Below are 43347 nucleotides of genomic sequence, written 5' to 3' on the forward strand. Positions count from 1 at the left end.
GGCTGCGGCAACTGCTGCAGGTTCGATGGCTGGGGCAATGATAAATAAAGACTTGATTTGGGAGGATTTTTAGCCTGCCCAATGCTTAAAAAACTATTGCACCAATGATTATTACAGCAAACATAACGGCCATCACAATTCTATCCGCATTAATCCATTGTGCTCTTGTTAAAGGAGTTGCAATTTTTTCGGCTCTTTCTTCTTTTGGTCTTACTAACCTTAAAGCAGATGTGTCTAATTTAATAATCATAGGAAATGTTTTTATAGGTTATTAATTTAGAGGCAAATCCTAAGCCAAAAAAAGTCATTGATGTTAAATTGTGGATAACTTGTGCTTTTTTGTTTATTAAATGAAATTAGATGTATTTTTGTGTTATCTCTTTGAAAATAAGGTTGTACTAAAAGTTAAACAAATGGTTTTAGTTGGTAATAGTACTCTCATTTTCTATTTCTTCCATTGAAGATATTTTGCTATTCTTTTTTCCGTACCAGAAATAGATGGCTAAACCAATTATTAACCATACGGCAAGCCTCAACCAGGTTTCCCATGGCAAGAAAACCATCATTGCGATGCAAGTTAAAATACCCAATATTGGAATTAATGGAACCAACGGAACTCTGAAAGGACGTTTGGCATCTGGGTCGGTTTTACGCAGGATTAAAATACCAACGCAAACCATTAAAAAGGCTAACAAGGTACCAATGCTTGTCATTTCACCTACAACATTAATAGGTACAAATGCAGCAAATAAACCGATGAAAGCACAAAGCATCATGTTCGATTTCCATGGCGTTTTGAATTTTGGATGAACTTCAGAGAAAATCTTGGGTAATAAGCCGTCTTTGCTAATCGAATAAAACATTCGAGATTGTGCCATTAAGTCAATCAAAATAACGGAAGTGTAACCGATTAAAATAGCTAAAATTATCGCCTGACTTAACCAGCCATATGGCGTTTTTTCAATGGCGATGGCAACTGGTGCACCGCTGTTTGCAAAATCCTTGTAATTGGCCAAGCCTGTCATCACATGGCCGAACAATCCGAATAAAACGGTGCAAACCAATAAGGAACCAATAATACCGATTGGTAAATCTCTTGCAGGGTTTTTAGTTTCCTGTGCTGATGCTGCAACGGCATCGAAACCAATGAATACAAAAAATACCAAGCCTGCACCACGTAAAACACCACTCCAACCAAACTGACCAAAAGTGCCGGTATTTTCAGGGATATAAGGATGATAATTTGCCGGGTCGATGTATTGCCAACCAAGTGCTATAAAAACCAAAACCACACCAACTTTTAAAAACACGATGATACCATTTACAATTGCCGACCCTTTTGTGCCCCTAATTAATATTGCTGTCATTAACACGACAACTAGTGCCGCAGGAATATTTACAATACCATTAACCGTAGTTCCATCGGCAAGTTTTGCAGTTTCAAAAGGTGATAAGGTTAGTTGTGGTGGTAGATAAATACCTAAACTACCTAAAAATCTGGTTAAATATTGCGACCAGCTAATAGCAACGGTTGCGCAGCCAACTGAATACTCCAACACTAAATCCCATCCAATTATCCAGGCGAAAAGCTCGCCCATAGTTGCGTATGAATAAGTATAAGCGCTACCCGCAACTGGAATCATCGATGCAAATTCTGCATAACATAACGCTGCAAAACCACAACCTAAAGCTGCTATAACAAAAGAAAGCGTTACCGCCGGACCAGAATGATTTGCTGCCGCCAAACCTGTAATGCTAAATAAGCCAGCACCTAATGTTAAACCAACGCCTATTAAAATTAAATTTATTGGCCCTAAAGTTCTTTTTAATGAACCTTCGCCTTGTTGGTTTGCTTCAGCAACTATGCTGGCAATAGATTTTTTCATGAAAACAAGTTATCGAACTGCAAAATTACCAAAATATATTAAATCTATCGTATTTGTAGCTGTTTTGGTTAAATGTTTTCCGTTTTTTTTTCTTGAGTTTCTGAAACTTTGTTAGGCCAATTTAAGTTGAACAAATATTTTGTGGTGAGGACCTGTTGGTTGGAAAGTTAAGCGCTAAACTAACCGCCCCGTCATTTCGAGCGCAGCCAAGAAATCTTTTAAATATGCTAACATTTAGCAATGATTTTAATATTTGTCCAAGCCGGAAGAGCTTTTTTCTTTTGACAACAAAAGACTAGCTTGAGCACAATGGAAAAACATAATCTAATGAAAATACATAATTGCCGGCTGAAAGTGTATTAAAGTTAGTGGTTAGGCTTTTACAGTACATACCCAATCCCGTACGTACGGGATGTTAGGCCGATTTAAGTCGAACGAAGATTTTGTGATGGGGACTTGCTAGTTGGAAAACTAAAATGCCTAAAAACCAAGCGCTCTAGTTTAAACGCCTAACTAACCACCTCGTCATTCTCGCGTATGCGGGAATCTTAATGCTTTAATTAGAGTTAATGCTTTAGGATTCCCTACCAAGTAGGGAATGACGATAAGCCTAACCTAAAAAGCGTTTCAATTTTGTATGCCAAACCAGCCGCTTTATTATCCTGGCGTGTGTACTCTAAATTCCTTGCAAAGACCCGGGTTACCTAAACCCGATTAAGCCAAATAGCTCCCGATTTTTCATCGGGACTATAGGCGAAAGCGGGGCTAAATCATCCGAAGAACTACTGAATTTGCTTTCCAAAAAAATAAAAAAACTTGAAATCTATAAAAATAAAAAATCATAAATAAAAATTATATAACTGATTATCAGTATTATACTGATAAAATGTAATTTATTTTAGTACTATGTATTGCATAGTACAATTTAAAACATATATCTTTGTATTATGATAGCAGAAAATACGCAAACACAAATGCGGAAGGGAATTCTGGAATACTGTGTTTTATCAATCATCGCAAGAGGAGAAATATATGCCTCGGATATTATTGCTGAACTAAGGTCGGCAAAGCTTTTGGTGGTTGAGGGCACTTTATATCCATTATTAACCAGGCTTAAAAACAACGGTTTATTAAGCTACAACTGGGTAGAATCTACCTCAGGGCCTCCACGCAAATATTATACATTAACTGACGATGGTAGAGGAATTTTATCTCAACTCGACCAAACCTGGCAAGAACTGGCTTACGCTGTTGGCGTTTCGCAACAAGGCGCCAAATCGTAAAAATTTAAAACCGCAAAGAAATGGAAAAGACCATCATCATAAATATAGGCAACACCATCATACACATTGAAGAAAGTGCCTACGAGCTTTTAAAAGCTTATTTAAACGAAGTAAAGCAACATTTTTCTAATCATGCTGATGATTTGGAAATTGTAACCGATATAGAAAACCGCATTGCTGAATTGCTAACCGAGCAAATGGAAGAGCAAAAAAAGCAAGTTGTTGATGCTTCAAATGTAAACTTCGTAATTGGCCAAATGGGTAGGGTACAGGATTTTGACGCTGTTGAAGAAGGCAATGAAGAACCCGTAATTAATACCAGCTTTCAGCAACAAGCTACAGATAAAAAATTGTACCGCGACATGGATAGCCGTGTGATTGCAGGCGTTTGCGCAGGTATAGCACACTATTTAAACTTTGATGTAAAATGGATTAGAATAGCCATGTTCTTAATTGCCTTTTTAGGTGGTTCGGGTATTTTGGTTTACGTTATTTTATGGATAATTATGCCGAAAGCGCAATCTCGAATTGAGAAAATGGAGATGAAAGGCGAACCTGCAAATTTACAGGGTTTTCAAAGAAACCTTGATGAAGAATTACAATCTGTTAAGGAGCGTTTAGCGGAAGCTAATAAACATGCACAACCTTTAATTTCAAGATTTGGAATGGTTATCGGCGAATTTTTTGATTGGTTAGGAAGTTTTATCTCAGGTACTGGAAAGGTAATTTTTAAAGTTATAGCAGGCTTTATTATCGTTTTCGGTGCCGGAATGATGTTGGCGCTAATTGTTTCAACAGCAGCGTTTATGGGCTTTTTAGATTCAAGTGTTTACGATTTATTCCCCTTTTCAATTGTTAGCGAGAGCTACAGAGGTGTAATCCTTTTCTGGGCATTTATTACACTTTTTATTCCTTTACTCGCCTTGGTGCTGTTTTCGATTAGGGTGGCTTTTAACAAACAAGCTATAAATAAAACATTATCTTTTGCATTGCTGATTATTTGGCTTGCTGGTGTTGCTGGTACAGGTTATTACGTTGCAAAAATTTCATCAGAGTTTAAAGAACATGCTGAACTTACGCAATCAACCGAGTTGAAAAGCTTTGCAACTTATACCATTGATATTGATAAAAGTAAGTTTTTTAGTAAGGAGGATAGTATTGCTTATCACATCGAAGGCAATTATAAAAACCAAATTGTAGTGGATGATTTTGAAGACCATCCTTTCAGAATGCCAAACTTCGTAAGAATATCAATAGAAAAAACTGAAGGGAAGGCAACGTTAACCCAAACTTACGAATCGCAGGGTAAAACCTTTCAGTTGGCATTGCAAAATGCACAAAGCATTAATTACAGTTTTTCGCAAAGCGATGATAAACTAATTTTCAATCCAAGATTCCAGTTAAATAAAGGTACAACCTGGAGAAATCAAGAAGTTTGGTTAAAGCTGAAAATTCCGGTAGGCACCAAAATCATTTTGATGCATGATGCAAACCGCTACATAAACACCTATGGTGCATGGGATTGTGAGGAAAAGGAAAATGATAACAACGATTACAGCACTTGGATAATGACTGAAGATGGTTTAAGGTGCTTGGCTCAATTAAAAGAAGAGATTCTACAGAAGCAAAAATTAAATGATGAGTTGCTCGACTTGAAGTCGTTGCAAAAAAATAAAACGACAGATACTGTTTATCAAGACTCTATTTCAAATAGAATTAAAGCAGTCAAAGAAGAGTTAGGCATAAATACCGAAGAAAATTTGGGTAATTAATCGAAAACACATTTAGAGATTTACGAAGTTACAGGCAAAAACTTCAACGCTTCGTAAATCTCCACAAAGCTTCAAAAACCATGAAAATATTTTTTACGCTAATTGCATGCTTTTTAGCATGTGGGGTTTCCTTTGCCCAAAAAATTAATAAGCTTTCTGGGAAAGTTATTGATGAAAAAGGTCAGGCTTTACCTTTTGCCGCCGTAAGAGTTTTAAATTCTCCTGATACAGTGATAGTTAAGAGCGGTTCTACCAATGTTGATGGAGAATTTTTATTAGATGGATTAAAATCTGGCAATTATCTATTATCTGTTTCGATGGTTGGTTACAAGACCACGAAAACAGCAAGTTTTGCCTTGCTTAACGATTTGAGGTTGCATACCATAACAGTTGAAAGCAATGTTAAACAGTTAAAAGAGGTTAGCATTACCGCAAAAAAGCCTTTTGTTGAGCATCAAATTGATAAAACAGTTTTAAACGTTGAAAGTAGCATTGTATCATCAGGAAGTACCGCTTTAGATGTTTTAGAAAAGGCACCAGGCGTGCAGGTTGATAGACAAAACGAGCAGATAAAATTGAACAATAAAACCGGTGTTACCATTATGGTTGATGGAAAAACCAATTTTTTATCGGGAGCTGATATCACAACATTGTTGAGTAATATGAGCAGCGACCAAATCGCAACCATCGAACTGATAACCAATCCATCATCAAAGTATGATGCGTCTGGAAATGCCGGAATTATCAATATCAAACTAAAAAGAAATAAGGCTTACGGTACTAACGGAACGGTTTCCATTAATGGCGGACAAGGAATCATGCCCGATTCTCCAACAGATTTAGTTCGTGCAGGCGTTAACTTGAACTTAAATCACCGTGAGGGAAAATGGAACATTTTTGGAAATGGTGCTGTTGCTAGAAAATCGAATTACAACAATACTGTTGTTGATAGAACAACTTTTGCTAATGGTTTGTCGAGTGCTTTTAATCAGGATTTTGAAAGGAAAAATAAAGGTGTAGGTTTTCAGGGTAAACTCGGTGCAGATTATTACGCATCAGAAAAAACTGTTTTTGGCGTAATGGTTGATGCAAATACCGTGAATACCAAACTGGATAATTTTAGCAATACTTTCATTAGAGAGGTACAATCTAACATTGCAAGTTCAAATTCTGTGTTGCAAAATGCCTACTCGAAATCTCCGGCAAATAATTTTACAGCCAATTTTAATATTAAACATGATTTTAATAAAACAGGTAAAAACATCACTTTCGATGCCGATTATTCAAATTTCAATAATAAGAGAGATGAGCAATTTGATGCTCGCTATTTAAACCAGGCCGGACAACAAACAAACGCCACCTTGTTACGAAATAATACGGATGCGAATATTGATATTTTTGCCGCAAAAACGGATTTAACCCTTCCAATTAATAAAACCACGAAGGTTGAAACTGGTTTAAAAAGCAGTTACGTAGTAACCGATAATGATTTTTTATCAGAACAATTTTTATCGGGCAACTGGCAAAATGATTTGGGTAAATCAAATAATTTTATTTACAAGGAGAACATCAATGCGGCTTATGTAAATTTTGCTAAAGAATGGAAAGTATGGCAAATTCAACTTGGTTTAAGAGCAGAACATACCCATTCTAACGGAAATTCTGTAACCAGCAATAAAGAGGTTGATAGAAATTATTTATCGTTGTTTCCAACAGTTTTCTTAAACCAGAAAATTAACGAAAACAATAATATCCGCTACTCATATAGCCGCCGTGTTGATAGACCAAATTATCAGCAGCTTAATCCATTTGCATTTTACATGGACCCATACGCGATAGACCAGGGAAATCCATACCTGAAACCACAATTTACCGATAATTTTGAAGTTTCTTATGGTTATAAACAGTTATCGTTTTCTTTAAATTATTCTGATACCAGGGATATGATAACGCAGATTAGTCAGCAGGATGAAGTAACCAGAATTGTAAATGTTATCCGCCAGAATTTAGGGCGAGCTCAAAACTATTCTGCGGGCGTGTACTTTCCCATAAAAGTTGTTAAATGGTGGAATATGCAAAACAACGCAAGTGTTTATTACAATAAATTCCAAGATGGGAACTTAGAAGGTGCGCCTTTCCTTTCATCTAAAGTTGCGTACAACTTTAACTCTACACAGCAATTTACACTGGCCAAAAACTTTAACGCCGAGATTAGTTTTTGGTACAATTCGCCAAGAGTTTCTGGAGTTGAGCAAACCACAATTTCTCAATATGCTGTAAATGCCGGTATTCAAAAAAGTATGCTAAATAAGAAGCTGAAATTAAGGTTAAATATGGATGATATTTTCCTAACCAACCGTTGGGAAGGTAAGTTAGAATATCAAAATGTTAACCTTCGGGTTTCGAACAGATACACGAGTAGAAGGGCAAACTTTAGCATCAGTTACAACTTTGGAAACCAGAATGTAAAATCGGCAAGAACAAGAAATACCGCTACCGATGACATGAAAGGCAGAGCAGGCGGTAATTAAACCCTAGAAATTTAAATTAATAGATATGAAAACTTTAACCTATTGCCTGAGTTGCCTTTTAGTGGTTTTAACTTTTGGTTGCAGAAATAATAATTCGAACTTGAGTTTAAAAACAAGTGATACCAAAACAACTTTTGCCTTTGAGGCAACTTACCCAGTAAGTAAAACCGACAAACTCGAAACATTTTTTCAGAAGGAAATTAATAATGAATTGCCTTTGGATCAATTTGTAGATGCAACTGTAAGCTTAACTTCAGGAGAAAAATTTCACATAAAAGCAACTGAGGGAAACCTAAAACTGGAATTTGATAAAGTACATAATTCTTTAGAAAGCTATAAAAAAGTTAAGAATTTAACCGAGGACATAAGCAAAGTTTTGAGGAATTAACAATTACTCTTAACGTCGTTGCGAGGCACGAAGCAATCTTTATGCGCATAGATTGCTTCGTGCCTCGAAATGATGAATAAAATTAGAATTTTTAGCAACGCTTAAATTACAACGCAAAACTTGTTAAATACAAATGGATTTTCAAACTTGCAAGTTCAAATTAAAATCCGCTAGCATGAAAAAATACATCATCCTCATATTCTTCGCTCAATTAATCGTTCTAAATTCTTTTGCGCAAAATAAGCCACCTTTTTGGGATGATGTACAAACCATAAAAAAATACGACCAAATGTTTAAACCACCAGTAAATCCTGTGTTGTTTATTGGTAGTTCTTCGATAAGAAAATGGGATGATTTAACACAGGTTTTTGCAAAATACAATGCGCTGAACAGAGGTATTGGTGGCGCAGTGGTTAACGATATTACACGATATTTAAACGATATCGTTTTTCCATATAACCCTCGTCAGATTATTATTTACGTTGGCGAAAACGATATTGTTAACGATAACGTTAATGCCGATACGGTTTTAAACAGAACCATAAATTTGTATAAATCTATCAGAGCTAAATTACCAAACGTGCCAATTGCCTACATTTCTATAAAACCTAGTCCAAGTAGAGATAAATTTCGCGATAAAGCAATCGGTGCAAATGCCTTGATTAAAAAATTTTTATCAGGAGAAAAAAATACAGCTTATATTGATATCTTTCCTTCGATGCTGAAAGATGGAAAAGGCAGAACAGAACTTTACGTTGGTGATATGCTTCACATGAATCCGGATGGCTATGCCATTTGGAAAAAAGCTGTGAAACCATATCTGATAAAATAGTCAGCATGTAGAAATCAAGGTTAGCGAAATAAATTTTATATATTTAATATTGTATAAGATCCTTCCTAACTAACCATGAAGAAATTTTTACTTCTCGTAATCCCTTTTTTTTTAATTTTTAAAGTCGTATGCGCACAAGATTTACTCGGCATTCCGCAGGTTGTAAATTATAATAACGAACAGTATAATGGTGGCGTTCAAAATTGGGACGTTCAGCAAGATAAAAATGGCATTTTATATTTCGGTAATAATGAGGGTTTATTAACTTTTAATGGGCGTTACTGGAATATCTATCGTTTACCAAATTTTACATCTGTTCGCTCTTTAGGCATCGATTCGAAGAACAGAATATATGTTGGTGCACAAGATGAGATTGGCTACTTTTTTCCTGATGGGCAGGGGATTTTAAAATACACATCGTTAGTACATCTTGTACCCGAGAACCTTCGGAAGATTGCAGATATATGGGATATTTCAATAATTAATGATGAGGTTTTCTTTCGTTCAGTTAACATCGTTTTACATTATAAAGATGATGTAATTAAAGCCTATAAACCAAACGAATCCTGGTCTTTTCTGGGAAAAGCCAATAATAAAATCTTTGCTCAATCGAGGTACGAAGGTTTACTGGTATATGATAAAGAAATATGGAAGCCTTTCTGTACCGACGATGTATTAAAGCAAACTTCAATCAGTTCGATTTCTTCATATAATGGCGATACTTTAATCGTTTCTACACTTAAAAAAGGTTTCTTCCTGATTTATAACAACCAGCTTATCCCAATGAAAACCAAGTTGGATAATGTATTTTTTAATGATAGGATTTTCTTCGCGTCTCAAATAAATAAAAATTTATACGCCGTTGGTACCACATCGGGCGGTGTTTATTTGATGAATAAAAATGGTGAAGCACTACAGAAATACAATTATAAAGAGGGCTTGCAAAACAATAACGTAAGAGGAATACTGCTCGATAGAGATAAAAATATGTGGTTGGCCTTAGATGACGGTATAGCTTACGTTGCCATTAACAGTGCCGTAAAAAGTATCTCTCCGGATAGAAACAAGCAGGTTACCAGTTATGCCTTCAGAAAAATTAATCAGAATATTTACATAGGCACATCAAATGGCCTTTACACTTCTAAAATTAACCAAAATGCTCAAGATTTGAGTTTATCTGCAGCCAATTTTGAAGAGGTAAAAAATACAAAAGGGCAAGTTTGGGGTTTAAATGAAATTAATAACCAGCTACTGATGGCGCATGAGGATGGCGTTTCTATTATTAATGGAAACTCAGCAGCACAGGTTTATGCATTGCCCGGAACATGGATGTTCCAGTCTTTAGAAAGTGTTTTCCCTGCAAAAGATGTTTTAGCCGGAACTTATTTAGGCTTGCAGAAAATTAATTTCGCTAACGGAAGTTTTACTAATGGCGGTAAAATAGATGGCATTTCTGAAACCCTGAGGTTTATTGTAGTTGATAATGAGGATAACATCTGGGCCTCGCATCCATACCATGGCGTATATAAATTCGAATTATCTCCTGATAAGAAAAAGGTAATAAAAAATACACTCTTTGGTCAAAATAGTGGCTTACCCTTTAAGTTATACAACTACGTTTACCGTATAAAAAACAGAGTTGTTATTGCCACTATTGATGGTATTTACGAATACGATCAGAAAAGAAAGCACTTTATAAAATTTAAAATGTTTGGCACTGCCTTAAATGGAGTTCCAATTCAATATTTAAAAGAGGACAATGAAGGCAATATATGGTTTGTAAGCAATAAAAAAGTTGGTATAGTAGATTTTCACAAGCCATCGGGAGCAAATGCTTTCAGTATTTATTATTTGCCTGAGCTTGATGGAAAAGTTGTTGGTGGCTTTGAATCTATTTATCCATTGGATACTGAAAATGTTTTTATCGGTGCAAATAAAGGTGCTTACCATGTTAATTATGAAAAATACGTAGAAAATATTACCAAGCCCTCAGTTGTAATTGGTTTGGCTAAATTACTTGGTAAAAAAGATAGTTTGGTTTTTGGTGGATATTTTGTGAAAAATGGCTCGTTGATTTCTAAACAGGATGTTTCAAAACTTCCTGAGTATAATAATGAGTTAAATTCTATTCATTTTGAATTTTCATCTACCTTATTTGAGCACGAAAAAAATACCAAATTTAGCTATCAATTAGTTGGTTTTGATGGTGAGTGGTCTACCTGGAATGTTAAAAGTGAAAAAGATTATACCAATCTTCCGGCAGGTAAATATACTTTTAATGTTAAAGCCAGAACAGATGCTGGTAACCAATCTGATGTTGTAAGCTATAGTTTTATTGTATTGCCCGCTTGGTATAGTACCATTTGGATGAAAATTACTTACTTGATAATTTTTGCATTGTTGCTAAGGTTATTAATTAGATGGCAAAAGAAAAAACACAACAAGGAGCAGGAACGCATGAGTTATATGCACCAGCTTGAATTAGATAGAACGGAGAAGGAAATTGTACGCCTTCAAAACGAAAAACTTGAAGCTGATGTAACCTATAAAAATAAGGAATTATCTACAATGACTATGCATTTGGTGCAAAGGGGGAAGGTTCTGGCTAAAATTAAAGAAGTCATTTCAAGCGTAATCAAAAATCAGGATGATGCTATAACTGAAAATTCACCAAGTTTCAGGCACTTGGTTAGATTGATTAAGGAAGTTGAAAAGAAAGATCAAGAACTCGACCATTTAAGTATTCACTTTAATAATGTTAATTCGGAGTTTTTTAATAAGCTGAAGGATCAATACCCTGATCTAAGCCAGAATGATTTAAAATTTTGTGCTTACCTCTGCATGAATTTATCATCGAAAGAAATGGCTCAACTCATGAACGTTACCATAAAAGCAGTTGAAGTTGGCCGCTATCGATTAAGAAAAAAGCTAAAATTAAAACCTGATATTAATCTTTATGAGTTCCTTATCGAGATTTCAAGGTCTAAAAATGCGGTAAATTAACCTTAATTAATCTTTTTTTTATATTGATGTACGTAATTTTTAAACGTCTAATAATCAATATATTGTGCTTGTGTAGTAGTGCTTATGTAGTGCCTAAAGTAGTGCTTTGTCTGTTTAAATCAAGCTTTGTAGGGTTTGTGTAGCACAAAAAAATTACACAATTGCCAAACTCGTGTATAGATTTGATTTATAAATACGGCGCCAAACCGTATTAAACTAACCAAATATTAACTTAAAATTTATTTCTATGAGAGGAAGATTTACATTCGTATTCTTCATTTACTGTATCATGGCAATTCCCCTGGCATTATTTGCTCAAGACATTGCCGTTACAGGAAAGGTAACAGACCAGAAAGATGGAACACCCATCGCAGGTGTTACAGTTAGAGTTGTAGGCACATCCCGAGCTGCATCAACAGATCCATCAGGTGTATTTTCAATTCAGGCTCCGGTTGGGGCAAAGTTAACAGTAAGTTTATTAGGAATGGTTACACAAACTGTAACTGTACCAACAGGAGGTAGAATTAACGTTGAATTAGCAACAGATAGTAAAGACTTGACTGATGTTGTAGTTGTTGGTTATGGTACGCAAAAGAAAAGTGTTGTAACAGGTGCAATTTCAAGTGTTAGAGCATCCGATTTAGAAAATCAACCAACTACGACACGTTTAGAACAAGCTTTACAAGGAAGAACTTCGGGGCTAACTATTGCAGCTCAATCTGGTCAGCCAGGCTCAGCATCAACGGTAAGGTTAAGGGGATTTACATCTTTCGGTGGAAAAAATGACCCACTATGGGTTATTGACGGTGTAGTTGTTGATAATGGAGGTATTGGATACCTTAATCAATCAGATATCGAATCTATTGAAGTTTTGAAGGACGGTGCATCTGCTGCTATTTATGGTACGCGTGCTGCATCTGGTGTAATCTTGGTAACCACTAAAAAGGGAAAAGTCGGTAATTTAAATTTATCTTACAATGGATATTATGGTGAGGCTCGTGCGGCGAGAAAGCTGGATCTTTTAAATGCAACCCAGTATGCTACACTTAGAAATGAATCTTATTTAAATGATTATACTGGCACAACTCCTGTTTTGCCTTATCCAAATGCAGCATCGTTGGGTGAAGGAACAGATTGGCAATCCCTAATTTTTAATAATAATGCAGCACGCCAAAACCATGAATTGAGTTTAAGCGGCGGTAATGAGAAATCAACCTTTTTCTTATCCTTTGGGTATTTTAAAATCGACGGTATCGTATCTACGGATGTTTCTAAATATAACAGAGCAAATATTCGGATAAATAGTACACATAAATTATATAAGTGGTTAACTATTGGACAAAATTTAGGGTATAGTCATTCAATTACAAATGGAATAGGTAACACAAATAGTGAGTTTGGCGGGCCATTGAGTTCTGCAATTAACCTAGATCCACTTACGCCAGCTGTTGTAACTGATCCTGCTGTATATAATTTACCTCCATATAGCAACCAGCCGGTTTTCAGAGATGAAAACGGCTTCCCTTATGGTATTTCAACAAGAGTAGCTCAAGAAATAAGTAATCCTCTAGCAAGTATTAAGAGGCAAATTGGCAACTATAGTTGGGATCATAACATTGTTGGTAACGCGTTTTTAGAAGCTGAACCAATTAAAGGATTAAAATTCCGATCTAGCTTAGGTTCAAAATTGGCATTTTATGGAAGTGATGGTTTTAATCCAATTTATTATTTAAACTCTTCAACATCAAATACCAGAACTCAGTTTTCAAGAAATATCAATTATGTTATCACTTACAATTTAGAGAATACATTGTCTTACTCTAAATCACTAGGAAATCATAATATCACTTTATTGGCTGGACAAGGTTCTTACAGCGATGGTTTTAGCCGAAGCGTTAGTACAACATTTTTTGATGTACCTGCAACGGATTTTTATTCGGCATCTATGAGGTTTAAACCAGTAGCAGCTAACAGAACATCAGATGGTAGTGAAGGAACTGACCATAAAATTTTCTCCTTATTCTCCAGATTAACATATGATTACAAAGAGAAATATCTGTTTTCTGCTTTAATCAGACGTGATGGTTCATCCAGATTCGGAGCCAATAACAAATATGGATACTTCCCCTCAGCTCAAATTGGTTGGGTACCAACAAAAGAAGATTTTTTCCCTCAAAATGATGTTGTTAATTTCTTAAAAATTCGCGGAAGTTACGGTGTTACTGGTAATGATGGTATCGGTGATTTTGCCTATGTACCAACAGTTGGTAGCGGAAGAAATTACACTTTTGGCAATGCTAATGTGGTTAACATTGGTTATAGCCCAAATGCATCTGCAAATCCAGATTTAAAATGGGAAGAAACAAGATCGAGCAATATCGGTTTAGAAGCGACAATTTTTAGAAACATCAGCATTACAGCCGATATTTACAAAAAGAAGACAGTTGGTATATTACAAAACCCACCTGTTCCTGGCTACATTGGCAGTGGAAGCCCTGCCGCAAATATTGCGGATATGTCTAATAAGGGGCTAGAGTTTGAACTATCATACCGTAAACAATTCGGGCAATTTGGTTTAAACGTTAGTGGTAATGGTTCATTCATCAAAAATACTATCGATAAGCTTAGTCCTGGCGTTAATTTTATTGATGATAGCCAAGCCAGCTTTCAAACTTTGGGTACAATCACCCGAACACAAATTGGGCATTCTTATAATGAGTTTTTTGGCTATGTAAATCAGGGAATTTTTCAATCCCAAGCTGAAATTAATGCTTATGTAGGTCCAAATGGCTTACCCCTGCAACCATTAGCGAAACCTGGCGATATTAAATTTGCAAATCTAAACGGCGATAATAATATTGATGCAAATGACAGGGATTTTATTGGAAACGGTTTACCTAACTTCACTTACGGTTTAACAATTGGCTTAACTTATAAAAGCTGGGATTTAACCGCCTTTGGAAGTGGTGTTGCCGGTAACATGATTTTCCAAGGATTAAGGAGATTGGATATCCCTAACGCAAATTATCAAACAACAAGATTAGATCGTTGGACACCTTCAAACCCATCAACTACTCAACCAAGGTTAACTGATGCCGATCCAAATAAGAACTTAACAAAATTTTCTTCTCTGTACCTGGAAAAGGGAGATTATTTCAGATTAAGGACTTTCCAAATTGGTTATACGATACCTAAATCAATAACAAGCAAAATCGGTCTTCAAAAATTCAGAGTGTATGCACTCTCTGAAAATTTATTTACCATAACCGGATATAGTGGTTATGATCCGGAGTTAGGCTCAAATAATAGCGGTAACGTATTTGGTGTAGACCGAGGTGTATATCCACAAGCTCGCTCATTCGTGTTTGGTATAAATGCTAATTTTTAATAAAACTACTATGAAAAGGAAAATATTTTATTTAGTTGTAATCCTAACTGGGATGCAAATATTAAGTGGTTGTAAAAAGTATCTGGAAATAAATCCTCAGGAGCGGGTACTTTTAGATAATTACTATAGAACTCAGGCTGATGCGTATGCCGCATTAGTATCAATTTACGATAGATTTGGTTTTCAGTCTGGAGGTCTTTATGATAAAGTTGCCATTATGTGCGCAGCTTCTGATGACCAGGTAGCAGGTGGCGGAGGTCCGTCTGATATCAATGACTTACAGGTGGTTAATACTTTTACATTAAATTCTCAAACTGGTCCGCAAGGTTATCTATGGAATAAAGGATATGCAGGTATTTTTAGGGCTAATGTTTTTTTGTCTAAAATAGGTGGCATTAATATGGATGCTACTTTGAAGGCAAGGTATGTTGGAGAAGCCAAGGCTTTACGTGCTATATTCTACTTTGATTTAGTTCGTTTTTTCAAAAATATACCTTTGTTAACATCAGAAGTAGACCCAAAACAAATTTATGATGTTTTACAAGTAGCACCGGCGGAAGTGTATGTTCAAATTGAAAAAGATTTAACCGAGGCTATTCCTTCATTGCCCAATACAGTTCCTGCTGCTTCAGAAGGTGGTCGTTTAACTAAAGGTGCAGCTCAAGCTATGCTTGGTAAAGTGTATCTACAGCAAAATAAGTATACACAAGCTGCAGAACAATTTGCTTTGGTAAATGGTTCAACGCCTGGACAGGCTAATGCTACTTATGGTTACAAATTACTTGCAAATTTTGGAGATTTATTCAAGGTTAGTAATAAGTTCAATACAGAATCTATATTAGAAATTGTTCATGCAAATTCTTCAAACGGTGGATGGGGCGATGCTGGTGCTTCTGAAGGTAATTTATTAAATATTATCGTTGGTCCACGTGGGTATAAGCCAGTTTTAGCAAGTGCCCCAGATTACTATTCTGGTTATAGCTTCTTGGTTTTCACAAAAGAGTTCTTTGACTTTATTCATTATGATCCGCGTAATAAAGCAACAGTTGCCAATTTAGATAGCCTTGAAAAAAATGGAATTGCTACTTACGAAAAAGGCTATCAAAATAGTGGCTATTTCCTTGAGAAAACAATTGGTCGAGTGGCAGATAAAGCGCCTACCGGACAAACAGAACTAAACTTTCCACAGGATTCTTACGAAATCAGACTTGCAGATACTTATATGTTGGAAGCTGAAGCCATTTTGCAAAGTGGTGGTGCAGTAGGTGCCGGAAGTCGTGCTTACCAATTGTTAAATGCGGTTAGAGCACGCGTCGGGCTAAACCCTGTTCCTGTAACAATGGACAATATTATGAAGGAAAGAAGGCTGGAACTCGCGGGTGAAGGACATCGTTTTCTGGATTTAGTTCGTTGGGGCAGGGCAGCAAGCGTTTTAGCGTATAAAGGTTTTACTGCAAATAAAAATGAAATTTTTCCTATTCCCCAGGCAGAATTAAACAATACTAAAATTCAGCAAAATAAAGAATACGGCGGCACTAAATAACCAGACTTAAGGGGTGGATTTTCATCCGCCCCTTTTTATTACAAAATAATCCTAATTCTTCTACTGTATAAATCTCTTGCCAATATGAAATTAAAGGCGATAAGCTATTGCTTTGCGTTAATTTTAGGTACTACTACCTTGAATGCAACGGCGCAAAATAATGTAACAACTTGGCTTACAAAAGCTGATCGTTCTGTATTATTTACAAAGCAAAACCAAGCATTAAAGTTTTCAGCTACCCAAAATAATAACCCAACAATCATTGTAAACGAAAAACAAACCTACCAACCGATTGATGGATTTGGATATTCGCTTACAGGCGGCAGTGCTCAGCATATTATAAAAATGTCTGCTCCTGCAAGGGCTGCTTTGTTAAAAGAATTATTCGCTACTGATGGAAATAACATTGGAGTAAGCTACATCCGTTTAAGCATTGGCGCATCTGATTTGAACGAAAAGGTTTTTTCATATAATGATTTACCCGAAGGTGAAACCGATTTGAAACAGGAAAAATTTGATTTAGCATTGGATAAGGCGGATGTAATTCCGGTAATGAAGGAAATCCTGACAATCAACCCAAAAATTAAAATTTTAGGCTCACCTTGGTCACCTCCACTGTGGATGAAGACAACATATGATGCAAGAGGCGGAATGCTTAAACCCGAGTTTTATGATGCTTATGCAAAATACTTGGTTAAGTATGTTCAGGAAATGAAAAAACAAGGAATTGATATTGATGCAATTACTGTTCAAAATGAGCCACTGCATCCCGGTAACAACCCGAGTTTGTTAATGGTTGCGCCAGACCAGGCCATTTTCGTAAAGCAAAATTTAGGACCTGCACTTAAGAAAGCGGGCTTAAATACAAAAATTATTATTTATGATCATAACGCCGACCGACCTGATTACCCAATCACAATTCTTGACGATAAGGAAGCAAGAAAATACATTGATGGCTCTGCTTTTCACCTGTACGGCGGTAATATTGAAGCATTAACAGATGTTCATAATGCACATCCTGACAAAAACATCTATTTCACTGAGCAGATGGTAACCGAAAAGCCTGGTTCATCAACCATAAACATTATAAACCCTGTTAGTCGGTTAATTATTGGCGCAACACGCAATTGGGCTAGAAATGTTTTAGAATGGAATTTAGCTGCCGATTCGGAAAATAAACCTTTTACCGATAGAGGTGGTTGCCCAACTTGTCAGGGAGCGGTTACTATTGATAAAGATGTTGTAAGTAGAAATATCGCTTATTATTCTGTTGCCCATGCATCCAAATTTGTTCGTCCGGGTTCTGTTCGGATTGCATCAAACGAAACCGCAAATTTACCGAATGTAGCATTTAAAACACCTAATGGCCTAAAAGTTTTAATTGTTGCAAACACCGCTAAGGAAGCACAAAATTTTAATATAAGTTTTAATGGGAAACTAGTTTCTGCAACGCTGGGCAGAGGTGATGTTGCAACTTATACCTGGTAGTACCCTACATCTGAATAAAATCTTAAACTGAAAAACGAATAATATGTCTAAAATATTTAACAAGCATCTAAACATTAAAATTTCTAGCGCTCATAAATATATTGTTTTGCCTTTCTTTTTTATCCTGCTAACATTTAACTGCTTTTCTCAAGGTTTTTTAAAGGCTGATGGAAAGCGTATCATTAACGGAAAGGGAGAAAACGTGCTGCTTCGAGGCTTTGGTTTAGGAGGATGGATGTTGCAGGAGGGTTATATGCTAAAAATTAACAAAGATGGGCAGCAATATAAAATTCGTGAGCGATTAACAGATTTAATGGGAGAGAAGCAAACCGAAGAGTTTTACACTGCTTGGTTAAATAACCACACTCGTAAAATTGATATTGACTCTTTAAAAGCCTGGGGTTTTAACTCCGTTCGTTTGCCCATGCATTATAACTTATATACACTTCCGATAGAAAGGGAGCCTGTTAAAGGCAAAAATACCTGGCTCGAGAAAGGTTTTGCACTAACCGATAGCTTGTTGACATGGTGCAAGGCAAATAATATGTATTTGATTTTAGATTTACATGCAGCGCCAGGCGGGCAAGGAAATGATGCGAATATTTCTGATCGTGATGCTTCGAAACCAATGCTTTGGGAAAGCGAAGCCAATCAGCAAAAAACAGTTGCTTTATGGGCTAAGCTAGCAGAGCGTTATAAAAACGAAGAATGGATTGGTGCTTATGATATTATCAACGAGCCAAATTATGGTTTTTCTAATCCGGAAAAAGATAAAAACGGAACACAGGAAAAGTTAAATGCACCATTAAAAAAATTAATGGTTGATATTACAAAAGCCATTCGTGAGGTTGACCAAAAACACCTCATCATTATTGAAGGAAATGGCTGGGGAAATAATTACAATGGTGTTTTTCCGCTGTGGGATAAAAATATGGCAATAAGTTTCCATAAATATTGGAACTATAATGATCAAGCTTCAATTGCACACATGATTAAAGCTCGTGATGAGCAAGATGCTCCAATTTGGTTGGGAGAAACTGGCGAGAATTCAAATACCTGGTTTACCGATGCCATTAGTCTGTTAGAAAAAAATAACATTGGCTGGGCATGGTGGCCACTTAAAAAAATCGGTTTTAATAATCCAATGGAGATAAAATCTAATCCTAATTATAATAGTGTGGTTAGTTATATGAATAACGGAGGCAATAAACCAAAAGAAAGTAATGTTTATAGTGGCCTTATGGAATTGGCCATTCATACCAAATTAGAAAATACGATTATCCACAGAGATGTAATAGATGCCATGATTCGTCAACCGCACTCCAAAGAAACTATACCTTTCAAACAAAATTTGGTTAAAAGTGGAAGTATAATTAATGCCGTTGATTATGATTTAGGCAGAAATGGTTATGCCTATTTTGATTTGGATACCGCAGATTACCATACAGTAACCAATAAGAGAACCGCAGGTAACAGAGGACGGATTTACAGAAACGACGGCGTTGATATTTCTAAAGATTCTACTCAATACGAAAAGTATTATGTTTCCAGTATTGAACAAGGTGAATGGTTGCAATACACCATTCAGGTTGCGCAAAAAGGAATTTACACCTTGAAATTTAATACAGCTGCAGATAAAGATGGAAAAAGTTTAAGCATCCTTATAAATGGAAAAACAATAAGCAGTAATGTAAATATCCCAAATACAGGAAATTTGAAAAAATTCTCGATTGTTGAAGAAAAAAATGTAAGCCTTAGTGCTGGGAAACAGATTATAAGAATATTATCGAATACAGGTGGATATAATTTTAGCTATATTCAATTTGTAAAATAAACTAAAAAACCCTTTTGTGTTAAAGCGCTATAAACGCATTTTATTTATTCTCATCTTTTTGGTTACAGTAGTTGTAGTCCTATCAAGATGTATGAATGCTGCGGATAAAATTCCTGATGATGTTAGGGGCGAATATTATGCGGGTGCTAAAACCTGTGTAAAGTGCCACGCGGATATTACGAAGTCTTTTGTGCATAATGCACATGGGAATAGCTCTTCATTGGTATCAAAAGACAATTTAGGTAAATTTTTAAATATCGATTCAAACACTTTCGCATTTAATGATGACATGAAAGTTGTGGTAGAGCAACGTGATAGTGGAATTTACCAGGTGGGTTATTTTAAAGGAAAGGAAGTTAGAATTCAGAGGTTTGATATGGCTTTTGGTTCTGGCGAAAAGGCTTTTACATACGCTTATTGGAAGAATGAAAAACTCTTTCAATTGCCATTATCTCATTTTTCAGCAATTAAAACCTGGGCGAATAGTCCGGGTTTTCCTACAAATACCATGTATTTTGATAGAGCAATAACCAGTCGTTGCCTGGAATGTCATAGCTCTTTTGTGAAAACAAAAACCTCGCAGGTATCGGCTTTACAAATTGATGAAGAGATGGAAAAAGGCTCTATAATTTATGGCATTGATTGTGAGCGTTGCCATGGCCCAGCGAAACAACATGTTATTTTTCATATCGAAAATCCAGTACAGAAAACTTCAAAATTTATAACAAGTTATAAAACGCTAAGCCGTAAACAAAAAATGGATGCTTGCGCAGTTTGCCATTCTGGAAATACTTTAACCACAATTCAAAGTGTTTTCAATTTTGAGCCTGGAGATAATCTTGATAATTTTTATGCTCAGGATTTTGTTTCATTTGGTGGCGCAAATCCCGATGTTCATGGAAATCAATCGGCTATGTTGGAAGGGAGCAAGTGTTATCGCAAAAGTGAAATGACTTGTCAATCTTGTCACAATACTCACGAAAACGTCAAAGGCAATTTAACTGTTTATTCTCAACGGTGCATCAGTTGCCATCAAACTCAGAAACATACCAAAGAAACATTAGCAAAAGGTGTTTTAAAAGCAAATTGCATCGATTGCCATATGCCTATGCAGGCTTCAAAATTAATATCATTCCAAACAGCAGGTAACAAGAATGTAAATCCATATTTACTTCGGTCGCACCACATCGCAATTTATCCTGCTCAAAAATAGAGCATTAACTGCGTATTAATCCTGTTAAATAAAAACTACCTGGCGTAAACGTGCTGGTAATTCGTACATTTGGTTTCTTTGTTCAATCGATTATTCTGTATGCGTATAAAATTTTGTTTGCTGTTTTTCCTTTCCATTTTAATTAGTCAATTCGCATTTGCACAAAAGAAATTTAACCTTAGTGGAACCATCCGCGATGCGGCAAGTGGCGAAACATTAATTGGAGCAACTGTTAAATTAACTGGTAAAACCGCTGTCGGAACTTTAACAAATGACTACGGTTATTTTGCCTTAACACAGCCTGAAGGCGATTATACCGTTATTATCAGCTACGCTGGATATCAATCGGTTTCGAAAATAATTAACCTTAATAAAGACATTAAGCTTAATGAAGAACTTAAATCGGCGAATGATTTGGCCGAAGTAACCGTAAATGCAAATAACCGAAAAAATGAGAATGTAAAAAGTGCACAAATGGGGCTCGAAAGAGTCGATATGAAATCGTTAAATTCTATCCCGGTTTTGTTAGGCGAGAAGGATATTTTAAAAACAATTCAGCTTTTGCCTGGTGTAAAATCTGGTGGAGAAGGTAATACAGGCTTTTATGTTCGCGGCGGTGCGGCAGACCAAAATTTGATAATATTGGACGAGGCTGTTGTTTATAATTCATCACATTTGCTGGGTTTCTTTTCCACATTCAACGCTGATGCAATTAAGGACGTGAGCTTATACAAAGGTGGAATGCCTGCTCAATACGGCGGTCGGTTATCATCCGTATTAGATGTAAAAATGGATGATGGGAATAACAAAGAATTCAAATTTCAAGGTGGAATTGGTTTAATTGCATCGAGGCTAAAAGCCGAGGGGCCAATTGTTAAGGATAAAGGTTCTTTTATGGTTAGTTTCCGCAGAACTTATATCGATTTATTTCTTCGGGCTTCGCCAGATTCTGCAATAAATGGAAGTACTTTAAATTTTTACGATATAAACGCAAAGGCTAATTACAAAATAGATGATAAAAATACAATCTACCTATCGGGATACTTTGGAAAAGACAACATTGGTGTTAAAGATTTATTCGAAAATAATTGGGGTAATGTAACTACAACTTTAAGGTTAAATCATATTTTCAGCGATAGGTTATTTTCCAACACATCACTAATCTATAACAACTATAATTATACCGTTCGTTTACTGAATGATGTTACCAATTTTAAAGCAACATCTTTAGTACGGGATTTCAATTTTAAGCAAGACTTTCAGTATTTCAGCAATAAGCATACCGTTAGGTTTGGTTTAAACGCAACTCATCATCGCATTTCTCCTATAGATATTGAAAGCACCACGCCACAATCTCAGGTAAACTCTTTAACTCAAGAAAAGCGTTATGGTTTAGAAAGTGCAGTTTATGTATCTGATGAATGGGCGGTAACAGAAAAATTCAACTTACTTTATGGCGTTCGCCTTGCTGCTTTTTCGCTTTTAGGTCCTGGAAATTTTGGCAGTTATGATGCAAATGGAAATATTTTAGCTACCGAGAATGTAGCAAGCGGAAAGTTTTATAAAAACTATCTGAATGTAGAACCGAGGTTTTCATTAAGCTACCTTTTTAACGAGGAAAATTCCATCAAGGCCTCTTATAACAGAAATACACAGAACATTCACATTTTAACAAATGCTACATCAAGTTCGCCTACAGACCAATATGTTTTAAGCAGCAACAACATCAAGCCAGAAATTGCCGATCAGGTATCTATGGGTTATTTCAAAAATATTGATGATAATAATTATGAATTCTCTGGAGAGGTTTATTACAAATGGCTTCAAAATCAAATAGATTATAAAAATGCTGCACAACTTCTTGCAAATTCTAATATCGAATCTGAATTATTGTATGGAACCGGAAGGGCTTATGGTTTGGAATTATTTTTCAAAAAGAAATTCGGAAAGCTAAATGGCTGGGTGGGTTATACATTATCCAGAACAGAAAGAAAGTTTGCAGAACTAAACAACGGAAACTATTTCCCTGCAAGACAGGATAGAACACATGATGTATCTCTGGTTGGAATTTACAACTTAAGTAAACGATGGACTTTCTCTTCGAGTTTTATTTATAGTACTGGTAATGCCGTTACCTTTCCGGCAGGAAAATACCAGCTAAATAATCAAACTGTTTATTATTACACGGAAAGAAATGCTGGCAGAATGCCTTATAATATGCGTTTGGATGTAAGTGCCACACTTGAAGGTAAAAATACAGGCCGTTTTCAATCGAGCTGGAATTTTGGTATCTACAATGTACTCGCACGTAAAAATCCATATTCAATCGAATTTATTAACGACCCGAACAATCCTGGTAAAACTGTTGCAGAGCAAACTTCATTGTTCGGTTTAATACCATCTGTAACCTGGAATTTTAAATTTTAAACGCATGAAGAATTTTATTTTATACATATTTCTCTGTTTTGCTTTTACATCTTGTAGAAAAATTATTGATGTTAATACCATTAATGCAGAACCTCAGCTAGTCATCGAAGGTAATATTTCCAATCGCTTTGTTGCGCAACAAATCAAAATTTCTAAATCCGTTGGCTACGATCAATTGAGCAATTATCCGGCAGTTCGTGGTGCTAGAGTTGTAGTAAAAGATGATCGTGGAAACACCTACAATTTTACCGAAAGTCAGCCCGGCCTGTATGTTTTTGGGATGCGTGGCACTACAGGCGTAACTTATACGATGCAGGTTGATGTTGAAGGAAAATCATATACTGCAGTTTCTAAAATGCCTGCTTATGTACCAATGGATTCAATTGGTGTTGTAAGAAATACTTTTTTTGGTAATGAAAATTTAAATATTGCTGCATTTGTAAGCGACCCAATAAATACCGAAAATTTTTATCGCTTTAACCTTTACGTAAATGATAATTTATCAGATAGGATTTATGTAAACAATGATAGGTTGACGAATGGTAATAAGCTTCGTTTGCAATTATATTACGAAGGCCCAAATGATGAAGATTTAAAAAAGGACGATAAAGTTGCAGTAGAAATGCAATGTATCGATGCTAATATTTTTAATTATTGGTACGCTTTGAGTCAACAAAGTGGGCGAGGACCAAATCAGGGTACAACCCCCGCTAACCCAACTTCAAATATCTCTAATGGAGCTTTAGGTTATTTTAGTGCACACACCTATCAAAGGTTGAACATTACAGTGCCGTAACGTAAAACCAAAACATCCGCTAATTTTAGCTGTTAATATAAGATGAAAGTTTTTATAAGTGGCAACATTGCCGAAAGCGGAATAAAGTTATTAGAAGACCATGGCATTACCATAACTAAGTGGGATAAGGATAGGCAAATAACTGCTGATGAGCTAATTGACCATTGCAAAAACGTTGATGCGCTGGTTAGTGTTGGTCCGAATAAAATAAACGAAGAATTTTTGAGTGCTTCTAAACATTTAAAGGTTGTTGCGCTGCACTCTGTAGGTTTTGATAATGTTGATGTTGAGGCGGCAAAGGAGTTGAATATCCCAATAGGAAATACACCAGGCGTTTTAAGCGGTGCCACTGCTGATACAGCCTTTATTTTAATGTTGGTGGTGTCGCGTAAGGCTTTTTATCTCCATAAAAAAATAATTAATGGACAATGGGAAAATTATGAACCCACTCCAGAATTAGGCATTGAACTTAATGGTAAAACATTAGGTATTTTTGGTATGGGTAAAATTGGCTTAGAAATGGCAAAGAAATGTGTGGGTGCTTACCAAATGAAAGTTATTTATCATAATAGAAATCGAAAACCAGATGCTGAAGCAGAAGTTAACGCAGAGTACGTTTCATTTGATGAATTGCTTGATAGAAGTGATGTACTTTCAGTTCATACTGCTTTAACAGATGAAACTAAGGGTAAATTTAATCTGGAGGTATTTAAGAAAATGAAACCAGGTTCTATTTTTATTAATACCGCAAGAGGTGGTATCCATAACGAAGAAGATTTAATTAAGGCACTGGAAGAAAAGATAATTTGGGGCGCTGGTTTAGATGTGACCAATCCCGAACCTATGCAAAAAGACAATCCTTTACTAAATATGGAGAGCGTTGCAGTTTTACCTCACATTGGTTCTGCTACTGAAGAAACCAGAAGTGCGATGGCTAACTTAGTGGCTAAAAATATAATTGCAGGTTTAAATGGTGAGGCTTTGCCTTATCAGGTTAAGTAGCATGAATTCATTTATTGCTACCGTCATGCTCAGCTTGGCTGGGCATCTTAATGCTTTTTACCAGGAATATAAAACTATAGCTTTAAGATTCCCGTTTTCACGGGAATGACGACCGCTCAAAATATCATTTAAATTCTTATCTAAAAACTAACTACTTCACCGTATATCTAAAAACAGATCTTCCAATATTTCCATTTTCATCTATACCTTCTACAATGACTTTATATTGTCCTTTTCCATCAGCATTGTAAAAATCAAATGATGATGTTCCCGTTGTTTTATCGGTTATTACCTTCGGATTCCAATAGATAGTTGTACGTAAATCGTTACGATTTAAATTTGCAGGAACATCATATTTAGGCATATAAAATTGCCTTTCTTTATCATAGCCTTGCGGAGAAAATGTTACTTCATAATTTTTAGGCAACATATCCAACAGCTGGCTCTTAGAGATTTTTGTGCCTTTTGGCGCTTTTTTCTGATTGATAACCAATACACCATTAATGTTATTGGCTCTGTTTACTAAACCAAGCTCATCACGTAAAAATATCTCAATCGATTCTATATTGGCTACTTCAATCGTATTTACTTGGTTAACATCAACCATCATTCCGTTTATAAAAATACCCATTGGGATTTTTTTACCTTGATTATAATCTCTGGTAACAAAAAACTGATTATCTACGTAGGTTACCCCGGTAGCCATAGTTTGTAAGCAATTAATAAGCAAAGTACAGCCCGTTAATCTTTCTCCAGAAATTTCATGATCAGCGATTTGTCCTAAACCAGAAAGTGCAGGATAATCTTTATGACTAACTTTTGGAACTGCTGTACCTTTAATCGTTATGTCTTTAAGTGTATGTAGATATGAATATTGTTTTTTGCTATTATCTAAATAGCTGGTTAAAGTACTATCTATATTTAAAACTTCATCAGGTGCATTAAAATTTCTACTTAAACTAGGCGCAGGCGTTCCATTTAAAGAAATTGCCATGCTTTTATAATTTACATTGTATTTTGCCGTAATTGTTACTTTCGATGAATCATTAAAAACAAGGTTGTTAAACTTGAAGTTTCCTACCGGGTCTGTAACACCCTCGAGGTTAAAACGTTTATCAGGAATGGTTAAAAGCAATTGCCCCTTTCTTACAGGGATGCCATTGCTCATTCTTAAAATACCAGAAATTTCAATTCCTTGTTCTGGTAAGATGGTAATTTTTGGTAAATTATTACCAATTATATCGGTATAAGAATAGCTTCTGTATCCTTGAGATAGTAGGAGTAAGTCCAAATCGCTGGCTTTTTTGGCATCTGTTCCGTTAAAATAGTAGTTAGGCTTTTCAATATAGCCCTTTAAATCGCTATTTAACAAAAGCGATGTTAATATTGTTGTAGCACCATCTTCATTTAATGGAACTTTAGTTTCATCAATTACAGATACTGATAAATTCCCCTCAACAGGAACTCCATCTTTTTTGGTGCTAACATTTATTTTAACTTTCTTTTTGGGTCCGTAGGTTGCAAGCGGACTTGTAACTGTTAAAGACAAGGTATTTTTATTCTGTACGAAAATAAGACGCTCGCTTAATGGTTTGCCATTTGCAGCAAAAAGCGTAAACTGAGCAATTCCCATCGGGAATTTATTTTTAGGAATGGTGGTTGTGTATTCTTTATTGGATAATGCCGTTTGTGCACCATAACAAACTACACCTTTACTTTGTGCGATTACATAAAATAACTTTCCTTGATTAGCCTGAAAAAAGGCATCGTTTGATGCTATTTTTATAGAAATATTGTCTGCATCTGCATTGCTTGCTTTAATGGTAATACCACTGGTAGAAACAACAGGCAAATTAACGTTTTGACTAGTTCCATCAGCATAAGTAACAGCGGCTTTATAAGTTTTTCCGCTTTCAGGCGTAAATGTAAAGCTACCCATACCTAAATGTTGAGCTGTAAAGGCGGCAACTTGTTTACCATCGGCATCGCTAACCGTTCCTTTTGCATTTATACCCAAACCGTCACTTTTAATAGCTTTAAATGCAACTTTATTTTCTATGCCTGCAATTAGGTTTCCGCCTTCCGCAAAAAACTGTAAATCTTTATTTACTACAGCATTTTTTAGTTGGAAACTGTTGGTTACCAAATCTTTTTCAGTAGTATTTAAGGTTGTAATTAATTCACCCTTTTGCAATTGGTATTCTGCTTTTTGCGCAGCCGTCATGCTAATCGTTATAAAACCATTGGCGTCTGTTGTTCCTCTCCCTCTGGCAATTGTAGTATAACTGGTTACCACTTGCCAGTTAACATTTTTATTGGCGTATGGTTTATTATTCAAATCTCTGAATTGTAGCCTTGCATCAATTTTTTCCTGTTTGTCTGTAGATAGGTTTTTATAAGAAATATGGGTTTTAACTTCTTTATCAATCGCCTCGCCCACATAAAATGTTTTATTAAAATATGCCGGGTCGGCTGAGTTTAACATCCATAAAGTATAAGCCCTGACGTGATAATTTCCTTGTTTATAATTCTCCATCGATAAAGGAAAATTACCCGATGCAACGCCGCCGACCAAAGGAAGTTTAACAGTTTGTATTAGTGAGTCTTTTTGGTTAATAACATCAACATAAACGATTTTACTTATCCCAGTTAAAAAATTCTGATTTTCAGTTACGTAAGCTTTAAACCAAACAGTATCAGCAACGGCATAATAAGGCTTGTCAAAGTGGAGATAAACCTTTTCTGTAGGAAAATCATTTAAAACTTTGTTGGTTTTTGATATTATGGTATTTATGCTAATGGTATCAGTTTGTGCGAAAGAAGAAAGGTTTAGCACGCCTAAAAAAGAAATTATTACAACTAGAATTCTAAAAATCTTCATGAACAGGATTTATTTTTACTAAGGTTGTAAATATATCCAATTAAAAATAGAGCGCATAACTTGCATTTATCTTTAACATTTTTTTACAATAAAAAAGCCGGCTTTACTTATGCAAAGCCGGCTTATAATATTTTATTAATCTTATTTATATTCGATTACAAATTCATTTAATGGTGTACGTACCTTTTTTAGGTTAACCAACCAATCACCTGCTTCGTCTCTGTAACCTAGTGGAAGTAAAGTTACACTGCGTAAACCTTGTTTATCTAAACCTAAAAGTTCATCTAAAGCTGTCGGATCAAAACCTTCCATTGGTGTTGTATCAACCTTTAACAAAGCTGCTTCTGCAAGTGCAATACCAAAGCCAATATACGCCTGACGAGCAGTATGATTAAAGTTTTCTTCAGCAGGTAATGATAACCTTGACGCTTTTAATTGATTTTTATAAGCATCAGTTGTTTCTTCTGGTAAACCGCGTTCTGCATTCATACGAGAAAATGTTTTATCAATTCCCTCCTCAGTATAGTTTTCAAAAGCTGCAAAAACTAAAAGATGCGACGAATCGATAATCTGAGATTGATTAAATGCAATTGGTGCAATTTTTTCTTTTAATTCTTGATTGGTTATAACAATTACTTTAAAAGGCTGTAAGCCAGATGATGTTGGAGCAAGATGTGCAGCTGCAACAATTTTATCAACTTTTTCTTGTTCAACTGGTTTGCCGTTCATTTTTTTTACTGCATAGCGCCAGTTTAAAGCTTCTATTAAACTCATATTTTTAATTTTTTTTGATTCTAAATTTTATGAAGCAAATATCATGAATGTCAATCCATAGTTTTGTTGATCTATGGTAATAAACAGCAGTAGTTTCTTAGAAAGATTAGTTTGAATTATAGCTTTAATCTGGTTTCTTGTCAGAGAATTTCAGGTCAATTCTTACCGGAAAATGGTCAGATAGTTTGGCCTTTTCGATTTTATAATTAAGCACATCCAAATCTTGCGAAGTTGCAATATAATCAATCTGAAAGTTTGGAAATTTACCATTATAAGTTTTTCCAAAACCAGAACCTTTTTCTTCGAAAGAATTTTTTAAGCCCTTTGTTATTCTTTTTACTGCGTAAGATGCAGGCGTATCGTTAAAATCACCAGCAATTAAATAGGGCGTTTTACATTCGGCCATTTTGGCTTTCATAATATCTACTTGTTCGCTTCTTTTTACAAAAGCACGTTTCAGCATCCTCAAAATTCTTTTAGATGCATAAAGCTTTCCTCTTGTTTTTTTGGTTAAATCATCCAGAAACTGATAATCTTGAGGCTGGAAACTTATAGATTGAAAGTGTACATTGTAAACTCTAAAAGTTTTGCCATTAATATCTAAATCGGCATAAATACTCATGTTATCACCAAAACCTTGAAAGCGTATGCTATCTTGATGTTTGATAGGGTATTTTGAAAATATTGCCAGGCCAAAGGCTTCATAATCATTATCAGATGCGGGCTGGAAATAGTAATATTTGGTTTTAAGCATAGATTTCAGACTATCTATGGTATTAAATTTGCCGGCTCTTCTGGAGTAAAATTCTTGAAAGCAAACAACATCCGGGTTTTGATTTTTAACCACTTGTAACATTTTTTCCTTCGCAGGGATGGTATTATCCTCGCCATAAAGTTTAAAACTGTGTACATTGTAAGTCATAACTCTTACAGAACCCACTTCTTTTTCAGGCTGACCTTCATCGCCTCCAAAACCAAAAGTAGCATGTAAGGTATTATAACCAGAAATAATGATTGCTAGAATAACCAGAGCAAAACGCCATTTCCGTTTAATTATCCACCAAATTAAGAATAAGATTGATATAAATACAGAATATGGATAGGCTAGGGCGAAGTAGGCAAAAAGAAAGTTTGTTCTAGGATCTACATTTCCGGCAATGGTTCCAAGTATTAGCGAAATTGCCACAACAATAGAAATAGGCAAAAATATTTTATCTAAAAAGCTATATTTCGTTTTCGGCTGTGGCATTAATCTTTACTTGCTTTAAATAATTTTTCCTTTTCTGTTGCAGTTAGTTTATCATATCCAGACTTTGATATCTTATCTAAAATTTCATCAACTTCCTTTTGAGAAACACCTTTAAATTCAGGCTTTTTTACAGGCTGCTCATTTTTTACAACTCTTAGCTTAGGCTTTTTCTCAAAGATTTTACTCCAGTCATTGCCACTTTGCAAACGCTTAATAAATACAAAACCTAAAATTGCACCTCCAATGTGCGCAAAACTTCCGCCTGCATTTGCAGAGCCTAAGCTCAAAATATCTAAAATAAAATATGCAATCGCAAGATATTTAATTTTTACTTCTCCTAAAAACATTAAGAAAATTCCATAGTTGGGAACCAATGTTGCCGTTGCAGTAATAATTGCCATAACAGCAGCAGATGAGCCAATAACCGAAGCACCAGCTAAATTATCGCTAAATACAGGAATTAAATTTAAGCCCAGAAGATAAACTAAAGCGCCTGCTAATCCGCCTGCCCAAAAAATAAAATGGAACTGACGCATTTTTAAGAAATTCATAAAGATTTGTCCAAACCAGAATAAGGCTATCATATTAAATAAAATATGAAAAAAATCGGCATGGAAAAACATATAGGTTACAATGGTATAAAACCTATCGGGAAAACTAGAAAACGCAGCAGGCAAGGCAAGATAGGTTCTTACCATTTCATAAATATTTATTTTGCTGCCACTAAAGAATGTTATTAGGGCAATTAATGCAGTAGCAATAAATATAATGATATTAATGCCGATGTAAAGTGCAACCGGATTTCCTGAACGGAAAACTTTGGTGCTTAAATCTTTAAGAACATTGTTATTATTCATAATAAGTATAAAAATTTGTGTTCTTATCTTTCCATATTTTAACTAAAATAAAGCCGATTAAAGCTCCACCCAAATGTGCATAGTGGGCAATCGAATCGCCTTGTATTTGCGCAATGCCTAATGAAAGTTCGATTAAAATATAAACGGGGATGATGTATTTGGCTTTCACCGGAACAGGTATAAATAAAATTAATAATTCAGCGTTTGGATAAAGCATCCCAAAGGCAACTAATAAACCAAATATTGCTCCCGATGCGCCAACCATCTGACTGCCATAAACCCCTTGTAGTGTTGCAAATGCGGCATCACTGGTTATCTGTTTTTCCCAGCCAGTAAATAGAGTTACCTGACCTAAAACCGAGTGTACTTCATAAGCTTGAACCGCCATTTGCAAGGCCAGTGCCCCCAAACCGGTAATGAAATAGAACGCTAGAAACTTCTTTGCACCCCATCTCGATTCCAATAAACTTCCAAAAGAATAAAGCGCAAACATATTGAAGAAGATATGTCCAATTCCGCCATGCATAAACATGTAAGTGATGGGTTGCCAAAACCTAAAATTTGGAGAATCGAAATAATAAACCGCAAGCAGATTACCTAAGTTTAAATTTGGTAATAAGTATGTTGCTACAAAAAGTAGAATGTTAATTATTAGCAGGTTTTTAACAACCGGTGGTATATATATATTGTTCATTTATTGCATTGTTTTTCTTTAGCCTGTTTCGTTTTGCGTTTCTCGTCTTTTGCTGTTCGTATCTAGTTGCACGTCTTTTGTTGTTCGTTTATCGTTTTGAGCTTTCACTTTCAATTCTAAACTCTTAACTAGTCTTGATACTTGATACTAAATACTCGATAGTAACTACTCCCTTACTTCTCAAACTTCTTATCCAACTCCGCTAAAGTAATGGTTTGGATAACAGGCTTTCCGCCGATGCTAAAGTTAGGTGTTTTGCAGGCAAAAAGCTCATCGATTAGTGTATTCATTTCCTCCTGACTTAAAGCTGTACCTGCTTTTATAGCACTATTTTTCGCTAAACTCCTGGCTAAACTATCGCGTTTGTTCAATTTTAAGTCTTGTTGCGAGTTTTTAAATCCTTCAATCAGCTGTTCAAACAACTGAGTTTCATTAATGTTTGAGCTACCTAAATCAACAGGAATACCTTCTACAACCAAAGTGTTTTTTCCAAATTCACGAACATCAAAACCTAAGCTTTTGATGTCATCCAGTAAGCTTTTAGCAAGTTCAAAATCGTTAGCATTTAATGTAATGGTTTGCGGAAACAAGCTCTGTTGCGATGCACCTTTTCTATCATCCAGATGTAGAAGAAAACGTTCGTAAAGAATGCGTTCATGCGCCATTTGCTGGTCGATAACCATTAAACCCGACTTGATTTGCGAAACAATATAACGACTATGCAATTGCATATATTGTTTTTTCTGCGTTTCTAAAATTGTATCATCAGCATAAAATGAGGTTTGTTCAACAACAGGTTGTTCTGTAATTTCATAAAGCGAACCCCAGTTTTTTGCACTAGGTTTGGCTTCATAATTTCTGGGTGATGATGAATAACCTGAAGAAGATGAAACATCACTTGCGAAAGGATTAAAGTCGGGGTTAAAGCTGATGCTTGGCGGTACAATATCTTCAACGGCTTTTGGTGAAATCATATTGCTGAAACCCGTTTCCTGGTCGAAATCTAAAGTTGGGGAAATATTATATCTACCAATAGAACGCTTAACTGCTGATTTTAAAATCGCATAAATAGATTTTTCATCGAGATACTTAATTTCTGTTTTAGTTGGATGGACATTCACATCGATTTTCGATGGATCTATATCAATAAATAAAACATAAAGCGGATAACTATCATCAGGCAGCAAATCTTCAAAAGCAGAACTTACCGCATGGTTTAGATACGGATCTTTTATAAAGCGATTGTTTACAAAGAAGAACTGCTCGCCACGGGTTTTCTTCGCAAAGGCAGGTTTACCAATAAATCCTTTAAGGTTGATAATGGTCGTATCTTCCTCAACCGGAACCAATCTTTCGTTATAGTTATTGCCAAATAAGTGGATGATGCGTTGTTTTAGATTACCTTTTGGTAAGTTAAAAATTTCGGTTCCATCATGGTGTAAACTAAAAAATATGCCGGGATGGGCCAAAGCCACACGCTGAAATTCATCAATAATATGGCGCATTTCTACCGGGTTACTCTTAAGAAAATTCCGTCTGGCAGGCGTATTAAAAAATAAATTTTTGATAGAGATTTGAGTGCCTGGAGGTGTTGCTACAGGTTCTTGAGCAGTAACCTGCGCCCCTTCGATACTAATGCAAGTGCCAATTTCATCATCATGTCTGCGGGTTTTCATTTCTACTTGCGCAATTGCTGCAATCGAAGCCATCGCCTCTCCACGAAAACCCATTGTACGAATGGCAAACAAATCCTCGGCTTTTTTAACCTTAGATGTTGCATGACGCTCGAAACACATCCTCGCATCTGTAACACTCATTCCACAGCCATTATCAATAATTTGAATAAGGGCTTTTCCTGCATCTTTTATAACCAGTTGAATTTTATCTGCCCCGGCATCAATAGAATTTTCAAGCAATTCTTTAACCGCTGAAGCTGGTCGTTGTACAACTTCTCCGGCAGCAATTTGATTGGCAACAGCATCTGGTAACAGGTGGATAATATCAGTCATGTATTAAGGCAATGTGAATCGGCTAAATTATGCAAAATAAGCTTAAGGAATGTATTTTGTTCAAAACTCAACAGCTAAATGACGGTATGTGAAGGTTGAAAATTAATATATGAAATTATTTCCGTCCCTTATTTCTTCGTCCTATGTAATCCGCAATATTTAATTTTTTGAAGCGCAAAACCTGTAGTTCTTATGTAAGGTTGTTCCCGCCAATATTACACTCTTTTGGAGTTAAGGTATTACGGATTTTATAGTATCTGCAACCAAAAGTATTTTCGTTTATGTCGGGGCTATCATCATTACGATTTATGCAAATATTTACGTTTTTTTTTTGCACCGAACTTTGTACATAAACCCGATAGCGCCAAGTAGCCCGAAGCGAGGAACGAGCAAGGCTACAGGCAATAGCGGGTACATAGCCCGCCATAAAAACAGAAATGCTCATTTTCAAAAAAAATGCTAATCTGTCAGTCAGCAATTCCTTTTTTTAGGTAGGTATCTGCAAAAATTCTAAAGTAGAAGTTTTGGATTTATCGTTTTAGTCGAGCCTAAGTAATGTTTCTCCGTTCTACTCCAAACCGGCATAACAAATTTTTGGGGATGCATTGTCCATCCAAAGGCAGAAACTTTGAAACAAAAATTTTAAGCCGGCACTTTTGTTTCTTTTGGTGTCAAAAGAAAAAAGCCCGTCTGGCGAAGACAAAAGAAAATCGTAATTAGACGATATTTAATTTACAAACACTTCTGCATACATTTTTTCTATCTTTATCTATATGAAATCATTTCTATACGCATTATTGGCAACTGCGCTTTTAATATCCTGCCAAAAAAAGGAACAAGCCGATTTAGTTATTTTTAACGCCAAGGTTTACACAGTAAATTCAAAATTTGATACTGCACAAGCCTTCGCTATAAAAGACGGAAAAATACTAGCTGTTGGTAATAACGATGAGATAAAAAAACAATTTGAAGGAAAAGATAATGTAGATGCATTGGGCAAAATCATCTATCCAGGTTTTATCGATGCACATGCACACTTTTTCGGTTACGGACAAAACCTTCAAACTGCTGATTTACGTGAAACAAAATCGTGGGAGGAAGTGCTACAGCGTTTAGTTGCTTTCGCTAAAACACACCCTGATGGTTGGTTAATTGGCAACGGCTGGGACCAAAACGATTGGACAAACAAAGCCTTTCCAACCAACGAAAAATTAACACAACTTTTTCCAAATCGCCCGGTTTTGCTAAGTAGAATTGATGGCCACGCCGCAATTGTAAACCAAAAAGCCTTTGATGATGCAGGCATAAAAAGTGAGCAAAAATTAGTCGGTGGTGATATGCTTACACAAAATGGAAAGCTTACCGGTGTTTTAATTGATAATGCTGTTGGTTTGGTTGAAAATAAAATTCCTTCGCCCGATGCCAAGCTTGCAGAAAAGATTTTTACCGATGCACAAACCAATTGTTTTGCGGCGGGTTTAACCACTATTGATGATTGTGGTTTGCCTTTTCAAGCGGTAGATTTTATAGAAAAATTGCAAAAGGAAGATAAGTTGAAGATGCGGTTATACGTTATGTTATCTGATGCCCCTGCAAATTACGATTACCTTTTTAAACGTGGGGCAATCAAAACGGATAGGTTAAATGTTCGCTCATTTAAGGTTTATGCCGATGGCGCTTTAGGTTCTCGCGGTGCAAGTTTGTTAAAGCCTTATACCGATATGCCAAACAAATCGGGTTTTTTGCTAAGTAATCCAAAACATTTTGAAGAAGTTGCCGACAAAATTGCAGCTCATAATTTTCAAATGTGTACACATGCTATCGGCGATTCTGCAAATCGGGTTATCCTTAAAATTTACAATAATGTTTTAAAGGGTAAAAATGATAAACGTTGGCGTATTGAACATGCGCAAGTAGTTAATGCTAAGGATTTTGACTTGTTTGGAAGTGCTAGTGTTGTGCCTTCGGTTCAGCCAACGCATGCAACATCTGATATGTATTGGGCCGGTGATAGGTTAGGAAGTGAACGGATAAAAGGAGCTTACGCCTACAAACAACTGCTCAACCAAAACGGATGGATTCCTTTAGGTACTGATTTTCCGGTAGAAAACATTAATCCATTATTAACGTTTTATGCAGCAACGGTGAGGGAAGATGCAAAAGGTTATCCGAAAGGTGGTTTTCAAAGCGAAAATGCCTTAACACCAGAAGAAGCTTTACGTGGCATGACCATTTGGGCTGCTAAAGCAAATTTTGAAGAGCATGAAAAAGGAAGTATCGAAAAAGGCAAATTTGCAGATTTTGTAATCTTAGATAATGATATATTAAAATCATCACCAGAAAACATTTTAAAAACCAAAGTATTAAAAACTTACCTCAACGGAGAAAAAGTATATGAAGCGAAGTAAATTATTCATTCTTGCAGCAGCAACAGCATTTAATGTATTATGTTTGGCAGCTTGTGCGCAAGAACATGTTCAAAATGAAAAAAAGCTGTTAATTGCAAATTCAATAAGTAAAACAACAGTTCTATTGAATAATCAGGCTAATATTATTCCACTGAAGGCACTTGATAAAAAAAATATTGCCTCTGTTAGTTTAGGTTTCAGCTACAGCAATGTTTTCGATAGTTTGGCAAATAAATACGATAAAATTACCTCATTTTCTGCCGATGTTTATAAAGATAGCATCAACTTAAATGATTTGGAAGATGAATTAAAATATTTCAATACGGTATTGGTTTCTGTTGACGATCGAAATATTACGCAAGTCAAATACATTAATTTCATCAATAGTATTAGTAAAACCAAATCTGTCATAATCTCTCTTTTTGGTAACGGAATGGGTTTAAAATCCTTGGATAATTTAAATAATCCGATTATTTGGACAGCTCAAAATTCTGCTGATGCTGCGGCAATCGTGCCACAATATATTTTCGGTGGCATAGGAGCAACTAACAAACTCACTTCTAGTTTTTCAATAAAATATACTTTTGGAGTTGGCTTTAGTACAACAGCAAACCGTTTAAAATATACTGTGCCCGAAGATGCAGGTGTAAATTCAAATAGTTTAAAAGAGATTGATGCCATTGCAGCAGAAGCCATCAGTCAGAAAGCTGCTCCAGGTATGGTCGTTTTGGTTGCAAAAGATGGTAAAGTAATTTTTAACAAAGCTTACGGAACACACACTTACGATTCTAACATACCTGATAAGATTACCGATATTTTCGATTTGGCTTCAGTTACAAAAGTTACCGCCACAACGCCATCTGTAATGCGTTTATTCGAAGAAAATAAGTTGAAATTGGATACAAATATTGGTGCATACATTCCAAAGGCACGAACAACACCAATGAATAATATCAAACTTCGTGAAGTAATGCTTCACCAAGCTGGTTTTATTCCATATATTCCATTTCATAATTTTGTAAAAGAAGGCGATTACAGTCGCGATTCTTCAGCCGCTTATCCAACAAAAGTTGCCGATAATTACTACATCAAAAAGGGCTTTTTCAAAGATTTTATGTGGCCAAAAATGCTAAACTCGCCAATTAAAACCCGTGGACAATATGTGTATAGCGACATCAGCATGTATGTAATGAAGGATATTGTGGAGCATATTAGTGAAGAACCTTTAAATCAGTACGCCTACGAAAATTTCTACAAACCCTTGGGTATGCAAACGGCAGGCTTTCTACCTAGAAATCGTTTCAGTGCCGACCAGATTATTCCAACCGAAGATGATAAATATTTCAGAAAAACCTTGCTGGTAGGTTATGTACACGATCAGGGCGCAGCCTTAGCTGGTGGAATTTCGGGTCATGCCGGTTTATTCTCCAGCGCAAACGATTTGGCCATAATCTATCAAATGCTTTTAAATAAGGGAACGTACGGCGGAACTGAATATTTCAAACCAAGTACCGTAGAAATGTTTACTTCAAAACAATCGCCCGTAAGTCGACGTGGTTTAGGTTTCGACCGCTGGGATCCGGATACAACCAAACATTATCCTTCTGATTTGGCTTCGCCACAAACTTATGGGCATACAGGCTACACTGGAACTTGTGTTTGGGTAGATCCATCGCGTGGATTGGTTTATGTTTTTCTTTCGAATAGAGTAAACCCAACAGTTTCAGAAAAGCTTGGCAACCTAAAAATTCGTGGTAGAATTCAGGATGTAATTAATAAGGCTATCGACGAGTCAAGGAAGTAAAAGTTAACACTCAAAGTAGGCAAAACCTATTCACAAGGCTATCCCAACTAAGACATAAGCGTAGTAATACTTCTGGTAATCCAAAGTAAATCCGCATTTTTATAGTAAAACGCGGACTTACTGCGGACTCTATGCGGAGTAAGTGTTTTGAAGATACCTTTTTAAAGTAATGGAAAATATAAGTAATGATGGGAGAGTTTTGCGCTATGGTTCGTGTCTCCACGAACCATTTATGCATTAATTTTACTCATCATCTAATAATGTAATACAGCCCTGCTCCAGTTGCTTAATTCTGGTGTCGAAACTTTTTATTGCTTCGGTATTTTTTAGTGTTTGATACAAATAAGTTATCATGCCTTTTGTAATGTCATCAGGATCGCAAGCATAAGATTTTTCCAGATAGGAAGCGGTTTTATTTGCGAGAGGCTTGTACTCAGCAGATAGTTTCCCATGAAGAGCGGTATCATTTGCATCAGCTGCCTGATTCATTTTGGCAACCAATTCTTTGCAAGTTTTAAAATATTCGTTGCCCAACGCTAAATATGGAACATAGTAACCTGGTGTTAGTTTAATGCTTTCCTCATAATACGGAATTGCTTTGCTCATCATATTAGTTTCTTCTAAAAGCCTGGCAACATGATACGTAACATTGGCAATTTGTTTAGGCTTTAATTCCGATTTCCGATTTAACAAACTCAAACCAATGGCAATTGCCTTAGGTTTTTCATCTGGTGTCATTCTTATGGTTGTGTAATCGTCATATAAATCAACAATGTTTTTATTTTGAGAAAATGCTGAACTTATGCTAATAAATAACAGAAAGCACAATAGGTGAGTTTTTTTCATATGATAAGGTTGGTGTTACTTATAAATTTTATTTTCGTTCAGCATATTTTGAATTTAGCACTAAAACTAACCAAATTAATATATATGGTATGCAAAGAAAAATAAATATTGATAAACAAAAAACGCTCAGTATCAAAAATGTAATAGGAATATAAATAACGCCTAATTTATTGTATTTGTCTGTTAATACTAAAAAAGGGCAGATGTAGAGCATAATATTAGTAACTAAAGTAGCGATGGTAATAAATGAAACCCACGAAGAATTAATTTCATGAAAAATTGCGAATTGTTCTTTGTAAAAATCACGTAGTAAGCCATTCACATAAACCCAACCCTTTTCGCCACCATTTAATGGTATACCAATATAGGTTGAGGCAATCAGGAAGATCAATAGAATAATCTGAATGCTGCGGTAATAGGAAAATGATATTATTGATTTCATTTGCCAATTAGTAGCGTGCTTATAAATTGCTGGATTTCTTGCTTGATGTTTGAATCTTTAATCCTTTTTATTATTTCCAAAGCCCATTCTCACGTTGTTTCTTCAAAATATCAATAATCCGATTGTTGAAATATTGAGGTTCATTTTCTAGAACTTCTTTAAGGAATGGCTTTTTATCTTTTAAAGAATTAAGGTATTTATTAACGTCACTACTTTTCTTAGAATTGCTGCATAAAGACCATTTTGCTGAGCCGCCTGTCAAAAATAAGTTTACATCAACTCGGTTTTCCATGTTCGGTATTTGAGAGATAATATTGTCAAGATATTTTGTATTACCAGTTGCAAAAAACGAAGACCAATTCATATCATTTAACACTGGAGAAACTTTAGTTTTTGCATAAATTGTATCAATATTCGATGATAATAGAGAAACCAATAATTGTTTAATTTCAGGCTTGTCTACTCGATTTATTTTCTTTTTAAAATCGCTTTTTAGTACTGTATCATCTTGAAAGGCGGCGCCAAAGAAACCAGTTACAATAGGATACAATCTATTATAATCCATAGAAGTTTTATTTATAAAATCAATCGATTTGTTAACAATATCAGCATCTTTACTCAAATAATAAGTTTGTAATATTTGCCCAAATCCTCTATCCGCATTTTGTGCGAATGAAGTTTTGGAAAACATCAAAGTAGTGGCTAAGAGTAAAATACTTGCTATAGTTTTCATGCTGCTTAAGATTTATTTATCAAATCTATGCATCTCGGAGTTTGTGGCTTTTGACAAAAGTCAAAAAATCATTTCTGTTTTCTAATTCTGCTCAGGGTTTCCGGAGAGATGCCTAAATATGATGCGATATGGCCTAAAGAAATCCTTTGTAATAACTGGGGATAGCGGGTGATTAAGTGTTCATAGCGTTCCTTTGCGCTATACATCCTTAAATCATTAGCCTGTATTTCATTGCGCATGTGGTAAAGCTCAGTGAGTTTGCGACCAGAAAAATTAAATTCCATATACTTTATATACATTTCATCTAATTTATCTTTCTTGACTGCAATAAGTTTACAATCTTCCAAAGTTTCTATATACTCGAAACTTGGATTGCCCGTGTAAAAACTATAAACAGATATCAGTAACTCATTTTCAAATAAAAACCAGGTATTGGTCTCTTTACCTTCCTTGTTTAGATAGTAAATTCTCGCAGCGCCTTTAACAATAAAATAAATTGTATTGCTTCGTTCACCAACGCTTAGAAGTTTAATTTTTTTGTTAACCTCAATAACTTCGCTGTTTTTAATGATGGTTACTTTTATTTCATTGCTCAGCGGATAAATAGAATTAAATAGGTTAAATAGATTTTTGTAATCTCCATAAGTTGAAATTTCTTCTTGCATGTAAATAAGGTTTATGGATTGAAATTAGAACGGAGATGAATGCTCAAATATAATAATACTGAAACAAAAAAAGCACCGAATATATCGATGCTCTTTACTTTAAACGCTCAACTTCGGACTTCGGACTTCCGACTCCTGACTATCTTACTTCTTCAATCCAATTTCTCTTAATCTTTCATCAAGATATTCTCCGGCAGTCATATCGCTGTAGGCTTTTGGGTGTTCTGCATCAATGGTTGATGGCAAGCTGGTTAAATCCATATCGCTACGCGGATGTAAGAAAAACGGTACAGAGAAACGTGAAGTTTTCATTAATTCGCGGGGTGGATTAACAACTCTATGTGTTGTAGATTTTAACTTGTTGTTGGTTAAACGCTGCAACATATCACCAACATTTACTACTATATCTGTGTGGTGTGCTTTGATTGGCAACCACTCATTGCTTCGGGTTAAAACCTCTAAACCGTCGGCACTTGCGCCAATTAATAATGTAATTAAGTTAATATCTTCATGCGCACCTGCACGAACTGCATCATCAGGTATGGTTTCAGGATTTTCAATCGGGAAATAATGTATTCCTCTCAAAATTGAATTTCCGTTATGAACGTGTTTATCAAAATAATTGATAGGCAATTCTAAATAAGTTGCAATGGCACGTAATAAGTGCGTTCCGTTTTCTTCCAGTTTTTTATAAATCGAGCCCGTTACTTTGTTAAATTCTGGTAACTCTTCTAAAACTTCATTATCAGGATATTCGTTTTTAACTGGGTCGCCGTCTGTAACTTCTTGCCCAATTTGCCAGAATTCTTTCAAATCGGGTGTTTTAGCACCTTTGGCAGTTTCTTTGCCAGCGCTTGTATAACCACGTTGGCCCGCTAATTCAGGCTTTTCATATTTGCGCTTCGTTTCTAAAGGCAAAGCGAAGGCTGCTTTAATATTTTCGTAAAGTTTATCTATCAATTCCTGACTTAAGCCATGATTAGTAATGGTTACAAAACCAGAATCGTTAAAAGCTCTTCCAAGCTCATCGGAAAATTTCTTGCGTTCTTCTTCAGTTCCGTTTATATACGAACCTAAATCTAAACATGGGATATAAGGTGTAGACATAATTATATGTTTTAATTGTTAAACGAATTTAAGAAGAATTGTTAATAAGTGTATTTTGTTCAAAATTTAACAAATTAATTTATTGATTAATAATGTTTTAAGTTATTAACATCTACATCTAATTCCCCAATAAATTGATTTGTCATGTAAAATCCATTATTATGACAACAGAAACTTAAAATGTTTTTATTTCGTAATATAGATTAGTAATTAATGGGAATATTGATTGCTGATAAACACACACACAAACATGAAAAGGATAATTTTAATTTTATTGGCTGTACTTTGGATTGGTAATGCAAATGCTCAGGGGAAAAGAAGCGAACAGGCAACGTTTGGTATGGGCTGTTTCTGGTGTACAGAAGCTATTTTTCAAAAGATAAAAGGGGTAACTTCTGTTAAGTCGGGTTATGAAGGTGGTAAAATAGCAAACCCTACTTATGAAGAAGTTTGTACAGGCTTAACCGGGCATGCCGAAGTTTTGCAAATTACTTATAACCCAATGCAAATTTCTTATACAGAATTATTAGAGATTTTTTGGAAGAGCCATGATCCAACTACCTTAAATCGCCAGGGTGCGGATAGTGGTACACAATACCGTTCGGTTATTTTTTACCATAATGCAGAACAAAAAGCATTGGCTGATAAGTATAAGAATGAGTTAAATAAAACCAACGCTTTTGGCAAAAAGGTTGTTACTGCAATTGAGCCTGCAAAACCTTTTTATGTTGCAGAAAGTTATCATCAGAATTATTATAAAAATAATGGCGACCAGGCGTATTGCAGGTTAGTTATTTTACCTAAGCTGGAGAAGTTGGAAAAAGTTTTTAAATCGAAGCTGAAAAACTAAGCCATACTCAGCTTGGCTGAGCATCTTAATGCGATAGCGGACTTAACTATCGCATTAAGATTAGCTACGCTGAGCAATTGTGATATATGGTTAAAAGATTTCTCTGTTCCGCTGCGCTCCAATCGAAATGACGGTATAGCTTTTCACTTCTGGCTCTCGTCATACTCAGCTTGACTGAGTATCTTAATGCTTTTAGTATTAAATTAATAATGCTTTTTTATTGCTTTAGGATTCCCGTTTTCACGGGAATGACGAAAATACTTCTACGGGTCATTTCGATTGAAGGGAACACTTCGAAAAGCTCATCGAAGCTAAATCTTTGTACAATTTATTTCTTGCGAGCTATATTATTGTGATTTATGGTTCAAAGATTTCTCTATTCCGCTGCGCTCCAATCGAAATGACGGAAATGTTATAATTACTTTGCCGTAACAGAGATCTACAATTGCTCAGCGAAGCTGAAACTTTGTATTAAGCAAGACTTAATTACTGGCAAATTGTAGCCCTTGATAGTTATTCAATTTTGAGTTCATTAGACCTGTATTCTATGGTTTTTGCAAATAAAAGGTTAATTAATTTTTCTGAGTAGCATTAATTTAGGTTGCTATTTCGGCAAGATACGGTGTTCCTCTTTTTACGGCT

Annotated in this window: 32 protein-coding genes (1 of these 32 cut by a window edge); 18 read left to right on the plus strand and 14 right to left on the minus strand. The window is 35.5% G+C overall.

Features of this window, described 5'->3' with window-relative positions; genetic code table 11:
* Positions 1 to 73, plus strand: the final stretch of a protein-coding gene (locus QWY86_RS00700) for an NAD(P)/FAD-dependent oxidoreductase (protein ID WP_290237567.1). 830 nt of this gene lie to the left of the window's left edge; only the last 73 of its 903 coding nucleotides appear in the window; the start codon falls outside the window, past its left edge; it ends in the stop codon at positions 71 to 73.
* A 12-nt stretch (positions 74 to 85) separates the two neighbouring features.
* Here QWY86_RS00700 and QWY86_RS00705 read toward each other — a convergent pair whose 3' ends face one another.
* Positions 86 to 250: a hypothetical protein gene (locus QWY86_RS00705; RefSeq protein ID WP_290237569.1), complete on the minus strand. Its 165-nt coding sequence runs from the start codon at positions 248 to 250 to the stop codon at positions 86 to 88.
* Positions 251 to 419: 169 nt separating this feature from the next.
* The gene (locus QWY86_RS00710; RefSeq protein WP_290237571.1) at positions 420 to 1886 is read right to left on the minus strand and encodes an amino acid permease; all 1467 of its coding nucleotides are present in this window, start codon (positions 1884 to 1886) and stop codon (positions 420 to 422) included.
* A 947-nt stretch (positions 1887 to 2833) separates the two neighbouring features.
* Between QWY86_RS00710 and QWY86_RS00715 the strand changes: the two genes are divergently transcribed.
* From QWY86_RS00715 to QWY86_RS00780, 14 genes are all read left to right on the plus strand, one after another.
* A complete protein-coding gene (locus QWY86_RS00715) occupies positions 2834 to 3169 on the plus strand; it encodes a PadR family transcriptional regulator (RefSeq protein WP_290237573.1) in 336 nt (111 codons plus the stop codon).
* 20 nt (positions 3170 to 3189) lie between these two features.
* Positions 3190 to 4941, plus strand: coding sequence for a PspC domain-containing protein (locus tag QWY86_RS00720; RefSeq protein WP_290237575.1), 1752 nt, complete (start codon positions 3190 to 3192; stop codon positions 4939 to 4941).
* An 80-nt stretch (positions 4942 to 5021) separates the two neighbouring features.
* Positions 5022 to 7472: an outer membrane beta-barrel family protein gene (locus tag QWY86_RS00725; RefSeq protein ID WP_290237577.1), complete on the plus strand. Its 2451-nt coding sequence runs from the start codon at positions 5022 to 5024 to the stop codon at positions 7470 to 7472.
* 25 nt (positions 7473 to 7497) lie between these two features.
* Positions 7498 to 7860: a hypothetical protein gene (locus QWY86_RS00730; protein WP_290237579.1), complete on the plus strand. Its 363-nt coding sequence runs from the start codon at positions 7498 to 7500 to the stop codon at positions 7858 to 7860.
* Between the two features lie 175 nt (positions 7861 to 8035).
* Positions 8036 to 8692, plus strand: a complete 657-nt coding sequence (locus tag QWY86_RS00735) for a GDSL-type esterase/lipase family protein (RefSeq protein ID WP_290237581.1) — start codon at positions 8036 to 8038, stop codon at positions 8690 to 8692.
* Positions 8693 to 8767: 75 nt separating this feature from the next.
* The gene (locus QWY86_RS00740) at positions 8768 to 11695 is read left to right on the plus strand and encodes a triple tyrosine motif-containing protein (protein WP_290237583.1); all 2928 of its coding nucleotides are present in this window, start codon (positions 8768 to 8770) and stop codon (positions 11693 to 11695) included.
* Between the two features lie 247 nt (positions 11696 to 11942).
* Positions 11943 to 15083 (plus strand): SusC/RagA family TonB-linked outer membrane protein, encoded by a 3141-nt coding sequence (locus QWY86_RS00745; protein ID WP_290237585.1) that lies wholly within the window; start codon positions 11943 to 11945, stop codon positions 15081 to 15083.
* A gap of 10 nt (positions 15084 to 15093) precedes the next feature.
* Positions 15094 to 16626 carry a RagB/SusD family nutrient uptake outer membrane protein gene (locus QWY86_RS00750; protein WP_290237588.1) on the plus strand — a complete coding sequence of 511 codons (1533 nt, stop codon included), beginning with the start codon at positions 15094 to 15096 and terminating at the stop codon, positions 16624 to 16626.
* An 84-nt stretch (positions 16627 to 16710) separates the two neighbouring features.
* Positions 16711 to 18114: a glycoside hydrolase family 30 protein gene (locus QWY86_RS00755; protein WP_290237590.1), complete on the plus strand. Its 1404-nt coding sequence runs from the start codon at positions 16711 to 16713 to the stop codon at positions 18112 to 18114.
* 43 nt (positions 18115 to 18157) lie between these two features.
* Positions 18158 to 19948: a cellulase family glycosylhydrolase gene (locus tag QWY86_RS00760; RefSeq protein ID WP_290237592.1), complete on the plus strand. Its 1791-nt coding sequence runs from the start codon at positions 18158 to 18160 to the stop codon at positions 19946 to 19948.
* Positions 19949 to 19964: 16 nt separating this feature from the next.
* Entirely contained in the window at positions 19965 to 21161 is a 1197-nt protein-coding gene (locus QWY86_RS00765; RefSeq protein WP_290237594.1) for a multiheme c-type cytochrome, read from the plus strand.
* 99 nt (positions 21162 to 21260) lie between these two features.
* On the plus strand, positions 21261 to 23588 hold the full coding sequence (locus tag QWY86_RS00770) for a TonB-dependent receptor (protein ID WP_290237596.1): 2328 nt from the start codon (positions 21261 to 21263) through the stop codon (positions 23586 to 23588).
* A gap of 4 nt (positions 23589 to 23592) precedes the next feature.
* Positions 23593 to 24384, plus strand: coding sequence for a DUF4249 domain-containing protein (locus QWY86_RS00775; protein ID WP_290237598.1), 792 nt, complete (start codon positions 23593 to 23595; stop codon positions 24382 to 24384).
* A 42-nt stretch (positions 24385 to 24426) separates the two neighbouring features.
* Positions 24427 to 25386, plus strand: a complete 960-nt coding sequence (locus QWY86_RS00780) for a 2-hydroxyacid dehydrogenase (RefSeq protein WP_290237601.1) — start codon at positions 24427 to 24429, stop codon at positions 25384 to 25386.
* Positions 25387 to 25537: 151 nt separating this feature from the next.
* Here the strand turns inward: QWY86_RS00780 and QWY86_RS00785 are convergent, their stop codons facing one another.
* The 7 genes from QWY86_RS00785 to QWY86_RS00815 all read right to left on the minus strand — a co-directional run bounded on the left by QWY86_RS00785 (position 25538) and on the right by QWY86_RS00815 (position 34295).
* On the minus strand, positions 25538 to 28267 hold the full coding sequence (locus tag QWY86_RS00785) for an alpha-2-macroglobulin family protein (RefSeq protein WP_290237602.1): 2730 nt from the start codon (positions 28265 to 28267) through the stop codon (positions 25538 to 25540).
* Positions 28268 to 28408: 141 nt separating this feature from the next.
* Positions 28409 to 29041, minus strand: coding sequence for an NAD(P)H-dependent oxidoreductase (locus tag QWY86_RS00790; RefSeq protein ID WP_290237604.1), 633 nt, complete (start codon positions 29039 to 29041; stop codon positions 28409 to 28411).
* 124 nt (positions 29042 to 29165) lie between these two features.
* Complete coding sequence (locus QWY86_RS00795; RefSeq protein ID WP_290237606.1) at positions 29166 to 30290, minus strand: endonuclease/exonuclease/phosphatase family protein; 1125 nt, start codon at positions 30288 to 30290, stop codon at positions 29166 to 29168.
* Positions 30290 to 31147 (minus strand): rhomboid family intramembrane serine protease, encoded by an 858-nt coding sequence (locus QWY86_RS00800; protein ID WP_290237608.1) that lies wholly within the window; start codon positions 31145 to 31147, stop codon positions 30290 to 30292. Before QWY86_RS00800 ends, QWY86_RS00795 begins: the two co-directional genes overlap by 1 nt.
* The gene (locus tag QWY86_RS00805) at positions 31140 to 31841 is read right to left on the minus strand and encodes a rhomboid family intramembrane serine protease (protein ID WP_290237610.1); all 702 of its coding nucleotides are present in this window, start codon (positions 31839 to 31841) and stop codon (positions 31140 to 31142) included. The genes QWY86_RS00800 and QWY86_RS00805 overlap by 8 nt, the downstream gene beginning before the upstream one ends.
* Positions 31842 to 32014: 173 nt before the next feature.
* Positions 32015 to 33850: a DNA mismatch repair endonuclease MutL gene (mutL, locus tag QWY86_RS00810; protein WP_290237612.1), complete on the minus strand. Its 1836-nt coding sequence runs from the start codon at positions 33848 to 33850 to the stop codon at positions 32015 to 32017.
* A gap of 190 nt (positions 33851 to 34040) precedes the next feature.
* Positions 34041 to 34295: a hypothetical protein gene (locus tag QWY86_RS00815; protein WP_290237614.1), complete on the minus strand. Its 255-nt coding sequence runs from the start codon at positions 34293 to 34295 to the stop codon at positions 34041 to 34043.
* 328 nt (positions 34296 to 34623) lie between these two features.
* Here QWY86_RS00815 and QWY86_RS00820 point away from each other — a divergent pair, with 328 nt between their 5' ends.
* Together QWY86_RS00820 and QWY86_RS00825 are read left to right on the plus strand one after the other, a co-directional pair.
* Positions 34624 to 36258 carry an amidohydrolase gene (locus tag QWY86_RS00820; protein WP_290237616.1) on the plus strand — a complete coding sequence of 545 codons (1635 nt, stop codon included), beginning with the start codon at positions 34624 to 34626 and terminating at the stop codon, positions 36256 to 36258.
* Positions 36245 to 38062: a serine hydrolase domain-containing protein gene (locus QWY86_RS00825; RefSeq protein WP_290237618.1), complete on the plus strand. Its 1818-nt coding sequence runs from the start codon at positions 36245 to 36247 to the stop codon at positions 38060 to 38062. Before QWY86_RS00820 ends, QWY86_RS00825 begins: the two co-directional genes overlap by 14 nt.
* A gap of 243 nt (positions 38063 to 38305) precedes the next feature.
* Here QWY86_RS00825 and QWY86_RS00830 read toward each other — a convergent pair whose 3' ends face one another.
* The 5 genes from QWY86_RS00830 to QWY86_RS00850 all read right to left on the minus strand — a co-directional run bounded on the left by QWY86_RS00830 (position 38306) and on the right by QWY86_RS00850 (position 41855).
* Positions 38306 to 38908, minus strand: coding sequence for a tetratricopeptide repeat protein (locus QWY86_RS00830; RefSeq protein ID WP_290237620.1), 603 nt, complete (start codon positions 38906 to 38908; stop codon positions 38306 to 38308).
* 28 nt (positions 38909 to 38936) lie between these two features.
* Positions 38937 to 39350: a hypothetical protein gene (locus QWY86_RS00835; RefSeq protein ID WP_290237622.1), complete on the minus strand. Its 414-nt coding sequence runs from the start codon at positions 39348 to 39350 to the stop codon at positions 38937 to 38939.
* Between the two features lie 70 nt (positions 39351 to 39420).
* Positions 39421 to 40083, minus strand: a complete 663-nt coding sequence (locus QWY86_RS00840; protein WP_290237624.1) for a pre-mRNA-processing factor — start codon at positions 40081 to 40083, stop codon at positions 39421 to 39423.
* A 68-nt stretch (positions 40084 to 40151) separates the two neighbouring features.
* Complete coding sequence (locus tag QWY86_RS00845) at positions 40152 to 40748, minus strand: Crp/Fnr family transcriptional regulator (RefSeq protein WP_290237626.1); 597 nt, start codon at positions 40746 to 40748, stop codon at positions 40152 to 40154.
* A 144-nt stretch (positions 40749 to 40892) separates the two neighbouring features.
* The gene (locus QWY86_RS00850; protein ID WP_290237629.1) at positions 40893 to 41855 is read right to left on the minus strand and encodes an isopenicillin N synthase family dioxygenase; all 963 of its coding nucleotides are present in this window, start codon (positions 41853 to 41855) and stop codon (positions 40893 to 40895) included.
* A 250-nt stretch (positions 41856 to 42105) separates the two neighbouring features.
* Here QWY86_RS00850 and msrA point away from each other — a divergent pair, with 250 nt between their 5' ends.
* Positions 42106 to 42705 carry a peptide-methionine (S)-S-oxide reductase MsrA gene (msrA, locus tag QWY86_RS00855; RefSeq protein ID WP_290237631.1) on the plus strand — a complete coding sequence of 200 codons (600 nt, stop codon included), beginning with the start codon at positions 42106 to 42108 and terminating at the stop codon, positions 42703 to 42705.
* The last annotated feature ends 642 nt before the right edge of the window (positions 42706 to 43347 follow it).

The sequence above is a fragment of the Pedobacter aquatilis genome, assembly GCF_030409415.1.
Lineage (GTDB): Bacteria > Bacteroidota > Bacteroidia > Sphingobacteriales > Sphingobacteriaceae > Pedobacter > Pedobacter aquatilis.

Excerpts from the sequence above, each read along its gene's own strand:
- QWY86_RS00705 (WP_290237569.1), bottom strand. The coding sequence starts at position 250 with ATGATTATTAAATTAGACACATCTGCTTTAAGGTTAGTAAGACCAAAA.
- QWY86_RS00710 (WP_290237571.1), bottom strand. The coding sequence starts at position 1,886 with ATGAAAAAATCTATTGCCAGCATAGTTGCTGAAGCAAACCAACAAGGC.
- QWY86_RS00715 (WP_290237573.1), top strand. The coding sequence starts at position 2,834 with ATGATAGCAGAAAATACGCAAACACAAATGCGGAAGGGAATTCTGGAA.
- QWY86_RS00720 (WP_290237575.1), top strand. The coding sequence starts at position 3,190 with ATGGAAAAGACCATCATCATAAATATAGGCAACACCATCATACACATT.
- QWY86_RS00725 (WP_290237577.1), top strand. The coding sequence starts at position 5,022 with ATGAAAATATTTTTTACGCTAATTGCATGCTTTTTAGCATGTGGGGTT.
- QWY86_RS00730 (WP_290237579.1), top strand. The coding sequence starts at position 7,498 with ATGAAAACTTTAACCTATTGCCTGAGTTGCCTTTTAGTGGTTTTAACT.
- QWY86_RS00735 (WP_290237581.1), top strand. The coding sequence starts at position 8,036 with ATGAAAAAATACATCATCCTCATATTCTTCGCTCAATTAATCGTTCTA.
- QWY86_RS00740 (WP_290237583.1), top strand. The coding sequence starts at position 8,768 with ATGAAGAAATTTTTACTTCTCGTAATCCCTTTTTTTTTAATTTTTAAA.
- QWY86_RS00745 (WP_290237585.1), top strand. The coding sequence starts at position 11,943 with ATGAGAGGAAGATTTACATTCGTATTCTTCATTTACTGTATCATGGCA.
- QWY86_RS00750 (WP_290237588.1), top strand. The coding sequence starts at position 15,094 with ATGAAAAGGAAAATATTTTATTTAGTTGTAATCCTAACTGGGATGCAA.
- QWY86_RS00755 (WP_290237590.1), top strand. The coding sequence starts at position 16,711 with ATGAAATTAAAGGCGATAAGCTATTGCTTTGCGTTAATTTTAGGTACT.
- QWY86_RS00760 (WP_290237592.1), top strand. The coding sequence starts at position 18,158 with ATGTCTAAAATATTTAACAAGCATCTAAACATTAAAATTTCTAGCGCT.
- QWY86_RS00770 (WP_290237596.1), top strand. The coding sequence starts at position 21,261 with ATGCGTATAAAATTTTGTTTGCTGTTTTTCCTTTCCATTTTAATTAGT.
- QWY86_RS00775 (WP_290237598.1), top strand. The coding sequence starts at position 23,593 with ATGAAGAATTTTATTTTATACATATTTCTCTGTTTTGCTTTTACATCT.
- QWY86_RS00780 (WP_290237601.1), top strand. The coding sequence starts at position 24,427 with ATGAAAGTTTTTATAAGTGGCAACATTGCCGAAAGCGGAATAAAGTTA.
- QWY86_RS00785 (WP_290237602.1), bottom strand. The coding sequence starts at position 28,267 with ATGAAGATTTTTAGAATTCTAGTTGTAATAATTTCTTTTTTAGGCGTG.
- QWY86_RS00790 (WP_290237604.1), bottom strand. The coding sequence starts at position 29,041 with ATGAGTTTAATAGAAGCTTTAAACTGGCGCTATGCAGTAAAAAAAATG.
- QWY86_RS00795 (WP_290237606.1), bottom strand. The coding sequence starts at position 30,290 with ATGCCACAGCCGAAAACGAAATATAGCTTTTTAGATAAAATATTTTTG.
- QWY86_RS00800 (WP_290237608.1), bottom strand. The coding sequence starts at position 31,147 with ATGAATAATAACAATGTTCTTAAAGATTTAAGCACCAAAGTTTTCCGT.
- QWY86_RS00805 (WP_290237610.1), bottom strand. The coding sequence starts at position 31,841 with ATGAACAATATATATATACCACCGGTTGTTAAAAACCTGCTAATAATT.
- mutL (WP_290237612.1), bottom strand. The coding sequence starts at position 33,850 with ATGACTGATATTATCCACCTGTTACCAGATGCTGTTGCCAATCAAATT.
- QWY86_RS00815 (WP_290237614.1), bottom strand. The coding sequence starts at position 34,295 with ATGAGCATTTCTGTTTTTATGGCGGGCTATGTACCCGCTATTGCCTGT.
- QWY86_RS00820 (WP_290237616.1), top strand. The coding sequence starts at position 34,624 with ATGAAATCATTTCTATACGCATTATTGGCAACTGCGCTTTTAATATCC.
- QWY86_RS00825 (WP_290237618.1), top strand. The coding sequence starts at position 36,245 with ATGAAGCGAAGTAAATTATTCATTCTTGCAGCAGCAACAGCATTTAAT.
- QWY86_RS00830 (WP_290237620.1), bottom strand. The coding sequence starts at position 38,908 with ATGAAAAAAACTCACCTATTGTGCTTTCTGTTATTTATTAGCATAAGT.
- QWY86_RS00835 (WP_290237622.1), bottom strand. The coding sequence starts at position 39,350 with ATGAAATCAATAATATCATTTTCCTATTACCGCAGCATTCAGATTATT.
- QWY86_RS00840 (WP_290237624.1), bottom strand. The coding sequence starts at position 40,083 with ATGAAAACTATAGCAAGTATTTTACTCTTAGCCACTACTTTGATGTTT.
- QWY86_RS00845 (WP_290237626.1), bottom strand. The coding sequence starts at position 40,748 with ATGCAAGAAGAAATTTCAACTTATGGAGATTACAAAAATCTATTTAAC.
- QWY86_RS00850 (WP_290237629.1), bottom strand. The coding sequence starts at position 41,855 with ATGTCTACACCTTATATCCCATGTTTAGATTTAGGTTCGTATATAAAC.
- msrA (WP_290237631.1), top strand. The coding sequence starts at position 42,106 with ATGAAAAGGATAATTTTAATTTTATTGGCTGTACTTTGGATTGGTAAT.